Consider the following 54454-nt stretch of genomic DNA (forward strand, 5'->3'; position numbering starts at 1 on the left):
ACCTCCCCGAGCCGTTCGTCGTCGACCAGATCGACCTTGGTGATCGCGACGACGGTAGGCAGGTCTGTCGCGAGCAACACCCCGAGGTGTTCGCGGGTCGTCTTGGTGGGGCCGTCGTCGGCGGCCACCGTCAACAGCCCGTAGTCGAGTTTCTGACCGACGAGCCCGCGGATCGTGGTCCGGAGCCACGGCTCGTGGCCGACGGTGTCGACGAACGAGACCAGCCGGTCTGCCTCCCGGACGACCCCCGCCCGGTCGTCCTTGCGGTGGGGGTTGTCCATGCGGACGGGCTCATCGTCACGAAAGCCATAAACCGCATACGAGAGGTCAGCCGAGAGGCCGCGTTCGACCTCGTGGGGCTGGACGTCGAGAAAGCCCCGCGTCCCGCCCTCGCCGTCGTCGCGCTGGCCGGTGACCAGCGAGCCTACGAGCGTGCTCTTGCCGTGGTCAACGTGACCCGCGGTGCCGATCACGACGTGTTCGTCGTCGGTTTCGAGCATCGCGCCGTTCCGGAGGGTGGCGACCCCCACGAGGCCGTCCCGACCATCGGGGCCGTCGGCGCTCCAGGTTTGGACGTTGTGGATGTGGGCACTCGCTTCCTCGGCGAGCAAGGACAGAACGTCCATCGACTCGGAGAAGGCCTCGTGACTGATGCCGGCGATCCCGCCCGAATCGGTGACGCCGACGACGTAGGTCGCCTCGCCGTCGCCCGAGAGCACGCGGTGGCGCAACTGGGCGGCCAGACTCTCCATTCGCCCGCCCTCTAGGTGTTCCGTTCTGGTGAGCCGCTCCTTGAACTCGACACTGCCGCCCTCGTGCTCGCCGTGTTCGATCGCCTCGCGCAACACGGCCCGGTCGGCGCTCATACCCGAGGAGTAGCGGGACGCGAACAAAAACCACTCGTTTCGTGATACCATCTCTCACACTATCGCTCCACTGAGTACCGCACTCATTCGGTCAGCCGGTCGTAGGCGGTCGTGACCTCCTTGAAGGCTTCCTCGTCGCCACCCCGGTCGGGATGGGTGGTTTTGACCTTCTCGCGGTAGGCTCGTTTGATCTCCCCGATACCGGCCCCGGGGTCGAGGCCGAGTGTCCGGTAGGCCTCTCGCTGGGTCGGTCCCGAGGCGGGCCGGCGCGGCGGGGGCGTGTGACTCCGCCGTCGGGATCGGGTACCCGGCCGCGATCGGGCACGACCCGGTCGGCGGGCACGGTCCCGGATCCGGGTGGCGAGCCGGCCGGTCCCCTGATACCACAGCAGGTAGCCGGTGACGGCAAACGGGAGCGCGATCGCGAGGGGCACCGGGGTCCCGTAGACCGTCGCCGCCACGAGCATGGCGGCGCTGATCCCGGCGAACACCGACGCGAGCCCTATCAGCAGCCGAGATCCGGTCACGGCCGCCCTAGGGAGTCGGAGACCGTAAACGTCCCGCCGGGAGAGTAAAGCGGATCGCGCGAGAACGACAGCCATGAGCCGGTCCGGCCTCTGTCAGCACTGCGAGAGCGCACCCGCGAACCACACCTGCCCGAACTGCGGGAGTCTGGTCTGTGAGCGACACTTCGACCGCCAGCGAGGGGAGTGTGCGAGTTGCTCGGTCGGGATGGGGTAGCCCCCGCGAGCGGCCGGTCAGCTCCGGGCGATGATCCCGCGGACGTCGTCGAGAAGGAAGGCCAGTCCACCGCCCTCGATGGTCTCGTGGACCTGCGTGTAGACGAGCACGACCCCGACACAGGCGAGGATGCCGCCGAAGGCGAAGGGAATCGGATAGCCGTAGCGGATCAGGAACCCGGAGGCCAGCGGGCCGATCGCGGTTCCGAGCCCGAAGGCCATCGTCAGCACCGACAGTTGGGTCCCCGAGGAGCCCTCGCTGGTCAGATCGCCCGCCAGCGCCAGCGCGGGCGCGAAGACCATCGCCGCCGCCAGCCCCTGGAGGGCCCGTGCGGCGATCATCTGCCAAGGTGCGACGACCAGCCCCTCCGCGACGGTGACCGGCGCGAGGATCACGAGGCCGGCGAGGATGAACGGTCGGCGGCCGTAGCGGTCGCTGGCCCGGCCGATGGGCGTCTGGACGAGCACTTGGACGAGGACGAAGGCGGCGAACTCGATGCCAAAGAGGGTCGCGCCCTGTTCGAGCCGGGCGTTGACGCTCGGCTCGATCGCCGAGAGCAGCGCGATCCCGATCGCCATAAAGAGCGAGGCGACCCCGAGGGTGAAAACGGGGTCGAGCAGCCCCTCGGCGTCGTGGTCCAGGATCGCGATCGAGGTCCCCTCGGGGTCGTGAGTCCGCTCGACGTCGGGGTCGCGGACCAGCACCGTCACGAGCAGGAAACTGATCGCCGCCGAAACCGCCGCGATGTAGAAGGCGGCCTCGAACCCGCTCATCTGCACACCGAGAACCGTGTAGGGGCCGCCGTTAACCACGGTCCCGGCAGCGATCGGGCCGATCCCGAACCCGAGCAGCCGGAAGGTGTTGTACGTCCCCATGCTTCCCCCGCGGGTCGTGTCGGTCGAGAGTTCGTTGACCAGCGCGATCGAGGCCGTGATCGTGAATGCGACCCCGATCCCCTGGGCCGCGCGGATCGCCAGCAGCGCCCAGTAACTCGATCCCAGCGAGTACGCGAAGTTCGCGAGCGTGAGCACTCCGAGACCGAGCAGGACGAACGGCTTGCGGCGACCGACCGTGTCCGTGATCCGGCCCGCAAACGGCTGGAGCGCGCTGTTGAACAGGCCGAACGCAGAGAGGATCACTCCAGTGAGAAGCGCCTCGCCTAGTCCGAATGTCGTCCCCGAGACGACGCCGCTCGCGACGTACAGCGGCAGGACGACGATCAGAAACGAGTTGCCGACGGCGTCGGCCGCCCGCGCCATCGAGAGGGTCAACACCTGTCGATCGACCCCGAACACCATCGCGTCGCTCACGACGGTCTCGCCCTCCGACCTCGTCGGAACGTGGCCCGTCCGGCCCACGCCCGGTGCGTGCTTCGGGAAAACATCAGTCCTCGATAACTCCGCCGCTGGGCGTGATCAACGCTTCGAAGGGAGTAATCGACGGGGGGAATCGGGCGGCGCGAGCCGAGGGGACTATCGGCACCGACGCGTTGTCCCCCGTATGCGCGCGTTTCGCATCGCCTACGACGGAGCCCCCTATTACGGCTTTCAGCGCCAGCCGGACGTCGAAACCGTCGAGGGCGTCCTGTTCGATGCGCTCGATCGGTTGGTGACGTTCGAGGGCGAGAAACCCGCCGGCTACGCCGCGGCCGGCCGAACCGACAGGGGCGTCTCGGCGCTCGCACAGACTGTCGCTTTCGAGGCTCCCGAGTGGCTCACGCCCGCGGCGTTCAACAGCGAACTCCCCGGCACGGTTCGGGCGTGGGCGTCGGCGGACGCCCCCGATGACTTCCACGCCCGATACGACGCCCGATCCCGAACCTACGCCTACTACCTCCACGCCCCCGGGGCCGACGTCGAGGCGATCCGGGGCGTTCTCTCCCGTCTCTCGGGGACTCACGATTTCCACAATCTCACGCCCGAGGACGGCCCGACGACGCGGACGATCACCCGGGCGCGTGCAAATCGAGAGGGGCCGTTCGTCGTCCTCACGCTCCGGGCCGACGGCTTCCTCAAGCGCCTCGTCAGGCGGGTCGTGACGCTGGTCGTCGACGTCCTCCGCAGCGAGCGCGACCCGACGTACGTCGAGCGGGTCCTCTCGAAGGAGCGTCTCTCGGGTCCGGAAGGGATCGCTTCGGCGCCGTCCGAACCGCTCGTCCTCGTTCACACGGCCTACGACCTCGACTTCGAGATCGACGCCCGGGCCGCCGAAAGCGCCCGTGAGGTGTTCGAAGAAAAGCGCGTCGACCGCGAGACGGGCGCGCGGGTCGCCGGACGGATCGCGGGCGAGCTCGACGGGTAGCCACAAGGGCTATGCTGATTCTTCAGTAGCTTCGCATATGACTGACTCGAAAACAGACGCTGCCCTCTTACTGACGGTGGGGACCGTCCTCGGAATATCTGCATTGGTCCTCCTACGATTCGGTTCTTACTCGGCCTCGATTAACGTTGCTGTGATCGTGCTTGTCTGGCTTCCATCCCTTCTGTTGATCTTCGCTTGCTGGTGGTTCACGATTCGTGGTCTCGTCTTAGCCGTGAGGGTCGCAATTCGAGAATCCGATTACTCCCAGTGATCTGGCCAGACCTCCGCAGCGCGCATCCCGATCTCGGCGTCGCTTTCTCGTAACTGCTCGCGGAGTTCGCTCTCGTCGATCCGCGGTATCTCGCTTCGGGTGAGCTCGCGGACCAACAGCGCCGTGAGGATCGCGTGCTCGCGGAGATTGCGGGGATCGACCTTATCGCGGGTGTCGGCGTGGGTATGTCCCCAGCCCCGACCGCGCTCGGCCCCGCTCGGGGCCTGGCTGTGTAACTGAAGCGCCGGAACGCCCCGCTGGAGGAACGGCCAGTGGTCGCTGTAGGGGTGGGGATCGCGCGAGAACGAAACCGGCTGGCCCCATTCGCTGCAGGTCTCCCGAGTCAGCTCTTCGATTCGCTGCGAGCCGTGGGTGTACGCTTGCAGGTTTCGAAAGCGGCCCGCGCCGTCGACGTTGACGACCGCCCGAACCGAGTCGGGATTCAGTGAGTCGGCAAGCGCCGCCGCACCGATCAGCCCGACTTCCTCACAGCCCACGCCCGCGACCCGGACCCGACAGTCGAGCTCCATCTCCGAGAGGATTCGGGCCGCGCCCGCGACGACGGCGATCCCACAGCCGTTGTCGAGTGCGCCCTCCGCGATGTCGTGGGCGTCGTAGTGACCCAGCAGAACGATCTCCTCGCTCCCCTCGCCCAGCGTCCCGTGGACGTTCTGGCTCGTTCCTCGTTCGGTGCTCGCCTCGACCGAGAGCTTCGCCCGGGCGCCCTGGCTGGCGTAGTCGCTCAGCCATGCACCGGTCTCCTTCGAGACGCCGACACCGGGGGCAGCGGCCTCCGCGTCGAACCGGAGTGCCCCTGTGGGGGGAAGTTGACCGGGGACGTGGTTCGCGAAGACGAACGCCTCCGCGCCAGCGGCGATCGCGTGGCCGAACTTCTCCATCCGGTGGACGAACCGACCCTTCTCGGGGGGCGTGGTCGTGCTCGCGACGGCGATCTTGCCCGCGACGTCGCGTTCCTCGATCTCCTCGGGCGTCCCGTAGCCGACGTCGACGAGCTCGCCCGCGACCTCGCCGGCCGCGGAGTACGGCAGCGCGAGCGTCCCGAAGGAGCGCTCGACGGGGTCAGTGATCGCGAACTCCGCCCGGCCACGGTCCCAGCGGTTCATCTCGAACTCCTCGACCTCGATTCCCGAAACGCCCCCGTCCTCGAAGCTCTCCGCGACGAACCTGGCGGCGCGGCGCTCGCCGGGATGGCCGCCCATGCGCTCGTCGAGTTCGGTCAGGCGGGTCAGCAGTTCCCAGGCGTCGTCGTCGTGCCACGCGGACCCCACTACGGTGTCGATTTCAGTCATATCGGGGGCTCGCACGCCCGCTACATGGTCGTTGTGTTGCACCCGTTGGTGAACCGCTACTGTTTAGTCCGTACTGACACGTACCGTGTGTAATGAGTTCGATCCCCGAACGCGAGGAGATCGCCACGGAGTACACCTGGGACCTCGAGAGCATCTACGCGAGCGACGACGACTGGGAGGCCGCCTACGAGTCGCTCTCCGAGCGGATCCCGGAGCTCGAAGCCTACGAGGGACACACGACCGAGGGCGGCGAGACGCTGTACGAACTGCTCTCGCTCCGCGAAGACGTCATGCGCGACCTCTCGCAGGTCGCCGCTTACGCCCGGATGCGTCGCGACGAGGACACCCGCGATCAGGAGTACCAGGCGCTGACCGCCCGCGCCCAGTCGCTGGCCTCCGAAGCGTCGAGCGCGGTGAGCTTTCTGGAGCCCGAACTCCAGGACCTCTCGGAGGACGAGCTCGACGAGCTGATTGACGAGGAACCCGCACTCGCGGAGTACGACCACTACTTCGACGACGTGCTGCGGATGAAACCCCACACCCGCTCAGCGGAAGTCGAGGCGCTGCTCGCGGAACTGGGCGAGATCACCGGCGCCTCGGGCGAGATCTACACCATGCTCTCGAACGCGGACATGGAGTTTCCCACGGTCGAGGACCCGGACGGCGAGGCAGTCGAGATCACGCAGGCGAACTTCACGAAACTGCAGAAGAACCCGAACAGGACGTTCCGCCGCGAGGTCTACGAGGCGTTCTACGACACGTGGGAGGAGGTACGAAACGCAGTCGGAACCTCGTATAAGAACAGCGTCAAAGCGGACGTCAAACTCGCGCGGGCACGAAACTACGACACCGCCCGCGAGGCGGCACTGGACGGGCCGAACATCCCCGTCGAGGTTTACGACAACCTCGTCGACACGGTGCGGGAGAACCTCGACGCGCTCCATCGCCACAGCGACCTCAAACGGAAGGCGCTCGACGTCGACGAGCTGCGGATGTGGGACCTCTACATGCCGGTCGCCCAAAGCGAGAGCCCCGACATCGGGTACGACGAGGCCGCAGAACACGTCGTCGAGGCGGTCGCACCGCTCGGCGAGGACTACCAGTCCCGCGTCGCGGAGGGGCTCGACTCGCGGTGGGTCGACGTCTACGAGAACGCCGGCAAACAGGCGGGTGCGTACTCCGGGGGAACGTACGACACTCAGCCCTTTATCCTGATGAACTACCAGGACGACATCCCCTCGATGTACACGCTGGCCCACGAGTTCGGCCACTCCCTCCATTCACAGCTCACCAGCGAGCACCAGCCCTACACCTATTCGGGCTACGAGATCTTCGTCGCCGAGGTCGCCTCCACGGTCAACGAGGCGTTGCTGACCCATCACCTGCTCGAAACCGTCGAGGACGAACGGTTCCGCCTGCACGTACTCAACGAGTATCTCGAACGCTTTCGCTCGACGCTGTATCGCCAGACGATGTTCGCCGAGTTCGAACACCGCGCCCACGAGATCGACGAGGAGGGCGGCGCGCTCACGCCCGACGCGCTCGACGAACTCTACGGCGAGCTCAAAGCCGACTTCTACGACCCCGCGGTCGTCGACGACCGGATCGCCCGCGAGTGGATGCGCATCCCGCATTTCTACCGGGCGTACTACGTCTATCAGTACTCGACGGGAATCAGCGCGGCCGTCTCGCTCTCGAAGCGGATCCTCGAGGAGGGCGAGTCCGCCGCCGCGGACTACCGCGAGTTCCTCCGGTCGGGCTCGACGGAGTACCCACTCGAACTCCTCGATATCGCGGGCGTCGACATGCGTTCGCCCGAGCCCATCGAGGACGCGCTTGCCGTCTACGACGAGTACCTCGGGGAGATGGAATCGCTGTTGTAGGATCGGCCGCCACCCAAAGGCACTTTTGACGCGCTTTCCTAGGAGGAACATCAATGGCCCATAGCCCCTCTGTTCCCGACCGCCCGGATCTGGATCTCGACCCCGAGATGCCCGAAGGCGAGCAGCTCGACGCGCTTCGCGATCACTACGTCGATCTGGTCCGCATCAACGACCAGCTCGAAGCGCGCATCGACGAAGCACACGACCGTCGAGAGACGCTTCACGAGCGCGTCGATTCCCTCGAACGCGAAAACAGCGCGCTCAAGACCGCTTCGCTGTACGTCGCGACCGTCGAGGAGTTCACCGAGGACGGCGCGGTCGTCAAACAACACGGCACGAACCAGGAGGTCCTGACCGAGATCGAGCCCTCCCTCGCCGAGGACCTCGCCGCGGGCGACCGGGTCGCGGTCAACGACTCCTTTGGCGTCGAGACCGCCCTCGACGTCGAGACCGACGCGCGTGCCCAGGCCATGGCCGTCGAGGCGAGCCCCGACGTCTCCTATGCCGACATCGGCGGGATCGACGACCAGATCCGCGAGGTCCGCGAGGCCGTCGAGGACCCGCTGACGAACCCCGAGCAGTTCGAGAAGGTCGGTATCGAGCCGCCGGGCGGCGTATTGCTGCACGGGCCACCAGGGACGGGCAAGACGATGCTGGCGAAGGCGGTCGCGAACGAGACCGACGCCACGTTCATCAAGATGGCCGGTTCGGAGTTGGTCCAGAAGTTCATCGGCGAGGGCTCGCGGCTGGTTCGGGACCTCTTCGAACTCGCGCGGGAACACGAGCCGGCGATCGTCTTCATCGACGAGATCGACGCCATCGCGGCCACCCGCACCGAGTCCAAAACCTCGGGCGACGCGGAGGTCCAGCGTACGATGATGCAACTCCTCTCGGAGATGGACGGCTTCGACGAGCGCGGCGAGATCCGCATCATCGCTGCGACGAACCGCTTCGACATGCTCGATCGCGCCATCCTCCGGCCCGGCCGGTTCGACCGCCTCATCGAGGTGCCCGAGCCCGACATCGAGGGCAGAACGCGGATCCTCGAGATCCACACCGAGGAGATGAACGTCGCCGAGGACGTCGCCTTCGAGCAACTGGCCGAGGACACAGAAGGGTTCAGCGGTGCGGAACTCGCGAGCCTCTGTACGGAGGCGGGGATGTTCGCGGTCCGAGACGACCGTACCGAGGTCCGCACCGAGGACTTCAAGGAGGCCCTCGAAAAGGTCGCTACCGACGCCGAGAACGACACCCGCTACTACGTCTACTAGGATCGAACCCCCTTTGTCCGCGCCCGGTCGAGATCGGATATGGAGATCCGTATCGTTCGTGGAAGCGCGATCGCTCCCACGGAGATGGCCTCGTACGACGCCGCCCTCGCCGAGGCGAACGTTCACAACTACAACCTCACGCACGTCTCCTCGGTCATCCCCGCCGACGCCAGCGTCGAGTTCGTCGGGCGCGCACCCGATCTGGGCCCCGTCGGAGACGAACTGACGGTCGTCGAGGCCCGCGCGACGAGCGCCACCCGGCCGGTCAGCGCCGCCCTCGCGTGGACGAGAAGCGACGGGGGACCCGGTCTCTTTTATGAGGCCGCCGGCGAGGAGACCCCCGAGCGGGTACGCTCCCGGGTCAAGCGTGGCATCGCCGCGGGAATGGACCTCCGGGAGTGGTCCTTCGGCGACGTCGAGACCGCCGTTTCCTGTGCCGACCCCGACGACGGGTTCGCGACTGCGGTCGTCCTTGCGGTTTACGGGTCCGGACGGGCAATCAGATAGGTGCCGCATAACTATCAGTTGTATTTCCATTTGTACTGGTGTGAAACGCAGACAGGTCCTCGCAAGCGCGGCAGCCGCGGGTGCGCTGGCCGGCAGCGGATGTCTCGGGAGCGCACGCGAGGAGTACCCGTGGCCCGTCGTCGACGAGGAGGCCCTCTCGGGGTGGGAGCGATTGGACGAACTGACCGACGAGTACGCCGTCACCTACTGGGGAATCGAGGCACTCACGGTCCACGAGCGGACATACACCTACGACCACTCCGCGTTCCGTGACTCGCTTCGGAACCTCTCGGGGGACGAGGTCGACCGCAGCCTCGCGCGTTTCGTCGCTTCGCGGATGACCCTCGAAGGAATCGGTCGTCCCTTCGCCACACCCGAGCGACTGGTCGACGACGCCATGCGCGGAATCGAGGCGGGGTTCCGTGAAAGGGGGATGGAGGCCATCGAGCGCGTCGAGCCGAGCGCACCCCTTCCCGAGACAGACGGCGAACTCGTCGAGTACCGCGGGGCGATGCCCATTCCAGCGTTCACCCGGGAGGTCGAGGCTTACGGCGTGTCCACGACGGTCGAGTTCGAGGGCGACGACCTCGATATGGAGGGCGTGTTCGCGGTCTGGAAACCCGAGTCCGATACCACCTACGTCGCCGGCGGGGCGTTTCCCGCCGCGGACGCCCTCGGGACGCTCGTTCCCGAGGCCAGCGGGCTCGACGTTGCGACCCTCCTCGATCTGGAGTTCGACCCCGCACGGTTCCGCGAAACGATCGTCGCGCTGGTCGAGGCGACCGGATGAGGGGCCGACGGACTTTTGAGGGGGGGACTCTTATCGGGGGTCGTTCTTTCCTATGAACGGAAACACGCCGTACGCCGGGCTGCCGGGGACGACGAACGCCGGTCAGCGAATGCCCGATGAGATGCCCGAACTCACGGCGGATCAGCGCCGGACGCTCCGCGCCGATCTCTCGGCGATCACCCGCCGCGTCCGGGAGTACCTGCCCGACGAGTACGTCGTCGGCGCCGAGGTCAGTCAGGGCCAGAGCGGCCCCGAGGCGATGGTCGCCGTCCAGCCGCCCATCGGCCACCCGATCAGCGCCGGCTTCCAGCCCGACCTCGACAGCGAGGAGTACATCACCGAGGACGACCGCGAGGAAGTCGCCCGCGGACTGGCCGCAAGCGCCGCCCTCCAGGTCAAACACGCGATCAACGACGACGTCTCCCCGACCGCGCGCTAGACTCCGTTCGGTATCCAAGTCGGTGATCGGATCTTCTCGCCCATCGTACGGAACGTGGTCGCGGTCCGGTTCGAGCGACGGTTTACTTGCCCCAGAAGGGGTCCCGACGGCGCTGTTTGTCGAGATACATCTGGAGAACCTCGCGTTCGTCCGCGGGGATGTCCTCGGTGAGTTCCTGTTCGAGGATCTTCGCGTGTTTCTCGGGGATCTCGATCCAGAGTTCGTCACCCTCCTCGATCTGTCGGCCCACGGTGGGGCCGTCGATGGCGACGCTGACGCGCTTGCCGCGTCGGGCCTCCTCTACGTCCTCGCCCTGTTCTTGGATCCCCTTGACTCGGCCGACGCGTTTGGGTTCGTTACCCTCGAATTTCGCGACCTGGGCGTTGTTTCGTACGGTTCCCCCGAGCACCTCGACGCCGACGACGGCGGGGTCGTTCTGGCGGAACGTGTGGTCCATCAACAACTGGAACCGGCCCGGTCGGGTGATGTTCTCGAGGATGGTCTCCTGTTGGGCTTTGCGGGAATCCTCGACGAACTCGTCGTAACCCTCGACGAGTTGATAGATAACCTCGTTCCGGAAGATCCGCACCTCGTTCTCGTCGGCGTGGCGTTTCGCGTCGCCAAGTACCTCGACGTTGAACCCCAGAATGGTCCGGTGGATCGGGTCGTCGGCGGTGCTCGCGATCGAGACGTCCCGCGGGGCGATGTCGCCGACCTCCGCGCGCATGACCGGGATCTCGGCTTCGGCCAGTGCGTTGGCCATCGCCTCCAAGCTCCCGAGGGTGTCGGCCTTGACGACGACGCCCTCCTCTTCGGTGCTCACTTCGACCTCCGCGAGTTCGGCTTCGACCTCGCGGATCACGTCGTCGATCTCGCGGTCCCGAACCACGCGAACGGGCGCGCCGGCCATCGCCGCCTCGAGGTCGGGCGCGGCGATCTTCAGTCCCGCCGCCGCGCTCACCTCCTCGACCCGATCGAACCGGCTCTCGGCTCGGATCTCCGCGAGCGGGCGGGGCTGAAGGAGCGCGCGGACGTCAGTGACGATCGGCTCGTTGGTCCCGCCGACGACGATCGTCTCGTCCTCCCGGATGGTGCCGTCATACAACACCACGTCCACGGTCGCGCCAAAGCCCTTCTCGTCTTTGACCTCCAGGACCGTGCCCGCGCCCGGTCCCTCGACGTCAATAGCCATCGCCTCCTTCATGTAGCGCTGTGAGAGGCCCATGAGAACGGTCAGGAGGTCGGGGATTCCCTCGCCGGTCATCGCGCTGACGGGGACGACCCCGACGTTCTTCTGGAAGTCCTGAACCCGCCAGTAGAGATCGGCCGAGAAGCCGTGATCCGAGAGCTCGCCGATGAGCTCGTAGAGCCGTTCGTCGAGTCGCGAGCGCGCCCGATCGCTCTGGGCGTCGTAGGTCCCCTGAACGGGGCTGTCCTCGCGGGGGTTCCAGCCGGGAACGGTGTCGATCTTGTTCGCGGCGACGACAAAGGGCGTCGAGGAGTCCTGCAGGATCTTGATCGCTTCGATCGTCTGGGGCTGGAAGCCGTCGGTGACGTCGATGACGAGGACCGCGATGTCCGCGAGTGCGCCTCCCCGGGAGCGAAGCGTGGTAAAGGAGTGGTGGCCCGGCGTGTCGATGAACAGCAGGCCCGGCAGGTCGAAGTCGGTCGGATCGACGAGGCTGCCCGCCACCCGCGAGACGGTATCGAGGGGCACGGCCGTCGCCCCGATGTGTTGGGTGATCGCGCCGGCCTCGCCCTCGATCACCGCCGAGCCGCGGATCTTATCGAGCAAACTAGTCTTTCCGTGATCGACGTGTCCGAGAACGGCGACGATCGGCGTCCTGAGCCCCGATGAAGAGGCCTGTGTTGTATCTGTGTCCGACATCCTACCACCCGAGAAACTCTATCCTAGCCGAACGGGGCGCGGTAGTTAAGTCCATCGTAGCGCGCAAACCGGTGAAATCGGCCCCGTGGCGTTTATTAGCGTCCGCTCTCTTCTGTGGGGTATGTCGGAGATACTGGCGGAGAACCTCTCGGGGAAGGCGGTTATGGGCGCCGACGGCGCCGAACTCGGGATGCTGTACAACATCACGATGGACATCAAAACCGGCGAACTCCACGATCTGGTCGTCACGCCGAACGACGATATCACCGCGGCCGATTTCGGTCTCGAACTCGACGACGAGAACCGACTCCGGATGCCCGTCTCCCGGGTGCAGGCGGTCAAAGACTACATCGTCGTCCAGCGTTAAATGTACGTCCTCGACTCTTCTGCGTTCATCCACGAGTACCACACCACCGAACAGACCGCGAGCATCCCGCTCGTGCGCGAGGAACTCGAAGACGAGAGCGCCTACAGATACGACGCGATGGAGGGCTCGGGGATGCACATCCACATCCCCACTGACGAAACCATCGACACTGTCCGCCGGGCGGCCGCCGAACTCGGCGATCTGGAGGAACTCTCGGATACCGACATCCGGCTGGTCGCGACGACGTTCGAACTCGACGGCACCCTCGTGACCGACGACTACGCCATGCAGAACGTCGCCGAAAAGCTCAACGTCACCGTCGAGGTGATCGCTCGCGAGGGGATCACAGAACAGCGTCAGTGGTCGTTCCAGTGCCAGGGCTGTGGCCGGGAGTTCGACCGACAGCTCGATCGGTGTGAGGTCTGTGGGAGCCCGCTCGCGCGCAAGAACCCGACCTAGCGCGCAGCCGTCTCGCGACGTTCGAGCCCGAGCGCGACGAGTTGGTGGAGGACTTCCGTCTCCGTGAGACCGTACTCCGTGGCGATGGCGTCGACTTTTGCCGCGAGTTGGTCGTCACAGACGAGGCTGTACCGCTGAGTCATACTCCCTTTTACGATGTCGACCGATATAAAACTATGTCAGACTTCTATAATTTATCTGCGCGGATTACATATCGCCGTTCCGACCCGTCAGTCGATCAGCAGACGGGTCTTCTCCTCGACGGCGCGGGCCTCCTCGAACTCCCCGCCACCGAGCAGTCCGCGTGCGGCCCGCTTGCCCCACTCGACGGCCGGCTGTTCGAACGTGGGAATCGAGAACAGCTCGCCGGCGAGGATGCAGGCCGCCTCCATCCCGTAGAGCAGTTCCCCGAGTCCGTGGGCGTCGACGCGCTCCAGTTCGACCCGGATCGAAGGCCGACCCGCCGCGGCCAGACTCGCCTCCGTGGCCTCGAACTCCGCGTCCAGCAGCCCGCCGAGCGAGGCGCCCCCGAGATACGAGAGGCCCTCGAGGTCCGTCTCGGGGATCGGCAGATCCGGACGGTCCCGAGGTCGGACGAGCGTCACCATCGCGTTTCGCGGGCCGGCCCGGTAGAGCTGGAGCTGGGAGTGCTGGTCGGTCGCGCCGAGCGCGCGTGCCGGGAGCTGACCGACCCCCTCCTTGCCGAGGCTCTCGGCCCACAGCTGGGCGAACCACTCCGCGAAGGTCTCGAGCGATTCGGCGTAGGGCATCATCGCGTTGACCCGCCAGCCCCGCTGTGCGAGCGCGTAGCTCGTCGCCCCGTAGGCGTAGGCCGGAGTCTCGAAGAGCGAGCCCGAAAGCGATTCGGCCTCCGAGCGCGCGCCCGCGAGCAGCGCTTCCACGTCGCCCCCGCCAAGCGCCGCGGCCGGCAGCGCGACCGTCGAGAGCGCCGAGAACCGGCCCGGAACACCCGTCGGCACGTCGAGGGCGGGCAGGTCGTGGCGCTCGGCGAGGTTCCTGAGGTTGCCCGCCTGACCCGTCGTGACGAGGGTGCGCTCGGTCCAGTCGACTCCGGCAGCATCCATCGCCTCGCGGGCGACGAGGAAGTTCGCAAGTGTCTCGGCGGTCGTACCCGACCGCGAGACGACGTGTATCGCCGTCCGCGAGAGATCGAGCGAGTCGAGCAGTTCGCGGGTGTGAGCGGGGTCGACGTTGTCGAGGGTGTGGACCTCGATGTCCAGGTCGAGGGTATCGGCGACCGTCGCCGCGCCGAGTGCGCTGCCGCCGATCCCGACGACCAACAGGGTCTCACAGTCGATCGGATCGACCGCCGCCTGGATCGCGTCGGGGTCGGCGGTTTCAGGGAGCGCGAGCGCCGCGTAGCCGTGATCGCGTCCATCGAGTCCCGCCTCGATGCGCGCGTGGGCGTCGGCGACCCGCCCATCGAGTCGTTCCAGCGTCGCGCGCGAGACGCCGGGCGTGGCGACCGAGTCGAGCGCGTTGCCGATGTCGATTTCCATATCGGGTGCGCGCGGGCCCAGCGCAAAAGGGTTGTGACCGTTCCACGGTCGACCGGGGTGTTTATTCGATTCGCCTTCCAACCTCGGACGATGGGAGACGACCGGACGTACAAGGGCCTGCTCGGGAGCTTTCGGTACTCCTACGGCCAGAGCGACTCCCCGGTGTATCGGGGCTACGTCGCCCTCGCCGCCGTGCTCTCGGGGCTGGTCGCGTTGCTGTTCGCGCTCGCGCTGATCGTCGTCATCGCCACCACCCTTGGGGCCACCGAGTCGATCACGCTCGTACGCTCGTTTTTCGTCCTCGTGGCCCTGCTCGTGGTCGCGCCGATCCTCGCGCCGGTCCTGCTGGTCGCCCGACGCCACCGAAAGCGCCTCGGGTCGGGGAGCGCCTACGACACTGCCCTCGCGCTCGGGGGGTTCCTCTTCGTGGGCGCGCTCTATCTCGGGCTCGTGATCTCGGTTCCCCCGGGCCTCCAAGAATCGACGGGGAGTTTCGGAATCGTGATCGACCCGCTGTACGCGCTTCCCTCGCCGCTTGGGATCGTCCCGCCGCTTCTGGCGGCCGCCCTCATTGCCGCCCTCCACCGACGGCTCCGGTAGGCGAAATCGACAAAGGGATCGGTAGCCTCCCTCCGGTATGGACGAGACACACGGGACGTTCCTCGTGACCCACGCCGACGCCGACTCCGCGGTGTTGCGCGACGTCGAGACCGGACAGGTCCACACTCTCTCGGGGAACCCCGACCTCGCGGAGGGCGAAGCCATCGCGGGCGAGCTCGCGCCCGAACCCCCCGTCGAGGCGACGTGGGAACTCCGGGAAATCGACGAGCGCCGGTCGCTGTCGGTCGAGGAGAGCGAAGAGCCACCTACGAGCCAGGAACGGGAGATCGCCGCCGGACAGGGCGTCGGAGAGGTCACCCGGACCGAGCGGGCGGGGATCGGCGAGATTCACGTCCTGACGGTACCCCCCGAGCGGACCGAGGAGGCCGTCGCCGAGATCCGCGCCGACGAGGAAACGCTCGCACGAGCGGCGCGCTACGGGGTCGAGCGCGTGGAGATCCGCGCCGAGGCGGGGATCGTCAGCGTCCGGTATCTGCCGTAGGTCCGCCCGCGCTCTGGACCAGCCAGCCCCCCTCGATTTCGCAGGCCTCCCTGACCGTATACTCGATGTCGGTCTCGCGGGTGACTTCAGTGCCCCCCTCGACTGCTTCGATCCGCAGGGGGACGTCGAGCGAGTCCCCACAACAGCCCACGCCCACGAACTCCTCGCGGACCTCCCCCTCGCGGACCTGGCCGAGGGTCTTTCGCAGATACGCCCGGAAGGCGGGCTTTTCGACCTGAAAGCGCCCCCAGTCGCTCAGGTCTGCCGGATACGAGACGACGACCCGGGCCGCGTCGTTCGGTGCCATGAACGGGATAGATGCTCCGCGGACAAAAACGCCCCACCTGATCGGATAAGAAAGCTTATTTTTGGCCGTATCACATCGAAACTCATGCTCGATTCGACGGTACCGGTGATCGACTACACCCGGTACTCGAACCGCCAGCTGGCGGCGGCCCCTCTCGCTCTTCTCGTCCTCTCGCTGCTGATCATCGTGGGGATGTGGGCAGTCACCGGTACCCCGGTCGATCCCGGGATCGACTTCACCGGCGGGACCGAAGTCCAGCTCCAGACGGACGCCTCCCAGACGGAGATCGCGGCCGCCTTCGAGAGCGAACCCGCGTCGATCCAGTCGATCGCGACAGGCCAGGGCGAGTACATCGTCACCCTCCAGTCGACCGATACCGCCGCCATCGAACAGCAGGCCACCGACGCCGGCTTTACGGTCACCTCCATCTCCAGTACCTCGGCGGCCTTCGGTTCGGAAACCCAGACCCAGGCGCTCGTCGGCGTCGCGATCGCCTTCGTCGGGATGAGTGTGCTCGTCGCGTTGATGTTCCGGACGTTCGTCCCCTCGATTGCGGTCGTCCTCTCGGCCTTCTCGGACATCGCCATCCCGGTGGCGCTGATGAACCTCTTTGGCATCCAGCTCTCGCTGGGGACGGTCGCCGCGCTGTTGATGCTGATCGGCTACAGCGTCGATTCGGACCTGCTGTTGAACAACCACGTCCTCCGTCGGCGCGGGGACTTCTATCAAAGCACCCACCGGGCGATGCGGACCGGCGTGACGATGACGGTTACGTCGCTGGTCGCCATGGTCGTCATGACGACCGTCGCGACGCTGTTTGCGATCCCGCTGCTCCCGGAGATCGGTCTCGTTCTCGTCTTCGGACTGCTGGCCGATCTGATGAACACCTACCTGCTCAACGTGAGTCTGCTTCGCTGGTACAAGTACGAGGGGATCGCCCGATGAGCGGCCTTTCGACGCTCCGAAAACACTGGCGGATCGCCCTCCTGATCGTGCTCGTTGCGGTCAGCGCGGCGGTGCTGTTCGCCCCGCAGTTCGGGCCCGACGACGGCGGCGGACCGGTCGCGGACACCGGTCCGACGAACCTCCAGTTCGGCCTCGAACTCTCGGGTGGGACGCGGGTGCGCGCGCCGCTTGCGGGACTCACCGCCGAGGGCGTCGATGTCGATGCCGGCCAGGAAGCCCAAATCGAGTCCGAGGTCGCGACGGAACTGGGGATCAGCGGGCGAAACGTCAACGCCTACCCCGGCGAAACCGCCGAGGACGGCACCGTCGAGATCACCACCGACGCCGTAAGCGAGGAGGACTTCCTCGCGGCGCTTCGCGTGGTCGAGGTGAGCGGCGAGGACACGGAGATCCGGCAGGGCGTGACCGAGCGAACGGTCAACGAGGCCGTCGAGGTCCTCGACGAGAAGATCCGCGAGTCGCCGTTCGCGACGGGCGACGCGCGGAAATCGACCTCCTCGACCGGCGAGCAGTTCGTGGTGGTCGAGGTGCCCGGCGAGGACCGCGGGACGGTGATCGACCTGATCGAGGACCGCGGGTTCGTCGAAGTCTACGCCCACCACCCGACTGAGGAGGGCTACACTAACACTACCGCGATCCAGCCCGACGACATCAACTCGATCGGCTCGCCACAAGACGAGCCGCCCTACGGGCCCCACATCGGGATCACACTGACCGAGGAGGGCGCCGAAGACTTCTCAGGCGTGATGCAGGAGACCGGCTTCACCCAGGAGGGCGTCGAGGCCTGCCGGTGGGACCAGAACCGTGACGATCCGGGGTACTGTCTGCTGACGGTCGTCGATGGCGAGGTGGTCTACTCGGCAAGCCTCGGCGAGAGTCTCGCGGCGAGCATGGAATCGGGGACGTACGCCAACGACCCGAGTTTCGTCATGAGCGGCCGGTCGATCGAGGACGTCCGCGAACTCCGGGTCAACCTGCTTGCGGGCGCGACGCCGGCACCGCTCGACATCGAGTCTGGCACCCAGTACTACCTCGAACCCAGCCTCGCCGACGACTTCAAGCTCTACTCGCTGGTAACGGGACTGATCTCGGTCGTGGCGGTCTCGGGCGTGGTCGCGGCCCGCTACGGCCGTCCCCGGATCGCCGGGCCGATGATCCTGACCGCGGCCGCCGAGGTCTTCCTCCTGCTCGGCTTTGCCGCCGCCGTCGGCTACCCGCTGGATCTGGCGGCGATCGCGGGCTTCATCGCCGTCGTCGGCACCGGCGTCGACGACCTGATCATCATTGCCGATGAGATCCTTCAGGAAGGGGACGTCTCGACGAGCCGGGTCTTCGAGAGCCGCTTCCGGAAGGCCTTCTGGGTGATCGGGGCGGCGGCCGCGACCACCATCGTCGCCATGTCACCGCTCGCCTTCCTGAGCCTCGGCGATCTGACCGGGTTCGCGCTGTTTACCATCGTCGGCGTCCTGATCGGCGTCCTGGTGACGCGACCGGCCTACGGCGACGTCCTGCGGGTCCTGTTGCGCCTCGACCGCTGAGCCCGCGGGCGTCGCTCGCCACGCCCGGATCGCCTCGACCGGTCGCGTATCCGCCGTCGCGAGCGCGAGAATCACACCGAGGGACACCACCCCGCTCGGATCGAGGCCCGCGCCCGCCCGAACGGGGATGGCCACCGCGAGCACGGACCCCAGTAGGCAGTACCCGAACCGCCCGGCGCGCGCCCGCGGCGTGGCCGCAGAGAGGACCGGCAACGCGACGAGCGCCACGACGGTTCCGGCCCCCGCGACGAGGACGTTCGCGAGGGGGCTCCCACCGGCGGCCTGTGCTAGCACGCCACCGTACGTGACCGCGAGAAGCGTCGAGGAGAGGTACACAGAGCGGGTGAGAAACGCCCGCCAGCCGGTGGTTCCAAGGCGCCTGTTCGTGAGCACCGGCCACGGCCGGGCCGTCGGGAGGTGCCCGCCGCGAAACGCCGTGAGAAGCACCGACGTGACCAGCAGGGCACTCATCGCCGCCGTCGCGATCTCGACGGTAGAGGCGGGCGTCACGGCGCCGACCCACAACGCCGGCGCGGCGAGGAACGCGACCTGTGCGAGCCCGCCCTGAATGTAGTCCACGAGGACGTCGTAGGCCGACTCGTGGTCGGCCAGCGTCTCGCCGGTTCGCCGGTCGTCGCCCAGGTAGATCGGCTTTCGATCGTCGGTCATCGCTTTCCCGTAGCCGACCGTGTGTACGGTATCACGGACTCAGAACTCCGCGAGCGTTCCCTGCTCGACGGCCGCGAGCGCGTCAGCGCTCGTCTTCCACGACGCGCGCGCACACTCGGGAAGCTCGCCGTTCTCGGCGACGTACTCGGCGAGGAACTCCCGCGTGGTCGGATCGCTCGGGTAGCCGCTTCCCACCTCGCCGTACGCCGCCTCTAGGGCCGCGACCCGCCGGTCGCGCTCGACCTTCGCGACGACGCTTGCCGCGCCGACGATCGCGTGGTGTTCGTCGGCGCCGTGCTCGCCCGAAAGCGAGACGCCCTCTGGAAGGCGTTGACCCACCCGATGGACGAACCGTCCGGCGTCGACGTCGCCTGCATCGCAGATCCCCGTCATCCCGGGTTCAACGACCTCGCTTGCGGCCTCGGCGTGGGCTGCTACCGTGAGGGAGTTCATGTCCGTCTCCGGTGTGTCGATCCGGTCCGGAGAAACGGCGGCGATCCCGATCCCGATCGCCTCGTCTCCCAATAGCGCCTCCGAGAGGCGTCCGCGTTTCGCCGGCGTGAGGCGTTTCGAGTCGTCGATCCCCTCGGGGAGAACCGACTCGTCGGGGACGCACACGCAGGCGGCGATCATCGGGCCCAGTACGGGCCCCTTGCCGGCCTCGTCGATCCCGAAGCGACACATACCCGCCGCTCGCGCGCGCCGATCAAGTACCTGGCGGGTCCCAGTCGGGCGGTCAGTTCGTGTCTCTGAGGTACTCGGGGTCGTCGAACGCCCCGCTCTCGCCACGGACGTCGATCACGTCGAGCGCCGTCACGACGCCCTCAACACCGACCAGCCCCGCGAAACTCGGCTCCGTCCGGCCCTCGTCACCGCTGACGAGTTCCTTGACGTAGAGCCCGCCCGCACCGTGGACCGTCAGTTCGGCGTGTTCCGGATCGAGCAGTTCGCCCGAGATCTCGTAGACCTCCCGCACGCGCGTGAGATCCGCCCGGCGGTGCGCAACGCGCTGTGGGGTGTCCTGTTCGATGGTCGCGCCGTCGAGCGCGTCGAGCGCCCCCTCGAAGGCCTCGGGGTCGACCGGTCCGGCGAACTCGACGTCCATTCGATACGTTTTGCTCGCCTCCAAGCCCTTGACCCGCTCGACCATCTCGTGGGTCGCGAGGTCGAGTCCCTCGACCTCGACTGCCCCTTCGGCCGCCTCGTTGATCTCGCGTTCGAGGCTCGGGAGGTCCGGGGTTCGCTCTCGCGGGTGTTTGACCTCCAGGACGAACGGCCGGCCCGATTCGAGCATGCGCGCGTCGACGTCCTCACGACCCGCGCCGTGGAAAACGCCCTCCTCGCCGTCCATCGCCGCGACGACGGCCGGAGCGGTAAAGCCCTCGACGCTGTCGTCGTACAGGTAGCCCGACCCCCCGCAGTACTCACAGGGCTCTTCCCCACCATCGGGAGCCAGCTGTTTTCCCGACCCGCCACACTCCCGGCAGGGCCACTCGGTCTGAGGGATGTCGCGTTCGAGCTTCCGGTAGCGGCCGTAGACGAACGCGGGGTTGATCTGGAGGTCCACGGCGTGATCCGAGATCGAGTCGGGGTCCTCGCCCTCGACGGTACACAGCGCGAGTACGTCCGGGCGCTCGAAGTCGACCTCTGTGTCCGTCTCGCGGCCGACGCGCTTTCCGACCTCGCGATTGCACTCGGATCTGAACGTCTCGCCGGCGTCTTCGGGGAGTCCGGCGCTCTCCCTGAGGAGTCGTTCGTTCTCCTCGATCAGCGGCGCGACTCGGGTGCCGACCTGATAGGTCGAAAAGCCGACGCCGTCGAGTTTCTCGACGACGCGTTCGGCCAGCGCGTCGAACGCGCCGCTGTACCCCTCACAGACCCAACAGTCCGTGATCTCGGGTGCCTCGTAGGGCTCGTCGTCCGCCAGCGCGAGCGCCGTGCGCAACGCGGTGCCGCGCTCGTCGTTCGTCAGCCCGAAACTCCGGTCGGCGAACACCCGACCCACGCAAACGTTACAGACCGGGTCCTGTGCGATGACCTCCCTCGCGCGTTCGAGAGCGTTCATTCCGCGTCCCCCGCGACCGCCCGTTTCGCGACGCCGTTCGGGTGGAGGCGTCGCCGTCTCTCAACCGTGCACATACCGGATTTTCGAGGGGAGCGGCTAAGGGCTTGGCGTTTCCATCCGCGGATCCGGGAGTATATCCCCACCGGGCGGCGAGAGCGGGTATGCGTCAGTTCATCGTCTCGGGTCACGAGGTTCCGACCACTCCCGATTTCTCGCTTTCCGATCTCGCGGGCGGCGCGGGCCGGCTGGACGTGCTCTGTCGGTGCGTCTCCGCCGCCTTCTTCCTCTCGCACGCCATCCGCGAGGACGTTCGGACCTCTCTGGTGCTCGCCGACGAGTTCACGGTCCGGTTCGAGGGCAGCGAGCTCCGGCGGCTGAACCCCGACGAGCGCTCGACGGCGGCGTTGATCAGAAAGGCCCTCGACGAACGCGAGGAGGCTATCGGGCACATGGAAGTCGAGACCTCCCCCGGGGTGTATCTCTCCCGACGGGGGTTCGAGCCCGTACTGGCGGCCGCCGCCGAGGAGGGATCGGTGGTGCAACTGCACGAGGACGGCGACCCCGCCGTGGCGATCGAGCCGCCGGACGATCCGGTGTTCGTCCTCTCGGATCACCGGGATTTCGCCGCGCGTGAAGTCGATCTGCTCGACGAACGGGCCGCCGCTCGGGTGCGACTCGGCCCCGAGGCCATTCACGCGAACCACGCGATCACGGTGGCGCACAACTGGCTCGATACCGAGGGGTACACGGGGTACTGAGGAGCCGTTCCGGAACGCTTAACAACGCAACCGGCTTTTCTCGGAGTGCGGGCCGGTGGGGTAGCTTGGTATCCTTCGGCCTTCGGGTGGCCGTAACCTCAGTTCGAATCTGAGCCGGCCCACTATTCGTCCCGCATTCAACCGACGAGGAGCGCCAGCGACGAGTCGCGAATGCGGGCGAACCGTTACGTCGCGAAGATGCAAGCAGACGAGACGCAGCGCCGAACGGAGTGAGACGATCGTCTCGGCGAGTTCGAGTCTGCGCCGGCCTATTTCTGCCCGCGCGCACTTCGCGAACGAAGCGACGGCCGTCTTCGGGAGCTTTACAACCACCGCCCGTCTCGACCACACCGATGGCAGGACTCATCCAGCGCACGGCCGAGTCGATCGACGAGATGTCCCGATCAATCTGGGACGACTCTAGCCAGATCGAGAAGGCGGTGATCGTCGTGTTCCTTCTCGTGACCGGCTTGGCGATCCCCGTGGTCCCGATCGTCCTCCTGGCGCGGATCATCGCTTGAACGCGCTCGGAACGACGATATCGGACGATCGCGACTGAGAGCCGTCACGACGCCGACGGATTGATACGATCGCGCTCCGACGCCGAAACATGGTCAGTCGCGAGCGCGTGCGGGGTGTCGGGCTCGACGACGAGACGCGTTGTGCGCACTACGGCTCGTCGCGGGACGTAATCGCGATCCGGTTTCCCTGCTGTGGCGACTATTTCGCCTGCTACGAGTGTCACGCCGCCCGCACGAACCATGACGCCGAGCGCTGGTCCGAGGACGCCCGTGGGGAACGCGCGGTGTTGTGTGGACGCTGTGATACGGAACTCACGATCACCGAGTACCTCGCCTGTGAGGACGCCTGCCCTGACTGCGGGGCGACGTTCAACCCCGGCTGTGCGAATCACTATCACCTGTATTTCGCCGGCGTGTCGGAAGCTTCTGGAGCCGACCCGCCGTAGGCCCGCACATGACCGACCCGCTCGAATGGGAGACCATGGAAGAAGAAGTCGCCTACAGCTGTCCCGGTTTCGACGTGATCCACGAGGACGTTCGGCTGCCCGACGGCACCGAGACCGATTTCGACTACGCCAGTGAGCCGCCCGCGGCGGTGATCCTCCCGTTCACTTCCGAGGGCGAGGTCGTACTCATCGAGGAGTGGCGCCAGGCAGTAAAGCGGGTCAACCGCGGGCTTCCGGCGGGGAGCATGGAGTCCGGCGAGGACCGCGAGGCCGCGGCCCGGCGCGAACTCACGGAGGAAACGGGCTACGAGGCCGGCGAGATCGAGTTCCTCACTACCGTTGAGCCCGCAAACGGGCTGCTCGATGCGGTTCATCACTACTTCGTCGCCCACGATTGTGAGCCGACCGGCGAGCAGGAACTCGACTTCAACGAGTCCATCCGGGTGGAGACGACCGACTGGGAGGGGCTCAAGCGCGACGCCGAGAACGGCGAGATCAGCGACGGTCGGACCCTCACGGGCGTCCTCCGGTACGCGCTCACGCGATGACCGACGAGCGCACCCGCTGGAACGAGCGCTATCGCGAGCGCGACCCGCCCGATGACCCCTCCGACCTCCTCCGGGAGTGGGTCGACGACCTCCCAGAGGGCCGAGCGCTCGACGTCGCGACCGGCGGGGGGCGCAACGCGATCTGTCTGGCCGAGCACGGCTACGCGGTCGACGCGATCGACTGCTCCGAGGAGGGACTGGAGATCGCCCGCGATCGCGCGAGTGACCGCGGCGTTTCCGAGCGCATCGGGTTCGTTCGGGACGACGTCGAAACCTACGACTTCCCCGCCGGAACCTACGACGTGATCGTGGTGAGTCGCTACTACAGCCTGAACGTCCTGCCCGCCCTCAAAGAGGCGCTCGCGCCCGGGGGCGTCCTGCTGTACACCCATCGTCTCCACCCGCCCGGCGACCGTTCGAGCCGATTTCGCTTCCGGACGAACGAGCTCCTCAGGGCTTGTCTCGACCTGCGGATCGTCCGCTACGAGGAACCGACGGAGATCACCGACGAGCAGACGGATGTGCGCCTGATCGCCCGAAAGGAGTGACTCGCAACCCTTACCGCGCGCTCGCCCGAACCCCGACCAATGAGCGAGATCTTCGAGGCCCGCGACTGGGACGCCGCCGGGCGGATCGGCCGGCTCTCGGTCCCGCGTTCGGGCATCACCGTCGAGACGCCCACCATCATGCCCGTCGTCAACCCCCACATCCAGACGATCCCCCCACGGGAACTCGCCGAGCGCTTCGGCGCACAGATCCTCATCACGAATTCGTACATCCTTCACGGCAGCGACGACCTGCGCGAGGCGGCCCTCTCGCGGGGGCTCCACGACCTGCTCGATTTCCCCGGCGCGGTTATGACCGATTCGGGCTCCTTCCAACTCGCCGAATACGGCGAGATCGACGTTACGAGCGAGGAAATTCTCGCATTCCAACGGGAGATCGGCTCGGACATCGCGACCCCGGTCGACATCCCGACGGCACCCGATACCGAGCGCGAGGCCGCCGAGATCGAGCTCGGAACCACCCAAGAGCGCCTCGATGCGGCCGCCGAGTTCGATGCGGGGGAAATGCTCGTTTCGGCGCCTGTCCAGGGCTCGACCTACCCTGACCTCCGGGAGGCGGCGGGCGACCACGCCGCGGGGACGGGACTCGACGTCTTTCCGGTGGGGGCGGTCGTCCCGTTGATGAACGACTACCGGTACGGCGAGATGATCGACGCCGTCGTGGCCGCCAAACGCGGGCTGGGGCCGGCCGCCCCGGTCCACCTCTTCGGCGCGGGCCACCCCATGATGTTCGCGCTGGCGGTCGCGGCGGGCTGTGACCTGTTCGATTCGGCGGCCTACGCGATATACGCGCGCGACGGACGATACCTCACGGCTCGGGGAACGGAGCATCTGGAGGAGCTCGAGTACTTCCCGTGTTCGTGTCCCGTCTGCGCCGAGTACACCCCCGCGGAGGTCAGGGACGGGGACACTGAGCGCCTGCTTTCGGAGCACAACCTCCACGTCACCTTCGCGGAGATACGGCGGATCAAGCACGCGATCCGCGAGGGGAGTTTGCTCGAACTCGTCGAGACCCGCGCCCGCGGGCATCCGGCGATGCTCGACGGCTACCGGGCCCTGCTCGCCCATTCCGAACAGCTCGAACGCACCGACCCCGCCTCGAAGTCGACGTTCTTCTACCTCTCGGGCGAGAGCGCCTCCCGGCCCGAGGTACTGCGCCACCACCGCCGACTCGAACGACTCTCGGTTCCTGACTCGCTGTTGCTCGCCGACGGCTCCGTCGACGGGATCGAGGCCGATGAGGTCTGGGACGTTCGCCCACCCTTCGGTCCCGTCCCGCCGGAACTCTCGGAGACTTACCCCGTGAACGCCGAACTCCCCGACCGACTCGACGAGGAGGCCTACGCAGCGGCCGCACGGGGGATCGAGCGGCTGGCCGAGGCGAACCCCGACTGCGAGATCGCGCTGGCGACTGCGGGCTGGCCCGACGCAGCGCTCGCGGCCCTGCCCAAACATACCAAGTGCATATTAATCTCCTAGCAAGTTCACGACATGTAGGTCCCTGTTGGAGGGCTGTTTTAGAAACCATACAGATACGATTATTCCATTTCTACCAATGATGCCCACAAGATACATATATAAATCAAGGGAGTGTATGTTGTGAATGAAAAACAACAAAATCGGCGATCTGTATTAAAATCAGCTGCGATAGGAATTAGTGCTGCAGGAAGCCTCCCTATACTGGGCGTACAGAAAGGCAAAGCCTCTCCTCAAACAGACTCCGAACGATCGGGCAATGACTCAGAGATGAGTCACGAGGTCGTTGACGAAGGCGATGAGTACCACATCGTTGCGGTTACGAAAGACGACGAAACAGAATATTATCGAGTAGACAAAAACACGGGTGCTGTCAGAGCCGTCTCAAGTGGTGGCATAAGCACGATGGGACACAATGAGCTTATTTCCCGCTCCGATGTGCAGGTGAGACAATTTGGTTCCTGTGGCGGACACCTCTATCGAAATCACTACTACGTAGCTCTCTCGATCGAACTCGGCGAAACGTGGGACAGCATCACGGGAGGATCACTTGAGGCAGGAATTTGTGCGGTTCTTGGTGCCAAAGGCGGCATGGCTAGTGCTGCAGCTGGTGGCATCGGGTGCTTCGTAATCGGCCGCCTCTTTCTTGACCACATTAATCCGTCCGGTAGTACCGGAACATGGGGAGCGTGGGACTGTCACCGTGGCTATTTAAATTACGAAAACATCTGCCACGGAGTGACTAGCCAATACAGCGCAGGGCGATCGCAAGTCCCTTCATTGAAACTTGTTCCCGGCGTGCACTTCGAAGCGTTATAACCAATGAAACGGAGCGTAATCTTTCTCTGTACTATCGTTACCGTTTTGGCGGCCTACGGATGGCTTTCGACCGGGGCCAGCGTTCATGTCTTTCCGGCGATAGCCGGTATCGCTATGGCTCTCTCTGTCGCAGGTGTCGAATACACCTACCGGGGGATGCTTTCACAGAAGCTCACGGGAGCCGGGATCATCGTACTAATGCTGGTGCTTTTCACCGTATTCGATAACGGCGACAGTATCTTCTTCGCATTCGTCACCGCAGCAGTACTGTCGGTTTCTGTCTGCGTGCTATATCTTCTCGATTGACTCGGTTCGCTTGACTGGGGCCAAACTCCCTATCGATACTCTCTTTCGCGACACTCTCCGATGACCCGTATGACCGAATACTTCGAAGTTCACGGGCGCGACGGGGCCGCCCGGATCGGCGAACTACGCCTCGCCGACCCCCTCACGACGCCGGCGCTCGCGGACGATCACGTCGAGGACGCCGGGAGCCTCTGGGCCGCCGAGCGCGACCTGCCCGAGGGCCGCGACGACCGTGTGACGATCCTCCCCCATCGGGCGTTCCCGAGCGGCACCGCAGAAGAGGTCGAGGACGCCTTCACCGTCGAGCATCCCGACGTCGAGTACCCGAGCGGGGCGGTCGTCTCGCCCGACACCGCCGGCGATTTCGGCGCGGACGCCTACGTCCTCTCGACCGCACAGGGGAGCGTCGGCCACGCCAGCGCGCTCCGGGACGAGATCATCGAAACCAGACGGGCGATCCCCGCCGACACCGCACTCTATCTCTCCGGCGTCGCGACACCCCGAAACGCCGCGCTGCTGGCCTATCTCGGCATCGACCTCCTCGATTCGCACAAGGCGGTCGTGAAAGGCACGCAAGGGAAGTACCTCACGAGCGACGGCGAGCGGTTCCTCGAGGACCTCGAGGAGCTGCCGTGTGCCTGCTCGGCCTGTCAGCGCCCGATAGAGGCGTTCACCCGCGAGGACTGTGCCGAACACAACGAGAACGCCCTCCGTGCTGAGCTCGCGACCGTGCGCGAGCGGATCCGCGCGGGCCGGCTGCGCGATTACGTCGAGGGCCAGGCCCGCCACGCACCGTGGCTGACCTCCCTCTTTCGGGAATTCGACGACGAGTGGGGATATCTGGAGGAACGGACCCCGATCTACCGGACCAGCGAGATCAGCGCGACGACCGACGACACCCTCCGGCGGGTCGAGATCCAGCGCTTTGCCGACCGGGTCACATCGAGCTATCGGAACCGGTTTGACAACCCGCTCGTCCTCGTGCCCTGCTCGGCCACGAAACCCTACAGCGAGTCCCAGAGCCACGGCCAGTTCCACGACGCGATCCAGTATCGCGCCCATCTGGTCTCGATGACCTCGCCCATCGGGGTCGTCCCTCAGGAGCTCGAAACCACCTACCCGGCCCAGCACTACGACACCGCCGTCACCGGGCGCTGGACCGAAACCGAGATCGCCTTCGTCGCCCGGGTGCTCCGCCGGTATCTCGAACGCAACGAGTACCCGAGAGTCATCGCCCACCTTCCCGAGGACTACCGCGAGATCATCGAGCGCGTCGAGCCCCACATCGACGCTGAGATCGAGTACACCGTCGAGGATCACCCCACCACGACGGACTCGATCGCGAACCTCATGCGGACGCTCGACGGCGAGCTCAAGTACGGCAAGCGCGAGCGCCAGCATAACACCGTAAAGGCCATCGCGGACTACCAGTTCGGCGAGGGCGCGGGCGAGGAACTCTTCCCCGATCTCTCTATTCAGAGCCGGTACCCGAAGTTCCGCGCGCATACGAGCGACGGCGAGCAACTCGCGGCGATGGTCCCCCAGTACGGAACCCTCGCGCTGACGCTTGCGGGGGCGCGGCGGTGGCTCGACAGCGACGCCTCCACCAAACGCGTCGCAATCGACGGGTTCGTTCCCCACGGGAACGTCCTCGCGCCGGGCGTGCTGAACGCCGACCCGGAGATCCGGACCGGCGACGAGGTCGTCGTCGAGGGCCCGAAGGCGTTCGCCGTCGGACGCGCGGAGATGTTCGGCCGCGAGATGGCCGAAAGCACCCGCGGGGTTGCGGTCGACGTCCGCCACGTCGAGGAGCGGTAGCGGGCTTTTTATCGGCGGCGTCCCATGCGCTCCCATGGACGAGATCACGCTGGCGGTACCCCGCGAGCTCGGCGAGAGCCTGCCCGAGGACAGCGACGAGACGCTCGTAGCGATGCAACGCGAGATCGACCAGTACGAGGGCTACATCAACGGCGCGATCGGCGAGGGGGAAAGCGAGGCCGCGAGCGCCGCCGCGGACGTCATCGACCGCGTGGTCGAGCGCTGGGAGCAGTACGACGAGTACATCGTCGAGCTACGGGCATGGGGCCAGTCCTCGATCTACGCGGAGGTGTGGTGTGACTTCCAGTACGCGCTGATCCAGCAGCTCTACGACCACGAGGAACTGGCCGAGGCGCTCGATCAGGAGCGCCACGCCCGTCTCGTGGACGACGGGATCCGGTTGAGCGACGCGGTATGAGCGACGAGGACCCGGCGTACGCTCGAAAGCCCCGTTCGCGGAGCGGGGCCGATCGGGCGATAGACGGCGGGGCGGTCGCCGCGGGCCTCTGTTTCGGCGTGTTCGCCACCTTCGTCTCGATCGTCGGGCCCCTCTCAGGGGCGGCCCGCCTCTCGGTCACCGCGCTCTGTCTGGTCTGTGGCGGGCTCGCGGCGGGCTATCTGACCCGACCGACCGCAAGCGGCGCGCTTCAGGGGGCGCTAGTAGTGTGTTCGACCGCAGGGCTGATGGCCGCCGTTTCGATGTCGATGACCTACGGGCTCGGCTCGCCGCGACGGGTCCCGCTCGTTCTGGCCTACGAGACGCTCGCGCCACCGGCGTTCGCCGCGCTCGGCACGCTCGCGGTGTGTCTCGGGGCGCTCAGCGGCACACTCGGGGTCGGACTGCGGGGTTGACGTTCGATACGGCCCGCCGGGCGACTGTCAGTATTTATACCGCGTGCGTCCGTTCCACCGGTATGAACCTCGAGCTGCGCTCGTTTGCCACCTTCCGGGAGGCGATCGGTCAGAAGACGATCGAACGCGATTACGAGGAGGGCGCCACCGTGGGGGCGGTCCTCGCGGATCTCGAATCGGAGTTCGACGGGCTGGAGGGACGACTGCTCGACGAGGACGGGGCGATCCAGCCCCAGCTCTCGATCCTGAAGAACGGTCGGGACGTGACCCACGCACAGGGTCCCGAGACGCCGCTCGAAGCGGGCGATACGCTGAGTCTGTTCCCGCCGGTCGCCGGGGGGTCGGCGTGAGGACGGAACGCTCCTTTCGGGGGATCAGCCAGCGACTCGCCCGTCACTACCTCTCGAACCTCGGCGGGACAGTCGAGAGCGACGACCGGGTCGTCGGCGAGAGCTGGGAGGCGAGTCTCTCCTCGCAGAAGGTCTCGATCGGTCCGAGCCTCTCGCTGACGGAGGTGACGATCGTCTTCGAGGGCGAGGAAGAGACCCTCGAACCGCTGATCGAGGACTTCGCCCAGAAGGCGATGCGCGCGGGGGGATGAGCCACCCGATCGACGGACAAGTGGTGTTGCTCGCCGCCGCGAAAGCCAGCGTCGCCGGGAACCGCCTCCCGGGGCTCCTCGAGCGGGCGCAGTCGAAACTGGAGCCCGACCTCGGGACCTACCGGCGGCGCTACGAACTCGCCGTCGAGACCGACGACGCCTGCTGTTTTTTCGTCCCCGCCGATCACTGGGAGACGGTCGGGGCCGACCTCGGGCTGGAACGACGCGAGTACCGGGCGATCCAGCGGACCCACGAGGAACAACTGCTTCGCCTCGGCAAGCGCGAGGACCGCCGCGCGGAGTTCGAGACCGCCCTCGAGGTTCGCTCGGCCGCCGTGGTCGGGACGCGAAAGTGAAAGCCGTTTAGCTTCCGCTCTCCTACTGGCGGCCAGTGACCGACGACACGCTCGAGGACTTTTACGACGCGATCCAGGACCTGGGTCATCCGGTTCTCACCGCCGAGGAACTCGCCCGCGCCCTCGACTGTTCCCAGGAGGAGGCCGACCGTCGCCTCTCCGAGCTCGCGGGGGTCGGACTGGTGGGTCGGCGGGACGTCGAGCGCGATCCCGTCGTCTGGTACCCCAAAGAGTGGGACCAACAGGCGAGACGCGAGCGGGTCGTCACCTTCCCGAACCGTCGCGAGTTCGTCGTCTCGCATCCCGAGCAGTTCACCCGCGCCCGGCTCTCGACGTTCGCCCATCTGATCGACACGAACGGGTCGGGTGACGCGCTGTATCGGATCCGCGAGGAGGACGTCTGGGGGGCGCCCTACGACGATCTGGCCGACCTGCTTCTTGCGCTGCGGCGGGTGACGGGCGAGCGCCACGAGAGCCTCGAGGAGTGGATCACCCGCCAGTGGAAGCGCGCACGGCAGTTCGTCCTCAGAACTCACGAGGACGGATACACCGTCCTCGAGGCCGACAGCGAGAGCCTGATGGGCAACGTCGCCCGGCAGGTGCTCGGCGAGGACCAGCTCCACGCGCCGATTTCCGACACCGAAAGCTGGGTGCGCGAGGGGAGCGAGGGCGAGATCAAGCGCCTGCTGTACGACGAGGGCTACCCCGTCCGGGACGCCCGCGATCTGGACACGGGCGATCCCCTCGAAATCGAGCTTTCGCTCGAGCTACGTGAGTACCAACGGGAGTGGGTGGAGCGGTTCACAAAGCAAAAGGCCGGCGTGCTGGTCGGCCCGCCGGGAAGCGGCAAGACGGTCGCGGGGATGGGTGCGATGGCCGCGGTCGGCGGCGAGACCCTCGTTCTTGTTCCCTCCCGGGAACTCGCGGCCCAGTGGCGCGAGTCGCTGCTCGAATCGACATCCCTCTCGGCCGCGGAGATCGGCGAGTATCACGGCGGGAAAAAGGAGATCCGCCCGGTGACCATCGCGACCTACCAGACGGCGGGGATGGAACGGCACCGCCGGCTGTTCGACGAACGGCGGTGGGGGTTGATCATCTACGACGAGGCCCACCACATCCCCAGCCCCGTGTTCCGTCGGAGTGCGGACCTCCAGTCGAAACACCGACTGGGGCTGTCTGCGACCCCGGTCAGGGAGAGCGACGACGAGGTTGAGATCTTCACGCTGATCGGTCCGCCCATCGGCACTGACTGGTCGGCGCTGTTCGAGGCGGGCTACGTGATGGAGCCCGACGTCGAGATCCGCTACGTCCCCTGGAGAAACGAGGCCGCCGAATCCGAGTACGCGAGCGCCGTCGGCCACGAGCGCCGCCAGGTCGCCGCCTCGAACCCCGCGAAGCTCGACGAGATCCGTCGCTTGCTCGAGGCCCACGCCGGTGAGAAGACGCTGATCTTCGTCGATTGGATCGATCAGGGCGAGGCCTACGCCGAGGACCTCGAAATCCCGTTCTTGAGCGGACAGACCCGGTACGCGAAACGCGAACGCCTGCTCTCCGAATTTCGTCACGGCACCCGGGAGGTCCTGTTGGTCTCGCGGGTCGGCGACGAGGGGATCGACCTGCCGGCGGCGACCGTCGCCATCGTCGCCTCCGGGTTGGGCGGCTCCCGGCGCCAGGGCTCCCAGCGTGCGGGTCGGACGATGCGTCCCGTCGGTGGCGCGCAGGTCTACATGCTCGCGACCCGTGGCACCGAGGAGGAGGAGTTCGTCCGCGACCAGTTGCGCCACCTCCAACGTAAGGGCGTAAACGTCATCGAGGCGGACGCCGAGACCGCCTGAGGTGGATCACGAAGGTTTTACTCGCGTACCCAGTAGTTCCGGGCGATGTTCGAGAACGCGGCGGGCGTCGGACTCCTCCACGTCGGCGAACGCTCCCCCGAGCAGCGGGCGGCCCACGAGTGGTGTCGAGCCGCCGCGACGGCCGCCGATCCCGTCGACCCCACCGCCGAGTCGCTCGACCCGGCCCGCCACGACGTCCTGTGGTGGCACCGGTCCGAGCCGGTCGAGGCGCTCTCCGCGAACGCCCGCGAGTCGATCCGCTCGTACCTCAGCGACGGGGGCGGCCTGTTTTTGAGCCTGCAGGCCCTGACGGCCGTGCCCGCGCTCGGAATCGACCCCGTCGGTCCGGACGCAGTCGGGATCGAGGACCCCGACGAGCCGATCGGGTATCTCGCAAAGCGCCTTCACCGGGAGCACCCGATCTTCGAGGGCTTCGACGACCTCCGGATCCACACCGCCGCCCCCGGCGAACAGCCCTTCGCGCGCTACGTCGAGGTCCTCCCCGAGCGCGGCGAGGTGCTCTCGGCGCTGGTCCACGGGGCCGACGACGCCGTCCGCGACCTGCCGCTCGTCTCTTGGCGCGTGGGTGAGGGACGGGTGATCGGCGCCGGCAGCGCGCTTCGTTTCGGCGGTCACGCCGAGGGCGCCACGGCGACCGCCAGCTCGCGGCTGGTCGGCAACGTCCTCGGGACGCTCGCCGAGGGCGACGTGCCGGGGCGCCCTCACGATAGCGCCGCCCTCGCTCGGTTTCGCGAGGAGCTCTCCGAGGATCCAAACCGACCGCGTTATCACCTCACGCCGCCCGCGAACTGGCTCAACGATCCCAACGGGCTGATCCGGTGGAACGGCCGGTATCACGTCTTCTACCAGTACAACCCCGCCGGTCCCATGCACGGGACGATCCACTGGGGCCACGCCACGAGCGAGGATCTGGTCCGCTGGGAAGACGAGCCGGTCGCCTTATCACCCTCGCCCGAGGGCCCCGATCGGGACGGCTGCTGGTCGGGCTGTGCGGTCGACGACGACGGGACCGCGACGCTGTTTTACACCGGCGGCAGGGGAGCGATCCAGCTTCCCTGCCGGGCGAGTGCGACCGACCCCGATCTCAGGACGTGGGCGAAAGACCCCGACAACCCCGTGATCGAGCAGGTCCCCGAGAACGTCGTCGGCTCCGAACACTGGGAGGCGGAGTTTCGCGATCACTGCATCTGGTTCGAGGACGGGCTGTGGCACCACCTGATCGGCTCCGGGCTCGCGGACGCCGGCGGGGCGGTCTTTCGGTACACCTCGCCGGACCTGCGCGAGTGGGAGTACGCCGGCCCGATCCTGGTCGGTACCGGCGAGACCGGCGGGATGTGGGAGTGTCCAGAACTGTTGGATCTGGGCGAGCGCCGCCTGCTTCACGTCTCGAACTACGAGGAGGTTATCTCGTTTCTCGGTCAGTTCGAGGACGGCCAGTTCCACGTCGAGAGCGAGGAGCGTCTCGACCACGGCGACTTCTACGCCCCCCAGTCGCTCGTCGACGACGGGCGGGCGCTCACGTGGGGTTGGCTCCCCGAGGCGCGCGACGAGCGCGCCCAGTGGGACGCCGGCTGGTCCGGTGTGCTCTCGTTGCCCCGCGAACTCGCCTTCGAGGAGGGCCACCTGCGCCAGCGCCCGGCCCCCGAACTCGAAGCGCTCCGGACGACCCACACCTGCCGCGGGATCCACGTTTCCGATGGCGAGCGCTCGCTCGAACTCTCGGGACGCCATCTCGAACTCGACGCGACGATCCACGCCGAGGACGCGGACGAGGTCGAACTCGCGGTCCTTGAATCACCCGACGGCGTCGAGCGCACGCCGATCCGTCTGACCGACGAGGAGCTACGCCTCGAGCGCGCCCCATCGAGTCTCGACGACCGGGTGACGACGGAGGCCCAGCACATGCCGGTCGGGGATCTAGAGCGTCCGCTCTCGGTTCGCGCGTTCGTCGACGGCTCGGTCGTCGAACTGTTCGTCAACGAGCGCCGATGTCTGACGAGTCGTGTGTATCCGACCCGCGAGGACAGCGTCGGCGTCTCGCTGGCCGCTCACGGTGGCTCCGCGCGGGTCGAACTCGATGCCTGGACGCTCGGATCGGCGTGGAACGCGAACCGAGCGCGCTCGCCGACCCGGTAGATCAGTACCCCCGGCGAGTTTCCTCGCGGTGTGCCAGTCGCTCTTCGGGGAGGTCGGGCAGCTCCTCCGATTCGAGCGGGATCCGTCCGTGCGACAGCGTGCCCGTGATCCGGGTCCGATCGCCCGAAAGCGCGACTCGGACTGTCGGCGCGAGCGTCCCGCCGAACTTCGCGCGCTGCTCATCGGGCGAGAGGGTCGCCACGTCGTCGAGCGTGAGCCCGCCCAGATCGTAGTAGTTGAAAAAGCCGCTGACCAGCAGTTCCTCACGGTGTGAGAACGCGACCCACGAGTAGGCCTGATAGGGCGCGTTCGCGGGGTTCGTCAGTACCAGCCCCGAGCCGTTGAGCGGGCGATACTCTCCCCGTAGCGAGTCCGCGACGAACCCATAGAGACCGTCGGGCCCCTCCAGCCCGGGCGCGAAGGTGTGGTCGTGACTGGAGACGAAGAGGTAGTAGAAGCCGTTTCGCACCACGACGTGCGGCCGTTCGAGTTCCTGGTTCACACAGATACCTTCGAGAAGCGGGTCACAGAGCTCCCAGTCCGTCGGATCGCCCGTCGGCGAGTGTGCGATCCCGACGCTGCCGTTGAACTCCTCCCAGACGGGGTCCCCACAGGCGCCCGCGCCCTCCGGGATCGGCGTGTTGGCCTCGAACAGCAGGTAGGTTTTACCACTCCTTGGATCCTCGAAGAACCACGGGTCCCGAAAGGTGTAGATCATCCCCCTCGATTGTTCCTCTCGCTCGTAGCGCTCGCCGTCCGGTTCGAGCAGGACCCCGTGTGCGAAGGGGCCCTCGATACGAACCCCGTCGTCGTCGGCTACGACCGACCCCCCGGACCCGACCGCGAGGCGCTGCTCATAGGTGATCTCGGCCTCGCCGGCGCGACCGGAGGCGGTGTAGAAGACGTAGAGTCGCCCGTCGTCATCGAGCAGCGCCGAGCCGGCCCACTGCCGTGAGCCGCGAGTCCCGCCCTCGAAGACGGGTCCGCCGTCGAACCACGTCTCGCCGTCCCGCGAGTAGAAATAGCGGATCTCGGCGACGTCGTGGCGCTTTCCGGGCAGGAGGTCCGCGGGTGCGGTCAACGAGAAGATCACGCGCCAGCCCCCGACAGTGGCGATCGAACCGTCGCGCTCCCGCAGGAACCAGGTATCCCAGCCGTTGATCTCAGGGGCGGCGTCTTCGCGGGGCGGGTAGATGATCGGCACGACCGTCTCGTCGGTGCGCTCGATCTTCGAGGCGTGTTCGCGCGTCCAGCGTGGCGTTGCCCGCCCGCTGTGCTCGGGAGTCATACTCACAGTCGGCCTATCTCGGAAAAAACGGTTGTGTTATCCGTCGAGCGGGCTGCGAACCGCCTCCATGGGGGATGGGGCTCGCCGAACTCTGGAACGTGCTTGTGGTGGGTCTCGCGGTCGGCGTCGGCATCGTGCCGGTCGAGACGAACCTCGTCGCCACGATCTGTCTCCTCGTGTACGACTCGCTCGTCGCGCTGACGTCCGTTACGAACCGGTAGGAGGATCGCATCGAGGAGTACGCCGGCGCGCTCGTGGCAGTTCGGATCCTCCTACTGGCGATCGCGCTGGTCAGTCTCTCCGTCTGATCGGTCGAAAAAGTGGGGTCGAACCGCTCAGTCGTCGGCAGGTGCCGGCGAGTCGCCGGTCGAGACGCCCGTTCCGGGGCCCACGTCGATCCCCAGATCGTCGAGCTTCTCGTCAGGGACGATGCCGTCGACCCAGCCACGGTGCTCGTAGTACTCGGCTTTCATCTCCTCGAGCTCACAGTACTCGCCCTCGCTCGCGCCCTGTCCGGGGTTTCCGCCCTCCTCGAGGAACCGCTCCGGAAGGGAGTCGTCCGCGCCGTCGAACCCACAGAGGTTGTTGTAGTAGCGTTCGAGGTTGTAGACGCGCTCGCCGGCCTCCATGAGTTCGTCCTCGCTGACGTCGAGGCCGGTCATGCCGTTGTACTGGAGGACGTACTCCTCGATCCCTTCGGCGAAGGCGTTGAACTTGCAGATGTCGAAGCTGTCCGAGATGGCGTGGAGGTCCTGGAAGGTCGCGGTCAGCTCGCCCTTGCCCTCGTACTCGTAGGGGTCGACCTTCTCGGGAATCCCCAGGATTTCGGCCGCGGGGGTGTACCCACGCAGGTGACACGCGCCACGGTTCGAGGTGGCGTACCCGATGCCCATGCCCTTCATGCAGCGCGGGTCGTAGGCCGCGATCGACTGGTTCTTCACCGAGAGCTTGCTGTCGTGGCCGTCGGCCGCTTCTGCGAGGCCGTGCTGGCCTTCCGCGAGCAGGTCCGCGAGGTCGTCCTCGCGGTTGGCGATCCGGGTGATCATGTCGATCATCGTCTCGGAGTCGCCCCAGTCGATGCCGTCCTCGAGGTCGTCGAGCTTGCCTTGCTCGGTCAGCTCCATCGCCATCGCCATGATGTTGCCGACCTCGATGGTGTCGACGCCGACGTCGTTACACCGGTCGATCATCACGGCGATCTTATCGCGGTCGTCGTTCGCGGAGTTAGTACCCAAGGCCCACGCTGACTCGTACTCGAAGGACTCCATGCGAACGTTCATCTCCTCGCCCTTGTGCATCGTCTGGACCTCGACTTCCTTCTTACAGGCGACCGGACAGGAGTGACAGGTCGGTTCGTCGACGAGGATGTTCTCGCGGACGTTCTCGCCGCTGATCCGCTCGGCGTCGAGATCGTGCGGGCGGTTTTCCTCGTGTTCGTTGTACGAGACGCCCGAGGTGTACTTGCCGTTCTTCGTCGGGTGGCCGTCCATCTCCTCGGTGATGTTCATCAGGACGTTCGTCCCGTACATCGACAGGCCGCCCTCGTTGGGCGCGGTGACGTCGGACTCCTGGATGAGCTGCATCGCCTGCTGGTGGCCCTCCATGAACGTCTCCTGGTCGGCCGGCTTGGGCATTTTCGTCCCCGATTTGATGACGATCGCTTTCAGGTTCTTCGAGCCCATCACGCAGCCGGTGCCACCCCGGCCCGAGGCGCGGTCGTCCTCGTTCATGATGCAGGCGTACTTCACGCCGTTCTCCCCGCCCTGTCCGATGCCCATGAAGGACATGTTCTTCCCGTAGGCGCCCTCGTGGCGCTCCTCTAAGGTGTCGCGGGTCTCGTGGACGCCCTTGCCCCAGAGATCCGAGGCGTCGTGAAGTTCGATTTCGCCGTCCTCGACGACGGCGTATACGGGTTCGTCCGAGCTCCCCTCGAACACCAGTCCGTCGAAGCCCGACCACTTGAGGCGTGCACCCGACCAGCCGCCGTGGTGGCTGTCGGTAACGGTACCCGTCAGCGGGGATTTCGTACAGACGGCGATCCGACCGCTCATCACCGTTTGGGTGCCCGTCAGCGGACCGTTCATGAACGCGATGAGGTTCTCGTCGCTCATGGGGTCGACGTCGGGGCCGTTGTCGAAGACGTACTTGACGCCGAGCCCGCGCGCGCCGATGTACTTCTCCGCGTCCTCGTCGTCGATACTCTCGTAGTTCACGTCGCCCGAGCTGAGGTCGACCCGTGCCACGTGGTCTTGGAATCCGCCTAAATCTGTCATGGTAATCTACGAGTGTTACGTTGGGTCCGTATCGTGTTAGACTTTCCCACCAGAGAGTAATTGATATCGGTTACATCACCGATAACGGCGTCTTTCAGGCTCCTACGCCGCTATTTCTGCCGTCCTGATCCGGCTGAGCGGCAGATTTACCACGTGCGGATCCGTGGCCCATGATATATGTGGTGGCGTACCAAGCGGTGCCGGTCGGGCGAGGAGGTGGTGAGGGGACGATGGGTGTAACCGAAATCACTGCCGCCATCAGACGGCCGGAGTACACGGGTGAGAACCGCTGTCTCCCCTGTACCGCACTCAACGTCCTGCTGGCCGTAGCGGTGACGATCACCGTCGCGGTCGTCTCGCTTCCGGCGGGCGGTGTCGTCCTCCTCGGCGGTCTCCTCGCCATCTACTTCCGGGGGTATCTCGTCCCCGGCACGCCCGAACTCACGAAGCGGTACCTCCCGCCCGCGGTTCTCGGGCTGTTCGGCAAGGAACCGGCTCCGAGGACGCTCGGTACCTTCGAAGACGGTGAGTTGTGGGCGACCCTCGAACGTGCGGATATCCTCGTGGGCGAGGACGACCCGACGCTGGCGGAGGGCTTTCGCTCGCGCTGGCTCGCGGCGATCGACGAGACACGCGCCGACGAGCCCGGCGAACGGGCAGTCGAGCGAACTCTCGGCGTCGAAACGGCCGACAAACGGGGCGAGCGAGCCTTCTCGATCGGGGGGAACCGGCTCGTTCGCTGGGACTCCCGGGCCGCGCTTCTGGCGGACGTCGCCGCCGCGGCCGTCTTTCGGGACCGGTATGCCGACTGGTCGGCCCTCGATCCGGACGCGCGCCGTGACCTCCTCGACCGACTGCGACTCCTACTCGGGTCGTGTCCGGCGTGTGGCGGTGGCGTCGAGCGCGGCGTCGACCGCGTCGACCCGTGTTGCCAGCGGGCCCACACCGTCGTCTGGGCCGACTGCGTCGAGTGCGGGGCGCTTCTGGCCGAAATCGCCGTTCCCACGGCCGACGAGGCGGAAATCGCCCCTCTCCTCGACTCGGACGACGGGTCGGAGTAACCACGTACAGTGGTATCGTCCGACGGTCGTCTCTTGGTAGCTGCTGGCACTCCAATTAAGTAGGTGTATCACTATCGTCCGTGTATGTCAAGCAGCCTTCCGAACATCAAGGTCGGTCGCGACGCCGAAGCTGACATGGATCCCGAGGAACTCCCCGTCCACGAGATCGAGTACCTGAACTACGAGGCGATTCCCGAACACGGCTGGGACCTCGACGACGACGACCTCTTCGAGAAGGCGGCGGCGGCCGATCTGACCGAGAAGGACCACGGGACCTTCGAGATCCGTGGAACGCGGTACATCCTCGACGGTGCGGAAGACGAGGGGCAGAAGTGGCCCTTCGAGTGTCGGGCAGCCTCGTGTGCGTACTGTACGATGTTCCTCTACGAGGGGGACGTGAAGATGGATATGGACCTGATCCTGACCGACGAGGAGGTCGAGGAGCGAAACATCTACCTGAGCTGTCAGTCGATCCCGAAAAGCGAGGAGGTCAAAGTCGTCTACAACGCCATGCTGGCGGACTACCTTCAGGAAAACATCGTCGGCGTCCGCGAGGTCTGAAATCAGTCCGTCGAGTGTTTCTCCATGGCCTCGTGGAGGCGTTCCTCCGGGGAGGCGCTCATCACCAACTGTCCCTCCTGATGTTGTTCGACGTCCGAAACGTCGACCTCGATGTCCGCCGCCGCGAGCGCCTCCAGCATCTCCGCCAGGAGGAGGCGCTGGATCTCCAGTTGACTCTCGAGGGCGTTCGTCTTCGTGAACGTCCGGTCGGCGAAGTCCGTCAGCGACTCGGAGAACTCCGCGAGGTTGGCCTCCGTACCCTTGACCCGTCGTTCGCCGAGGCTGATTCGGGCGTAGTTGTCTACCTCCTCGAGGTCCGCTTGGAGGTCGTCGATCCGCTCTTCGATCTCCTCGGTTCGCCGGTCGATCAGTTCCTCGATCTGATAATCGACGGTCGATTCGACGCCCTCGGCGTCCTCGTCCGTCTCCATTGTCGCCCCGTCACTGGAAGCCATGTGTGCACAATCATCACGATTTACCATATAGCTTTGGCCCGACACTCCAAGGGTCAATCGTCGCCCGACGCGGCGTCCGGACGCTCGGTCGCTTGCAGGATGAACGTCCGCTCGGGCGGGGGCGCGATCTCGAGTTCGACCCGCCGGACGAGTCGGTAGTACTTGCGATTTCCGCGTCGGTAGTACTCGACGATTCCGCTGTCCTCGAGCGTCGAGAGGTGGTGGGCCGCCGTCTTCCCGTCCATCCCGACTGCCTCGGTGAGTTCGGAGACGTATCGCGGTCCGTGGGAGAGTTCGCGGATGATCTTCAGTCGCGGCGTACTCCCCAATACGTCGATGAGTGACACGGGCTGTCGTTTGTAACTCTCCACCATAGTCATTGCTACTCGGTTGACACGCCCACCCCGAGCGCCCGGAGTTAAGGGGGACCGCGTGATACAGATACCCATGGGACACGACGTCGAGTTTCCGGATCGAAGCGAGCACGGACGAAAGACGATCACCAGCGGCTTTTTCGAGCGCGAGATCCGTCTCTCGGGCGACGAGACCGCGACGTTCCTCCGAAACCTCGCCGACGCCGTCGAGAGCGGGACCTCGATTACGGTCTCGGGCAGCGACTGGGAGATCCCCTTCGAGTACCGCGAACCCATCGAAGTCGAGGTCGAGTTCTCGAAGAAACGCGAGGGCGAACTCGAAATCGAAGTGGAGTTCGCCGAAGCCCACGACACCGAGGGAAGCGGTCTCAGCGTCGAGTAGTGTACTACTTCGGGCTGTATCACTGGCGAAGCCGGCTCCGGAAGATCGCCCTCGGGTTCGTCGCGTTCCTCGGAGTCGGCGTGGTCCGGTGGAAAACGTCCTCGCGCTGGGTTCGCGCGCTCGCCGTCGCGTTGGCGTTGCCGGCGCTCATCAGCTCGGGTCGTGCGGGAACGAAGCTGCTGCGTCCGCCGCCGTGGGCGCTCGAACGCTACAAGTACGACGCGTTGGCGTCCGAACTCCCCCTTGGAGGGGCCAGCGCCGTCCTCGACGTCGGCTGTGGTACTGGCCGGTCGCTCGTCGGGCTCGCACCCTCCCTCTCGGAGGAGGCGTCGGTACTCGGCCTCGACGTCTTCGATAGTCGGGTGATCCTCGGCAACGCTCCCCTGCTGGCGCGGCGAAACGCCAGTGAGGCGGGGATCGACGTTACTCCCCTCAGGGGCGACGCCGCACGCCTGCCGCTGGCGACCGGCTCGCAGGACGTCGTCACCGCCTGCCGGGTGCTGCACGACCTGCCTGCCGAGGACCACGGGCGCGCGCTGCGGGAGTTCCGGCGGGTCTGTGCGCCCGACGGCACCTTAGGAGTCCTCGAACTGCCGATCACACCCGACGGGGTCGAGGACGACCCCGAAACGTACTGGCGCGATCAGGTCACGGAGGCGGGCTTTTCGGTGGAGACGGTGAAACGGGTCGAGCGAAAGCGTGGCGGCGAGCCGTACATCGTACTCGTCGTGACGCCGTCGGCGAGGTAGCGTCGCGTCCCGTTCAGCGATCCCCCCGCCCGCAGGATATCACTCCTCGTCGCCCACGGAGACGACCTCCGGCGCCCCGCACTCCGGACAGCGGCCGTCGTGGACGTCGAACCGCGCGTCACACTCCCGACATCGGTAGTCCGCGTTCTCCTTCGCCGTCTCCGTCGCGGTCCGTTTGAACTGTTCGACCTGGCGCCCGACCTTCCGAAATATCCCCATCCTCAGCACGAGGGAGCCGAGACCGATAAGCGTTCGCGGGACCCGGGCGCGATCGGGCGCCGAGATGCCGCCCGGCGCTGGTCCGTTCGCTGCTGGACGAAGACCCGTACTGCTGGACCAGCCGCAAAAAACCCGTTTCGTGAATCGCGCCTACTCCTCCATCGAGAAGACGAGCAGCCGGTCGTCGCGCTTGCCCCGTCGGAGCCAGCCGCTGCCGCCGACCTGGATCGCGAGGTACTGCTTTTCGGTGCCGGGGTCGTACCAGCTGATCGGGTCGCCCGAGATCGGCGCCTCGCCGGCGTCGTACTCCCAGAGGCGATCGCCGGTCTCGCCGTCGTAGCCGACCAGTTCGCCGTTCTGATTGCCCGCAAAGGCCAGTCCCGTCGCGGTCGACATCGAGCCACCCCAGAGGTAGACGTCGCTGTCGATCCAGTCCTGCCAGACGACCTCGCCGGTCAGGGGCTTGAACGCCGTGATCACGCCGATGTGGTCGTTGTAGCCCTCGGGGTGGGACTCGATCTCGTCCTCGAGGATGCCGCCCCAGTACTTCTTGCCGGCCTCGAACTCCTCAAAGCGCCACCACGCCTCCTGTGGCGAGTTGTGGAGCTTGTGATAGGAAATGCCCAGATCCGGGTTGTACGCGCCGGGCTGCCAGTCGTTGCCGCCCATGCCGCCGGGCATGAAGGGCATCCGGCGGCCCTCGTCGATGTGGGGGATCATCCGGAACATGTTGAGCTGCTGGCAGCCGGGCTCGCTGCGGACTAGCAGTTCACCGGTTTCGGCGTCCGTCGTATAGAGCCAGCCGGTCTTGCCCACCGAGACGGTGACGTCGCGTTCCTTCCCGCGGATCTCGACGTCGCGGATGAGGATGCGGGGCATCGCCGAGTCGTAGTCCCAGACGTCGTGGGCCGACTCCTGGTGGAACCACTCGTGTTCGCCCGTCTCCATGTCCAGACAGAGCGTCCCGATGCTGTTGCGGTTCGGCCCCGGTCGGACCGACCCGTCGAAGTCCGGCCCGGGGTTGCCCATCGGCAGGTAGAGTTTCCCGCGCTGTTCGTCGACGGTGGCGCCCATCCAGTTGGTCGTCCCCGACTGGTTGATGCTGTCGCCGACCCACTCGGTTTCCGGCGAGAGCAGCGTGCTCCAAGCCTCGTCGCCGCTCTCGACGTCGATGGCGGTGTGGAAGCCACGTACCCCGTACTCGCCGCCGGCGCTTCCCGTAAAGAGGGTGCCCTCGTAGACCTGCGGGGCCCACGTCGCGGAGTACCCGCGCTCGTGGTCGGCGGTGCTGTGATACCACTGCTCCTCGCCGGAGTAGCGATCCAGCGCGACGACGCCCGAGTCGAGGGTGGTCATGAAGACCTGGTCCTCGTAGACGGCCGGTCCGCGGTTGTTGTCGTCACAACACAGTACCACGTCGTTCGGCACCGCGTAGGTGTAACTCCAGAGGACCTCGCCCTCGCGTGGGTCGATGGCCTTGATGTGGTTCGGCCCGTTCGACTGGTACATGATCGGCGGGTCGCCCGGCACGATCAGGGGTGTCCCCTCCATGCTCGAACCCGACCCGACCGACATCTCGTATTCGAGTTCGAGTTCGCCGACGTTCTCGGGGGTGATGATCTCGCAGGTCGTGTGGCGGTGCTGTTCGTAGTTGCCGCCGTAGACCAACCACGCTTCGGGGTTGTCCCCGCTCCCGCTGAGCATCTCCTGCGTGACGTCCTTTTCGGGAATCCGATCGATGTCGTGTTGGTGTGTGACCGACTGCTCCGGTGCGCCGAGCACCCGATAGCCGTTGTCTGTCTCCCGTACAACCGTGTCTTGTGCGGCCTTGACGGCCCTGTCTCCTTCTATTGACATTGTTATCTCGTGTTATCGCAGCGTGCTTGGTTTCCGCATCTCCTCGGTGATCCAGAACATGTCCTTGACGATCTCCTCCTGGTTGGTGATCATGATCGCGGTGCTCGCCGAAAGCGCCGCGGCCAACTGCTCGTCGCTCAACGACCCGCCCTCGGCGATCTCGTGGGCGGCCGTCGCCATGACGTACAACCCACCGAGCATCGCCTTGACGTCCCAGTAGCCGTCGTCGAGGATCTCGTCGGTGATGAGGATCTTCTTCTGCCAGAGGTGGATATCGAGGTTCTTGACCCACAGCAACGATCCGCCCATGGCACGTTGCTGGAGCGGCGGAACGTCCTCGACGTTGAACTCCACCTCCTCGGGGATATCCTTCGTGGGCGTCCACCGCGCGAGGCGGTTGTTGTTGTTGACCACGTTCATCACCAGGACCGTCTGTTCGCGCTCGTCGAACCCACACTCCTCGAGAGCGGCCGAGAGGGGTTCGGCGCGGATCAACCCATTGGCGGTCCCTTCGATGTGCTCCGGCGTGAACCGCGGGAGGTGTGCCTCGACGCTGTCGAAGAAGCCGACGTCGACGAGGTGGTCGTAGATGCGCCACCCCGGTTCGACGAGTTCCCTGTACAGCACCTCCGGTTCGGAGTCGCCGCCGGGAATTCCCTCCTCGCGAACCGCCGGAAGTCGCCGGATCTGTGCGGCCAGCTCCGACAGCTCCCGTTCGAGGAGTTCCCCGTCGAGTTCGTCGGCGAGGTCGTCCCGGACGGCTTCGCCCATGGAGGCGAACTCCGGATCGGCACGCGCATCGATCGCCCCACGTAACTCCTCTATCGTCCACTCATCGCCCGTCGATCGCCCGAGACCGAGGTTTTCCGTCAGTCGAGCGTGCTCTTCAACCGATACTTGCGGCCTGTTTGCGTCTGCCATGGACAATCACCCAATTAGGAGGGGTCTGTCATAGTTCTTGGTGTACATTATCTATAGGAATAATTATTAAATGATTAGTATTTTCAGTTGTATCAAACACAAGGGTAGGGGAGAACGGTTACGTCTCGGGATCGGTTTCATCGACGGTGGGTCGCTTCGAAACCCGTGAGTTCATATGCATAACGGCAGTATCGTGGTGTGGACTCACATAACAACTCATGGACGAAACGACGCTGGTCGTCGGCCCGATGGAGAAGCGTGCGGTCGGCGAGCGTCTCGCGATGGCACACGACGAGACGATGGACCGGCTGGGACTCGAGCGGGGCGATTACGTCACCCTCGAGGGCGAGGCGGGGGCGAGCGTCGTCGTGAAGGTTCGGCCCAGCTTCAACGACACCCCCGAGGGGATGATCCGCCTCGACGAGGGGCTGCGACGGGCGGCAGAAGTCGCGGTCGACGACCGGATCGCCGTCGAGAAGGCGACGGTCCGGCCGGCCGACCGGGTGACCGTCGCGCTGCCCGAGGACCTCCCGCTCGAAGAACACCCGAACGTCAGGACCCGGCCGGCGCTCGTCGACCGCGTGCTCACGAGCGGACAGACCGTCGTCGCCGAACTCGCGGAGTCCTCGACGAGCGCGGACGAGGTGCCGGTGCGGGTCGTCTCGACCGACCCCGCGGGATCGGTCCTCGTCGAGGACTGGACACGGATCACAATCTCGGATACGCCGGCGAGCGACCTCTCGATGACCGGCGGGCGCGACCCGGACGCGATCGGCTACGACGACGTGGGCGGACTCGACAGTGAGGTGACCCAGATCCGCGAGATGACCGAACTCCCGCTCGAACACCCCGACCTGTTCGACGTCCTCGGGATCGACCCGCCCCGTGGCGTGTTGCTCTACGGTCCCTCGGGGACGGGAAAGACCCTGTTGGGTCGGGCGATCGCGGCCGAGACCGACGGCTACGTCCGAACGCTCTCGGCCTCGGAACTGCTCGCGAGCCCCGCGGGCGAGACAGAGGACCGCCTCCGGGAGGTCTTCGAGGAGGCCGCCGAGAACGCCCCCGCGATCGTCTTCATCGACGAACTCGACGCGATCGCCCCGAACCGCGAGCGCGCCGAGCCCGACCGCCGCGGGGCCACCCGACTGGTGTCGCTGCTCGACGGGCTGGCCGACGGCGAGCGCGTCGTCGTGATCGGGACCACGAATCGCCTCGCGGACGTCGACCCCGCCCTGCGGCGGCCGGGTCGGTTCGACCGCGAGATCGAGATCGGCGTCCCCGACCGGGCGGGCCGCGAGGAGGTCTTCGAGATCCATACGCGGGGCGTGGCGCTGGCCGAGGACGTCGACCTCGGGGCCTACGCCGAGAGCACCCACGGCTTCGTCGGCGGGGACATCGAAAACCTGATCCGCGAGAGTGCGATGGCCGCGTTACGGCGGCTCCGTCCCGATATCGACCTCGACTCGTCGGCGCTCGACCCCGCCGTGTTCGACTCGCTACGGATCACGGACGCCGACGTCCGGAGCGCGCTGCGCTCGGTCGAACCCTCGGCGCTGCGGGAGGTGTTCGTCGAACTGCCCGACGTGAGCTGGGACGACGTCGGCGGGCTCGAGGCGACGAAGGCCCGGCTGCGCGAGACCGTCCAGTGGCCGCTTGCCTACCCCGAGGCCTTCGAGCGCGTCCGGCTCTCGCCAGCGACGGGCGTCCTGCTCTACGGCCCGCCCGGAACGGGAAAGACCCTGCTCGCGAAAGCCGTCGCAAACGAGGCCGACTCGAACTTCATCTCGATCAAGGGTCCCGAACTGCTGGACAAGTACGTCGGCGAGAGCGAGCGCGGAGTCCGGGAGATCTTCGCGAAAGCACGGGAGAACGCCCCGACGGTGGTGTTTTTCGACGAGCTCGACGCGCTGGCCGCCGAGCGCGGCGACGGAACGGGCGGATCGAAGGCCGGCGAACGGGTAGTCTCCCAGCTGCTGACCGAACTCGACGGGCTCGAGGAACTGGAGGACGTCGTCGTGATCGCGACCACGAACCGCCCGGATCTGATCGACGATGCCCTGCTCCGGTCGGGCCGGCTCGACCGACACGTCCACGTCGACGCGCCAGACGAGCCCGCCCGCCGGGAGATCTTCGCGGTCCACACGCGCGGCAAGCCGCTCGCCGAGGACGTCGACCTCGACGAACTCGCCGCCCGGACCGAGGGCTACGTCGGCGCCGATATCGAGGCGGTCTGCCGGGAGGCCGCGACCGCCGCCGTCCGGGGGTACGTCACCGGGGGAGGCCCCGTCGAGGAAATCGTCCTGACCCGCGAGGACTTCGAGGACGCCCGCTCCGCGGTCGACCCGAGCGCACACGACGGTCCCGGCCGCTTCGGAGAGTACCTCGAGTGAGGACTATAACCCGATCCGCCGTGTAGACGAACCATGCAGATCGAGTGTCGGTTCTACGGTCCCTTCCGCGAGGCCGTCGGCGAGAAGCGGGTGGTCCACGAGACCGCCGCCCGAACCGTCGGGGAACTGCTTGAGGAGCTTTCGCGTGCGTACCCCGCGCTCGATGGGCGGCTCGTAGCGGACGGGATCGCCGGTTCGACGGTCGTTACGAAGGGGAACCGCGACGTCAGACACCTCGAAGGTACCGGGACCGAACTGGAGGGAGGCGACGTGATCCGGCTCACGCCGTCGGTCTACGGGGGGTAAAGAATCAGTCGCCGGCGACCCCCGCGCCGACCGCGCTCTCGGGGATCGAATCGAGCGCGCCGGAGGGCACCGTACCATCCGAATTCCAGCCGCGCGCGGCGTAGTATTCCTCGATAGCCGCCGCCAGATCGGGTACCTCATCGGCGTACGGCAGTCGGTCGTCCGTGGCGTCCTTCCCGCGCCGGTTGTTGAAGTGGCGCTCGCGGGCGACCGTGCGCGCCCCGATTTCGAGCAAGTGTTCGTAGTCGGTCTCCAAAAGGGTCGCGAGCCGGTCGTTCGTGACATAGTCGCTCCCGAACGCACAGACGATCGCCGAGTCCCGGATCACCCGTCTGTTCTCCTCGTGGACGAGGCGTTCTGCCTTCCCGAGCGCTCCTTGCGGGTCGAGGTCGCCGGCGTACTCGAGCGAGAGCATCCCGCCGTACATGTGATCGGCTCCGCGGTTCGCCACGGCATAGGAGAGTCCCTGCCCGTGGAGCACGCGCCCGTCGTGGGCCGCGAACTCCATGCCTTTGACCGTGTAGTTCTCGACGCCGAGTTGCCCGTGAGCGCGCTCGACTCCCTCCGCCAGCAGGTCGCCGATCCCCTCTCGTCGGGCGATCTTTTCTGTCACTTCGCGTGCAAGTTCGGCGTCGCCGAATGCGTCCTCGCTTTTGAGGTACGCGGCGACGGTTACGCCCGCCGAGATGGTGTCCATTCCGAACTCGTCGCACAGCTCGTTTGCCTTCATCACGTCGACGATATCGCCCACGCCCTGCGAGGAGCCAAACGAAAAGACCGTCTCGAACTCCGGGCCCTCGGTTTCGACTCCCGCCGATTCGTCGCGCGTCGGGAGCTTGCAGGCGTACGCACACTGTGAGCAGGCCCCTTTCTTGTACTTCTTTTCCTCGACGGCGTTCCCGCCGATTCCCTCGACACCCTCGAACTCGTACTCCTCGAAGTACCTCGTGGGAAGGGCGAAGTTGTCGTTGATGAACTCCGTACTTCCGGTGGTGCCCTGTCTGCGCATCAGGTCGTCGCTGGTCGCGGCCTCACGGTGAATCTCCTCTTGGACGTCCGCGATCTCGATCTCGGGGGCCGAATCGCCCGCAAAAGTGACGCATTTGATCCCCTTCGAACCCAGCACCGCCCCCAGTCCGCCCCGCCCGAACGCCCGCGAGTCGAAAGTCATCACGCTCGCAAAGCGCACGCGGTTCTCGCCCGCTGGCCCGATCGCGATGCAGTTCTCGGGACCGAGGTCGTGGCGCTCGCTCACGTACGCCGAGGTTTCGGGAACCGTCGCACCCGCCAGTTCCGGGACTTCCTCGAACTCGACGCCCGAATCCGTAACGTGGACCGCGAGCAGGTCCTCCGATCGGCCGACGAACTCCACGACCGAACAGCCGGTGGCGGCGAAGTTCCGCGAGAGGTAGCCCCCGGCGTTGGTCGAGATCAGCCCGTCTGTCAGCGGCGAGAGACCTGTCATGTTCATCCGTCCCGTAAAACTCGTCGTGCTCATCTGGAGCGGGCCGGTCGAGAGATACGCGCGGTTCCCGGGGCCGAAAGGATCGGCGTCGAACGGGATCCGTTCGTGGGCGAGCGCGGTCGCGACCGCCCGCCCGCCGAGGAACGCCGAGAGGACGCTCCCGATGTCGCTTTCGGTGGTACTGCGTTCGGAGACGTCGACGGTCAGCAGGGGACCGGTTGCGTGGAGCATGGGGCTACAATACCGAACGCGCTATCGTGGAGCGGTCGGCTCCTCGATTCCCGAGTCGCCCCACTCGGGCTCCCCTCGCGGCGGCGCGAGGATCCCGACGCCGACGGCAGGCTCCTTACCCCTGTTCTCGGCGCCGTGGTACTCGTTGCTCGCGAACCGATAGGAGTCGCCCGGCTCCAACAGCACCTCCTCGTCCTCGAGGACGGTCACGAGTTCGCCGCTGATCATGTAGCCGATCTGCTCGTGGTCGTGGCGGTGGGCCGGGAGGGTCGCACCGGGCTCGACCCGCCAGTACTTCATCCCTGCCCGTCTCCCCGCGGCCAGATCGCCGAGGAACACGCCGTCGGCGACCTCCTCGACGTTCGTCCCGCCCTTGTTGATCCGTTCCATGATATTCGTTCTCGTGATGTGTGGGCCGATTCGTTAATAAACATTCTGGAGGAATTTTTAAGTGGGTAACTCCCGATCCGTCTAGAGACATGGCAACTGATAGCAGAGTGGGGCTGTTCCACCTCCCCTTCTCGTTCATGCTCCCCCAGCGGGTAGCCCACGAGCGGGGGTACTTCGAGGAGGCGGGGCTGGCGGTGGATCTGATCGAGCGCGACCGGGAGTCAGTCGACGTGAAGTACATCCCGAGCGAGTCGAGCCTGACGGAGGCCCACGGCGTCGATCTCTACCCGATCTGCAAGTGGGAGTCGATCAAGCGCACTTGGGAGATGGACGACGGTCGGATCGTCGCGAAGGGCACCTTCGCGGACTTGCCCTATACGGTGTTCGTCCGATCCGATTCGAGCATCGAGAGACCCGAGGATCTGGCGGACGTTTCGGTCGCAGTCAACCGGCGAACCGGTCAGGAGTATACCGCGATGCGGGCCTTAGAGGTGCACATGAGTCCCGAAGACGTGACCCTACAGCATTTCGGGATGCCGACTGACCGCCTGCGCGCGCTCCGGGACGGCGAGGTCGCAGCCGCAATCTTGCTCGACCCCCAGAGCACGCTCGCCGAACACATGGGCTTTCGTGAGGTCCTCGAATTCGACAACCACATGGGAATCGTCGGGGGCGAGGACGTAGACGGGACGGTCCTCGACGCCTTCATGGCCGCCTACGACCGGGCGGCAATGGAGATCAACGCCAACCCGGAGGCCTACAGGGAGGAGTACCTCGACATGCTCGAGAAGGATTCGAGGGTGGCCCCCGACCTCTTCGAGGGCATCGACATGGATACGGTGCGCGCGGACCTCACGGTCCCCCGTTACGAGGTGCCCGAACGCGCCGACAGGGCCGAACTCGACGAGCAGTTGGACTGGATGAAAGAGCGGGGGCTGGTCGAGGAGGGTGCCGACATCGACCGGATCGTCGCCCACTGACATGGACGTCGAGACCCAACAGGACGCGCTCGACGCGCTCCACGACGATCCCGGCGACCTGCCCGTACTTCGGGCGCGCTTCGAGCACAACGGCAGCCCGCGGTACATGCTCTATACGATCAAGAAGTTCGGCTTCGACCACGACCACGGCTTTCACCTCGACGTTCAGCTGGTCTCCGACGAACTCGAAGGCGGTGTCGAGACCGTCGAGGCGAAACTCCAGGAGGGCGACGCCGACCTGATCGACATCGACTACATCTCGACCGCCCGCGAACGTGCGGAGGGTGCGCCCATCGTCGCCTTCCACCCTTACGGCCGGACGGTCGGCGGGCTCGCCGTGCCCGACGACAGCTCGATAGAGGGGCTGGCGGATCTGCGCGGGAAGCGCCTCGGCGTCGTTCGCCGGCTCGATAAGAACTGGATCCTCACGCGGGCGGCGTGTCGGGAGTTTCACGACTTCGATCCCGACGAGGAGGCAACCCCTGTCGAAGCGGGTTCGAAGGTCGGACTCACCGAGATGCTTCGTGACGGCGAGGTCGACGGAATCTTCCAGTTCTGGCCGATCGTTCCCGAGATCACCGAGACGGGGCCCTATCGGGAGGCGTTTCCCGTCTCCGATCTCGTCCAACGCCTCGCAGGGACCGAGGACAAGCTCCCCATCTCGACGTTTCTCACCAGTGAGGAGTATTTCGAGGCTAATCCCCAAGCGATCCGCGGGTTCAAGCGCGCCTACGGCGAGGCGGTCGACCAGCTGAGAAGCGACGACGAGATATGGGAAACCATTGGCGACGCACTCATGTACGAGAACGACCCCGAGGTGATCCGCGCGGTGCGGGACGGCTGGCGCGACATGGTCGTCTCCGACTGGGACGAGGAGACGATCGAGGGAATGGACCGGCTGTTCGACCATCTCTTAGAGGTGGCGGGCGAGGAGGCAATCGGTGTCGATCACCTTCCCGAAGGGCTGTTCCGCCTCGAGGTGCCCGAATGACCGTCACGTTCCAGCTCAACTGGGAACCAAACGGCTTTCAAGCGCCCTACTTCCTCGCCCGAGAGCGGGGGTTCTACGAGGAGGAGGGACTGGACGTGGCCTTCGTCGAGGGTCACGGCTCGCCCTTCGCAGCCGAGGAGGCCGCCCGCGGCCGGGCCGATTTCGCGCTCGCGGGCGCGAGCGCGGTCCTCTCGGTGGCGAGTCAGGGTCACGAGCCGCTGGCGGTCGCCGCCGTCACCCAGAAGACGCCCGCGGCGGTCTACACGCTCCGGGACGTCTTCGGCGAGCCACTGGAGGACCCGACACAGCTCGCGGGCCGGACCGTCGCGCCCTCGGCGACCAAGACGCGGATCCTCGCGGCCCAGTTACTGGAGGACGCCGGGATCAGGGACGAGATCGACCTGCTCGATGTGGATCCCCACACCCATCACCGCGTCGAACACCAGTTGCTCGACGGGAGCGTCGACGCCGCCGTCGGCGTGGTCACCAACGGTGTGGAACTCGAACGCGAGCACGACCGCAAAGCCGACGAGCTGCCCATCGGCGACTTCCTCGAAATTTACGGGATGACGCTCGTGACGAATCCTGACTTCGCCGCCGGGAATCCTGAAGTGGTCAGGGGTTTCCTCCGCGCGACCGCCCGCGGGTGGGCTGCGGCGACCGAGGACCCCGAGGCGGCGATCGACGCGCTGGTCGCGCGAAACGCCACCCTCGAACGCGATCGGGAGATCGAGCGGATCAAGTTCGAGACCGCCGCCGAGAAACTCCAGTTCACCGAGCACGTCCGGGGGGCGGGGTGGGGCAACCACGACACCGAGCGGTGGGAAACGCTCGAAGCGACGCTCGCCGAGACGGATCTGCTGGAGGGGGCGGTCGATTCTCGAACCGTTTGGACCAACGAGTACCTCGACAGCGAGGCCCCGGCGATCGCCGAGTACGCCGACCTGATCGGCCGATAACGGGTCGGAGAGTCACGTCGGTTGCCAGAGGACCCGCACTTATGACCCGTCGTCGCGTCGATGGCGACCATGCCGTTCGGTCTCCCGACGGAGGTGATCGCGCTCGTGCTCTTTCTCGCCGGCGTCGTGCTGGTGATCGTGAGCGTCGAGACGTTCATCGAGGCGGTCGCCGAGAGCGCCCTCTCGATCGGGCTCTCGGGCTTTTTCCTGACGGTCGTCCTCGCCGGAACCGACCTCGAGAACGCGATCCTCGGCCTCGCGGCCGTCGCCGACGGGCTCCCGGATCTCGCGCTCGGCACCGTCTTCGGGGAGGCGCTGTTCGTGCTTGGCGCGGCCGTCGGGCTTGCGGGTGTGCTCACTCCCTTCGAGACCTCGGTGCCGCGGTCGTACCTCCTGCTCGTTCTCCTCGCCCCGTCGCTCCTGTTCGCGCTCGCGCTTGACGGAACGCTCTCCCGAGTCGACGGCGTGCTCCTCACGGCGGCCTTTCTTCCGCTCTTGGGAGTCGTCTACGGCCTCGAGCGCAATCGGGGGACGCGATACCTCTCGGCCGAGGAGGTTGAAGAGGCGCTCGAAGAGGAATCCGAGGCGGACAACGACGAGTCCGCCCAGAACGACTCGTTTCGCGAGCGCTACGAGGGCTGGTATCAGTTGGGGGTCGCGCTCGTCGCCACCGTCGGGATGACCGTCGGCTCGGAGCTCGCGGTGACGGGTGCGCGCGACCTGCTGTCGGTGCTCGGGGTCACCGGGCTGGTCTTCGGCGCGACGGTCATGAGCTTCGTCGCCTCGCTGGAGGAGCTGTTTCTGACCGTCGAGCCCGCCCGACAGGGCCGTCCTCATCTGGGGGTCGGCAACGTCGTCGGGAGCGTCCTGTTTTTCGTGACAGCGAACGTCGGCGTCCTCGCCCTTTTCGGCCCGATCGACACGAGCGGGACCGTGATGACCGTCCACTGGCCCTTCTTTCTCGTTGCGCTGCTGGCGGTCGCGGCGGTCTTCGTCCGCGGGTGGGTCGGTCGCCCGGAGGGATTCGCCCTCCTTGGCTTGTACGCGGCCTACTGGGGTGTGAACTACCTGTTGTGAGTCACTCCCCGATGGGTACGCCGCCGAAGACGGTCAGTGCGATGACCCAGTAGGCGACGTACAGCCCGAGGAGCAACACCCCGTGCCAGCGCTTCACCTCGCCACGATACATGAAGTACGCCGACAGCGCGGTCACGACGATGATCGCCGGGAGGTGGAAGGTCAGGACCGACGGCGCGATGGTGACCGTGCTGACGAGCGTGAGCACGCCGATGTTGCCCGTCATCGAGAAGAGCACGCTCCCGATGACGTTACCGACGCCGATCTCCGGCAGGCCCCGGCGGACCGGCTCGATCGTCAGCATGATGTCCTCGAAGGTGAGGATCAGCGTCAGGAAGGTCGCCCCGAAGACGGTTTCCTCGATGCCGAACCCCTCGACGACGACCTCCGAGCCTCCCTCCAGCAGCATCGCCGCGAAGACGACCCCGGCCAGCGCGAGAACGGAAAAGCCGAGCCAGATCCAGCCGGATCGATCCCCGACGAGACGGTCCTCGGGGATCTCCGCGAGGGGTTCGGGGAACGCTGCACCCCCGTCGGGTCGGACCTCCGTGCCGCCGTCCGGTTCGATCGCCGCCCCGAGTTCGGTGCTCCGGAAGACCGGTACGTCGCGCCCGCGCTCCCGGACGATGAAGTAGGCGAAGCTCAGGACGAAAAATCCGAGCAACACGAGGCCGGGAACGAGCGTCAGCGTCCCCAGCATGACGAAGGGGATCAAAAGCACTGGCGCCAGCGCGAACAGGGCGATGTAGTCGGTGGGCAGGTCGACCGGAAACGGCCGGACGATCGCCGCGACCGCGAGCGTCACGCCGACGATCGCCAGCCCGGTACCGAGTGCGGTGCCGAGGGCGGCACCTTCGAGTCCGCCCGATGCGAGTACGAGCCCGAGGATCGTATCGTCGAACTCGAAGCCGGTAAAGACGATCGCGAGCGCGAACAGCGACATCTTCATCCCGATCGCCGCGCGGGCGAGATAGCTTATCAGCTTCTCGACACAGACCGTCAGGAGCACCATCCCCAAACCGAGAACGAGCACCGCACCGAACAGTCCCTGTCCCTCAATGAAACCCTCGATTGCACCCTCGATACCGCCTTCACCTTCCTCGCCCCCCTCGTCGCCCTCTTGGGCGACCGCGGGAACGGCGACCAGCGAGACGACGAGCAATACGACGAGTACCAGCGTCCCGAACCGTCGACGTGACATCTCCC

At 66.4% G+C, this 54454-nt stretch carries 61 protein-coding genes and 1 tRNA gene (1 of these 62 cut by a window edge); 42 read left to right on the forward strand and 20 right to left on the reverse strand.

Features of this window, described 5'->3' with window-relative positions; genetic code table 11:
- On the reverse strand, window positions 1–866 hold the 5' portion of the coding sequence (locus tag HACJB3_RS04355; protein ID WP_008414333.1) for a GTPBP1 family GTP-binding protein. It extends 757 nt beyond the left edge of the window; only the first 866 of its 1623 coding nucleotides appear in the window; it begins with the start codon at window positions 864–866; its stop codon lies beyond the left edge, outside the window.
- An 83-nt stretch (window positions 867–949) separates the two neighbouring features.
- Window positions 950–1393 (reverse strand): J domain-containing protein, encoded by a 444-nt coding sequence (locus HACJB3_RS04360; RefSeq protein WP_008414334.1) that lies wholly within the window; start codon window positions 1391–1393, stop codon window positions 950–952.
- Between the two features lie 73 nt (window positions 1394–1466).
- On the opposite strand from HACJB3_RS04360, the gene HACJB3_RS20120 reads away from it, so the two are divergent.
- Entirely contained in the window at window positions 1467–1607 is a 141-nt protein-coding gene (locus HACJB3_RS20120) for a hypothetical protein (protein ID WP_008414336.1), read from the forward strand.
- A gap of 17 nt (window positions 1608–1624) precedes the next feature.
- Here HACJB3_RS20120 and HACJB3_RS04365 read toward each other — a convergent pair whose 3' ends face one another.
- Window positions 1625–2905 (reverse strand): MFS transporter, encoded by a 1281-nt coding sequence (locus HACJB3_RS04365; RefSeq protein ID WP_049934527.1) that lies wholly within the window; start codon window positions 2903–2905, stop codon window positions 1625–1627.
- A gap of 202 nt (window positions 2906–3107) precedes the next feature.
- On the opposite strand from HACJB3_RS04365, the gene truA reads away from it, so the two are divergent.
- The gene (gene truA / locus HACJB3_RS04370; RefSeq protein WP_008414339.1) at window positions 3108–3908 is read left to right on the forward strand and encodes a tRNA pseudouridine(38-40) synthase TruA; all 801 of its coding nucleotides are present in this window, start codon (window positions 3108–3110) and stop codon (window positions 3906–3908) included.
- A 37-nt stretch (window positions 3909–3945) separates the two neighbouring features.
- Entirely contained in the window at window positions 3946–4179 is a 234-nt protein-coding gene (locus HACJB3_RS19575; RefSeq protein ID WP_049946383.1) for a hypothetical protein, read from the forward strand.
- On the opposite strand, the gene HACJB3_RS04375 is transcribed toward HACJB3_RS19575, so the two are convergent.
- Window positions 4167–5489 (reverse strand): M28 family peptidase, encoded by a 1323-nt coding sequence (locus tag HACJB3_RS04375; protein WP_008414341.1) that lies wholly within the window; start codon window positions 5487–5489, stop codon window positions 4167–4169. The two genes, HACJB3_RS19575 and HACJB3_RS04375, sit on opposite strands and share 13 nt — an antisense overlap.
- Before the next feature lie 92 nt (window positions 5490–5581).
- On the opposite strand from HACJB3_RS04375, the gene pepF reads away from it, so the two are divergent.
- Genes pepF through HACJB3_RS04400 form a run of 5 tightly spaced genes read left to right on the forward strand, consistent with a single transcriptional unit; the run spans window position 5582 to window position 10379 of the window.
- Window positions 5582–7372: an oligoendopeptidase F gene (gene pepF, locus HACJB3_RS04380; protein ID WP_008414343.1), complete on the forward strand. Its 1791-nt coding sequence runs from the start codon at window positions 5582–5584 to the stop codon at window positions 7370–7372.
- Between the two features lie 53 nt (window positions 7373–7425).
- Window positions 7426–8643 (forward strand): proteasome-activating nucleotidase Pan2, encoded by a 1218-nt coding sequence (gene pan2 / locus HACJB3_RS04385; RefSeq protein WP_049934289.1) that lies wholly within the window; start codon window positions 7426–7428, stop codon window positions 8641–8643.
- A gap of 39 nt (window positions 8644–8682) precedes the next feature.
- Entirely contained in the window at window positions 8683–9150 is a 468-nt protein-coding gene (locus tag HACJB3_RS04390) for a pyruvoyl-dependent arginine decarboxylase (RefSeq protein WP_008414346.1), read from the forward strand.
- 40 nt (window positions 9151–9190) lie between these two features.
- Window positions 9191–9940 carry a hypothetical protein gene (locus tag HACJB3_RS04395; protein WP_008414349.1) on the forward strand — a complete coding sequence of 250 codons (750 nt, stop codon included), beginning with the start codon at window positions 9191–9193 and terminating at the stop codon, window positions 9938–9940.
- Window positions 9941–9992: 52 nt separating this feature from the next.
- Window positions 9993–10379, forward strand: coding sequence for a DUF5811 family protein (locus HACJB3_RS04400; protein ID WP_008414350.1), 387 nt, complete (start codon window positions 9993–9995; stop codon window positions 10377–10379).
- A gap of 82 nt (window positions 10380–10461) precedes the next feature.
- On the opposite strand, the gene infB is transcribed toward HACJB3_RS04400, so the two are convergent.
- Window positions 10462–12267, reverse strand: a complete 1806-nt coding sequence (gene infB / locus HACJB3_RS04405; protein ID WP_008414352.1) for a translation initiation factor IF-2 — start codon at window positions 12265–12267, stop codon at window positions 10462–10464.
- Between the two features lie 121 nt (window positions 12268–12388).
- Here infB and HACJB3_RS04410 point away from each other — a divergent pair, with 121 nt between their 5' ends.
- Together HACJB3_RS04410 and HACJB3_RS04415 are read left to right on the forward strand one after the other, a co-directional pair.
- Complete coding sequence (locus HACJB3_RS04410) at window positions 12389–12634, forward strand: PRC-barrel domain-containing protein (RefSeq protein WP_008414355.1); 246 nt, start codon at window positions 12389–12391, stop codon at window positions 12632–12634.
- Complete coding sequence (locus HACJB3_RS04415) at window positions 12635–13093, forward strand: NOB1 family endonuclease (RefSeq protein WP_008414356.1); 459 nt, start codon at window positions 12635–12637, stop codon at window positions 13091–13093.
- Here HACJB3_RS04415 and HACJB3_RS04420 read toward each other — a convergent pair.
- Together HACJB3_RS04420 and HACJB3_RS04425 are read right to left on the reverse strand one after the other, a co-directional pair.
- Window positions 13090–13236 (reverse strand): CopG family transcriptional regulator, encoded by a 147-nt coding sequence (locus HACJB3_RS04420; protein WP_008414358.1) that lies wholly within the window; start codon window positions 13234–13236, stop codon window positions 13090–13092. The genes HACJB3_RS04415 and HACJB3_RS04420 overlap by 4 nt on opposite strands.
- Window positions 13237–13323: 87 nt before the next feature.
- The gene (locus tag HACJB3_RS04425) at window positions 13324–14613 is read right to left on the reverse strand and encodes a hypothetical protein (RefSeq protein ID WP_008414360.1); all 1290 of its coding nucleotides are present in this window, start codon (window positions 14611–14613) and stop codon (window positions 13324–13326) included.
- A 90-nt stretch (window positions 14614–14703) separates the two neighbouring features.
- On the opposite strand from HACJB3_RS04425, the gene HACJB3_RS04430 reads away from it, so the two are divergent.
- Window positions 14704–15213, forward strand: a complete 510-nt coding sequence (locus HACJB3_RS04430) for a hypothetical protein (protein WP_008414362.1) — start codon at window positions 14704–14706, stop codon at window positions 15211–15213.
- 37 nt (window positions 15214–15250) lie between these two features.
- Window positions 15251–15715: a DUF5812 family protein gene (locus tag HACJB3_RS04435; RefSeq protein ID WP_008414363.1), complete on the forward strand. Its 465-nt coding sequence runs from the start codon at window positions 15251–15253 to the stop codon at window positions 15713–15715.
- On the opposite strand, the gene HACJB3_RS04440 is transcribed toward HACJB3_RS04435, so the two are convergent.
- On the reverse strand, window positions 15693–16022 hold the full coding sequence (locus tag HACJB3_RS04440; RefSeq protein ID WP_008414365.1) for a hypothetical protein: 330 nt from the start codon (window positions 16020–16022) through the stop codon (window positions 15693–15695). The genes HACJB3_RS04435 and HACJB3_RS04440 overlap by 23 nt on opposite strands.
- A gap of 84 nt (window positions 16023–16106) precedes the next feature.
- Here HACJB3_RS04440 and secF point away from each other — a divergent pair, with 84 nt between their 5' ends.
- Both secF and HACJB3_RS04450 read left to right on the forward strand, forming a co-directional pair.
- Complete coding sequence (secF, locus tag HACJB3_RS04445) at window positions 16107–16967, forward strand: protein translocase subunit SecF (RefSeq protein ID WP_008414367.1); 861 nt, start codon at window positions 16107–16109, stop codon at window positions 16965–16967.
- Window positions 16964–18526, forward strand: coding sequence for a preprotein translocase subunit SecD (locus HACJB3_RS04450; protein WP_008414368.1), 1563 nt, complete (start codon window positions 16964–16966; stop codon window positions 18524–18526). Before secF ends, HACJB3_RS04450 begins: the two co-directional genes overlap by 4 nt.
- A 708-nt stretch (window positions 18527–19234) precedes the next feature.
- On the opposite strand, the gene rnhB is transcribed toward HACJB3_RS04450, so the two are convergent.
- The gene (gene rnhB, locus HACJB3_RS04455) at window positions 19235–19879 is read right to left on the reverse strand and encodes a ribonuclease HII (RefSeq protein ID WP_008414371.1); all 645 of its coding nucleotides are present in this window, start codon (window positions 19877–19879) and stop codon (window positions 19235–19237) included.
- 52 nt (window positions 19880–19931) lie between these two features.
- A complete protein-coding gene (locus HACJB3_RS04460; protein WP_008414373.1) occupies window positions 19932–21260 on the reverse strand; it encodes a tRNA pseudouridine(54/55) synthase Pus10 in 1329 nt (442 codons plus the stop codon).
- A gap of 161 nt (window positions 21261–21421) precedes the next feature.
- Between HACJB3_RS04460 and trmY the strand changes: the two genes are divergently transcribed.
- From trmY to HACJB3_RS04535, 17 genes are all read left to right on the forward strand, one after another.
- Complete coding sequence (gene trmY / locus HACJB3_RS04465) at window positions 21422–22018, forward strand: tRNA (pseudouridine(54)-N(1))-methyltransferase TrmY (protein ID WP_008414375.1); 597 nt, start codon at window positions 21422–21424, stop codon at window positions 22016–22018.
- Between the two features lie 49 nt (window positions 22019–22067).
- Window positions 22068–22140 (forward strand) — tRNA-Pro (locus HACJB3_RS04470).
- A 231-nt stretch (window positions 22141–22371) separates the two neighbouring features.
- Window positions 22372–22539: a hypothetical protein gene (locus HACJB3_RS20125; RefSeq protein WP_008414377.1), complete on the forward strand. Its 168-nt coding sequence runs from the start codon at window positions 22372–22374 to the stop codon at window positions 22537–22539.
- A gap of 89 nt (window positions 22540–22628) precedes the next feature.
- Window positions 22629–22985, forward strand: coding sequence for a CHY zinc finger protein (locus tag HACJB3_RS04475; protein ID WP_008414379.1), 357 nt, complete (start codon window positions 22629–22631; stop codon window positions 22983–22985).
- An 8-nt stretch (window positions 22986–22993) separates the two neighbouring features.
- Window positions 22994–23533, forward strand: a complete 540-nt coding sequence (locus HACJB3_RS04480) for an NUDIX hydrolase (protein ID WP_008414382.1) — start codon at window positions 22994–22996, stop codon at window positions 23531–23533.
- Window positions 23530–24081 (forward strand): class I SAM-dependent methyltransferase, encoded by a 552-nt coding sequence (locus HACJB3_RS04485; protein ID WP_008414384.1) that lies wholly within the window; start codon window positions 23530–23532, stop codon window positions 24079–24081. Before HACJB3_RS04480 ends, HACJB3_RS04485 begins: the two co-directional genes overlap by 4 nt.
- A 39-nt stretch (window positions 24082–24120) precedes the next feature.
- Window positions 24121–25578: a tRNA guanosine(15) transglycosylase TgtA gene (tgtA, locus tag HACJB3_RS04490; protein ID WP_013199393.1), complete on the forward strand. Its 1458-nt coding sequence runs from the start codon at window positions 24121–24123 to the stop codon at window positions 25576–25578.
- Between the two features lie 120 nt (window positions 25579–25698).
- On the forward strand, window positions 25699–26394 hold the full coding sequence (locus tag HACJB3_RS19580; RefSeq protein WP_148258232.1) for a hypothetical protein: 696 nt from the start codon (window positions 25699–25701) through the stop codon (window positions 26392–26394).
- A gap of 3 nt (window positions 26395–26397) precedes the next feature.
- Entirely contained in the window at window positions 26398–26700 is a 303-nt protein-coding gene (locus HACJB3_RS04495) for a hypothetical protein (RefSeq protein ID WP_008414387.1), read from the forward strand.
- A gap of 69 nt (window positions 26701–26769) precedes the next feature.
- A complete protein-coding gene (gene arcS, locus HACJB3_RS04500) occupies window positions 26770–28518 on the forward strand; it encodes an archaeosine synthase subunit alpha (RefSeq protein WP_008414389.1) in 1749 nt (582 codons plus the stop codon).
- A gap of 34 nt (window positions 28519–28552) precedes the next feature.
- A complete protein-coding gene (locus HACJB3_RS04505) occupies window positions 28553–28936 on the forward strand; it encodes a hypothetical protein (protein WP_008414391.1) in 384 nt (127 codons plus the stop codon).
- Window positions 28933–29370, forward strand: coding sequence for a hypothetical protein (locus tag HACJB3_RS04510; protein WP_008414392.1), 438 nt, complete (start codon window positions 28933–28935; stop codon window positions 29368–29370). The genes HACJB3_RS04505 and HACJB3_RS04510 overlap by 4 nt, the downstream gene beginning before the upstream one ends.
- Window positions 29371–29432: 62 nt before the next feature.
- Window positions 29433–29720 (forward strand): ubiquitin-like small modifier protein 1, encoded by a 288-nt coding sequence (locus HACJB3_RS04515; RefSeq protein WP_008414395.1) that lies wholly within the window; start codon window positions 29433–29435, stop codon window positions 29718–29720.
- Window positions 29717–29971, forward strand: a complete 255-nt coding sequence (locus tag HACJB3_RS04520; RefSeq protein ID WP_008414397.1) for a hypothetical protein — start codon at window positions 29717–29719, stop codon at window positions 29969–29971. The genes HACJB3_RS04515 and HACJB3_RS04520 overlap by 4 nt, the downstream gene beginning before the upstream one ends.
- Window positions 29968–30327, forward strand: a complete 360-nt coding sequence (locus HACJB3_RS04525) for a hypothetical protein (protein ID WP_008414399.1) — start codon at window positions 29968–29970, stop codon at window positions 30325–30327. Before HACJB3_RS04520 ends, HACJB3_RS04525 begins: the two co-directional genes overlap by 4 nt.
- A 35-nt stretch (window positions 30328–30362) precedes the next feature.
- A complete protein-coding gene (locus HACJB3_RS04530) occupies window positions 30363–32162 on the forward strand; it encodes a DEAD/DEAH box helicase (RefSeq protein WP_008414400.1) in 1800 nt (599 codons plus the stop codon).
- A gap of 45 nt (window positions 32163–32207) precedes the next feature.
- A complete protein-coding gene (locus HACJB3_RS04535) occupies window positions 32208–34319 on the forward strand; it encodes a GH32 C-terminal domain-containing protein (RefSeq protein ID WP_008414402.1) in 2112 nt (703 codons plus the stop codon).
- Window position 34320: 1 nt separating this feature from the next.
- Here HACJB3_RS04535 and HACJB3_RS04540 read toward each other — a convergent pair whose 3' ends face one another.
- A complete protein-coding gene (locus HACJB3_RS04540) occupies window positions 34321–35607 on the reverse strand; it encodes a glycoside hydrolase family 68 protein (protein ID WP_008414405.1) in 1287 nt (428 codons plus the stop codon).
- A 74-nt stretch (window positions 35608–35681) separates the two neighbouring features.
- Here HACJB3_RS04540 and HACJB3_RS20130 point away from each other — a divergent pair, with 74 nt between their 5' ends.
- Window positions 35682–35828 (forward strand): hypothetical protein, encoded by a 147-nt coding sequence (locus HACJB3_RS20130; protein ID WP_008414407.1) that lies wholly within the window; start codon window positions 35682–35684, stop codon window positions 35826–35828.
- 114 nt (window positions 35829–35942) lie between these two features.
- Here HACJB3_RS20130 and HACJB3_RS04545 read toward each other — a convergent pair whose 3' ends face one another.
- On the reverse strand, window positions 35943–37880 hold the full coding sequence (locus HACJB3_RS04545; RefSeq protein WP_008414408.1) for an aldehyde ferredoxin oxidoreductase family protein: 1938 nt from the start codon (window positions 37878–37880) through the stop codon (window positions 35943–35945).
- Window positions 37881–38110: 230 nt separating this feature from the next.
- On the opposite strand from HACJB3_RS04545, the gene HACJB3_RS04550 reads away from it, so the two are divergent.
- Both HACJB3_RS04550 and fer read left to right on the forward strand, forming a co-directional pair.
- A complete protein-coding gene (locus HACJB3_RS04550) occupies window positions 38111–38941 on the forward strand; it encodes a hypothetical protein (RefSeq protein ID WP_008414411.1) in 831 nt (276 codons plus the stop codon).
- Between the two features lie 135 nt (window positions 38942–39076).
- Window positions 39077–39502: a ferredoxin Fer gene (gene fer, locus HACJB3_RS04555; RefSeq protein WP_049934529.1), complete on the forward strand. Its 426-nt coding sequence runs from the start codon at window positions 39077–39079 to the stop codon at window positions 39500–39502.
- Between the two features lie 2 nt (window positions 39503–39504).
- Here fer and HACJB3_RS04560 read toward each other — a convergent pair whose 3' ends face one another.
- A complete protein-coding gene (locus HACJB3_RS04560) occupies window positions 39505–39957 on the reverse strand; it encodes a hypothetical protein (RefSeq protein WP_238532826.1) in 453 nt (150 codons plus the stop codon).
- 53 nt (window positions 39958–40010) lie between these two features.
- The gene (locus HACJB3_RS04565) at window positions 40011–40304 is read right to left on the reverse strand and encodes an ArsR/SmtB family transcription factor (RefSeq protein WP_049934530.1); all 294 of its coding nucleotides are present in this window, start codon (window positions 40302–40304) and stop codon (window positions 40011–40013) included.
- 100 nt (window positions 40305–40404) lie between these two features.
- On the opposite strand from HACJB3_RS04565, the gene HACJB3_RS04570 reads away from it, so the two are divergent.
- The gene (locus tag HACJB3_RS04570; RefSeq protein ID WP_008414418.1) at window positions 40405–40713 is read left to right on the forward strand and encodes an amphi-Trp domain-containing protein; all 309 of its coding nucleotides are present in this window, start codon (window positions 40405–40407) and stop codon (window positions 40711–40713) included.
- A complete protein-coding gene (locus HACJB3_RS04575; protein ID WP_008414420.1) occupies window positions 40713–41462 on the forward strand; it encodes a class I SAM-dependent methyltransferase in 750 nt (249 codons plus the stop codon). Before HACJB3_RS04570 ends, HACJB3_RS04575 begins: the two co-directional genes overlap by 1 nt.
- A gap of 39 nt (window positions 41463–41501) precedes the next feature.
- On the opposite strand, the gene HACJB3_RS04580 is transcribed toward HACJB3_RS04575, so the two are convergent.
- The 3 genes from HACJB3_RS04580 to HACJB3_RS04590 form a co-directional block, all read right to left on the reverse strand.
- Window positions 41502–41681 carry a hypothetical protein gene (locus tag HACJB3_RS04580; RefSeq protein ID WP_008414421.1) on the reverse strand — a complete coding sequence of 60 codons (180 nt, stop codon included), beginning with the start codon at window positions 41679–41681 and terminating at the stop codon, window positions 41502–41504.
- 150 nt (window positions 41682–41831) lie between these two features.
- A complete protein-coding gene (locus HACJB3_RS04585; RefSeq protein ID WP_049934293.1) occupies window positions 41832–43538 on the reverse strand; it encodes a pyrroloquinoline quinone-dependent dehydrogenase in 1707 nt (568 codons plus the stop codon).
- A gap of 12 nt (window positions 43539–43550) precedes the next feature.
- The gene (locus HACJB3_RS04590) at window positions 43551–44459 is read right to left on the reverse strand and encodes a hypothetical protein (protein WP_008414423.1); all 909 of its coding nucleotides are present in this window, start codon (window positions 44457–44459) and stop codon (window positions 43551–43553) included.
- Between the two features lie 218 nt (window positions 44460–44677).
- On the opposite strand from HACJB3_RS04590, the gene HACJB3_RS04595 reads away from it, so the two are divergent.
- Together HACJB3_RS04595 and HACJB3_RS04600 are read left to right on the forward strand one after the other, a co-directional pair.
- Window positions 44678–46849, forward strand: a complete 2172-nt coding sequence (locus tag HACJB3_RS04595) for a CDC48 family AAA ATPase (protein WP_008414424.1) — start codon at window positions 44678–44680, stop codon at window positions 46847–46849.
- Window positions 46850–46882: 33 nt separating this feature from the next.
- Window positions 46883–47155: a MoaD/ThiS family protein gene (locus HACJB3_RS04600; RefSeq protein WP_008414425.1), complete on the forward strand. Its 273-nt coding sequence runs from the start codon at window positions 46883–46885 to the stop codon at window positions 47153–47155.
- 4 nt (window positions 47156–47159) lie between these two features.
- Here the strand turns inward: HACJB3_RS04600 and HACJB3_RS04605 are convergent, their stop codons facing one another.
- Both HACJB3_RS04605 and HACJB3_RS04610 read right to left on the reverse strand, forming a co-directional pair.
- On the reverse strand, window positions 47160–48851 hold the full coding sequence (locus HACJB3_RS04605; protein WP_008414426.1) for an aldehyde ferredoxin oxidoreductase C-terminal domain-containing protein: 1692 nt from the start codon (window positions 48849–48851) through the stop codon (window positions 47160–47162).
- 21 nt (window positions 48852–48872) lie between these two features.
- Window positions 48873–49241, reverse strand: a complete 369-nt coding sequence (locus HACJB3_RS04610; RefSeq protein WP_008414427.1) for a cupin domain-containing protein — start codon at window positions 49239–49241, stop codon at window positions 48873–48875.
- A gap of 89 nt (window positions 49242–49330) precedes the next feature.
- Here HACJB3_RS04610 and HACJB3_RS04615 point away from each other — a divergent pair, with 89 nt between their 5' ends.
- The 4 genes from HACJB3_RS04615 (at window position 49331) to HACJB3_RS04630 (ending at window position 53248) form a co-directional block, all read left to right on the forward strand.
- Entirely contained in the window at window positions 49331–50221 is an 891-nt protein-coding gene (locus HACJB3_RS04615) for an ABC transporter substrate-binding protein (RefSeq protein WP_049934297.1), read from the forward strand.
- 1 nt (window position 50222) lies between these two features.
- Window positions 50223–51212 (forward strand): ABC transporter substrate-binding protein, encoded by a 990-nt coding sequence (locus HACJB3_RS04620; RefSeq protein WP_013199394.1) that lies wholly within the window; start codon window positions 50223–50225, stop codon window positions 51210–51212.
- The gene (locus tag HACJB3_RS04625) at window positions 51209–52171 is read left to right on the forward strand and encodes an ABC transporter substrate-binding protein (RefSeq protein ID WP_008414431.1); all 963 of its coding nucleotides are present in this window, start codon (window positions 51209–51211) and stop codon (window positions 52169–52171) included. The genes HACJB3_RS04620 and HACJB3_RS04625 overlap by 4 nt, the downstream gene beginning before the upstream one ends.
- Before the next feature lie 69 nt (window positions 52172–52240).
- On the forward strand, window positions 52241–53248 hold the full coding sequence (locus tag HACJB3_RS04630) for a sodium:calcium antiporter (RefSeq protein ID WP_008414434.1): 1008 nt from the start codon (window positions 52241–52243) through the stop codon (window positions 53246–53248).
- 1 nt (window position 53249) lies between these two features.
- Here the strand turns inward: HACJB3_RS04630 and HACJB3_RS04635 are convergent, their stop codons facing one another.
- Window positions 53250–54449 carry a sodium:calcium antiporter gene (locus tag HACJB3_RS04635; RefSeq protein WP_013199395.1) on the reverse strand — a complete coding sequence of 400 codons (1200 nt, stop codon included), beginning with the start codon at window positions 54447–54449 and terminating at the stop codon, window positions 53250–53252.
- Window positions 54450–54454: the final 5 nt, after the last annotated feature.

This window comes from Halalkalicoccus jeotgali B3, from assembly GCF_000196895.1.
Lineage (GTDB): Archaea > Halobacteriota > Halobacteria > Halobacteriales > Halalkalicoccaceae > Halalkalicoccus > Halalkalicoccus jeotgali.

Coding starts and splice junctions, on each gene's coding strand:
- HACJB3_RS04605 (WP_008414426.1), bottom strand. CDS start 48,851: ATGCTCCACGCAACCGGTCCCCTGCTGACCGTCGACGTCTCCGAACGC.
- HACJB3_RS04600 (WP_008414425.1), top strand. CDS start 46,883: ATGCAGATCGAGTGTCGGTTCTACGGTCCCTTCCGCGAGGCCGTCGGC.
- HACJB3_RS04515 (WP_008414395.1), top strand. CDS start 29,433: ATGAACCTCGAGCTGCGCTCGTTTGCCACCTTCCGGGAGGCGATCGGT.
- HACJB3_RS04590 (WP_008414423.1), bottom strand. CDS start 44,459: ATGGCAGACGCAAACAGGCCGCAAGTATCGGTTGAAGAGCACGCTCGA.
- HACJB3_RS04485 (WP_008414384.1), top strand. CDS start 23,530: ATGACCGACGAGCGCACCCGCTGGAACGAGCGCTATCGCGAGCGCGAC.
- HACJB3_RS04560 (WP_238532826.1), bottom strand. CDS start 39,957: ATGGCTTCCAGTGACGGGGCGACAATGGAGACGGACGAGGACGCCGAG.
- tgtA (WP_013199393.1), top strand. CDS start 24,121: ATGAGCGAGATCTTCGAGGCCCGCGACTGGGACGCCGCCGGGCGGATC.
- HACJB3_RS04630 (WP_008414434.1), top strand. CDS start 52,241: ATGCCGTTCGGTCTCCCGACGGAGGTGATCGCGCTCGTGCTCTTTCTC.
- rnhB (WP_008414371.1), bottom strand. CDS start 19,879: ATGTGTCGCTTCGGGATCGACGAGGCCGGCAAGGGGCCCGTACTGGGC.
- arcS (WP_008414389.1), top strand. CDS start 26,770: ATGACCGAATACTTCGAAGTTCACGGGCGCGACGGGGCCGCCCGGATC.
- HACJB3_RS04635 (WP_013199395.1), bottom strand. CDS start 54,449: ATGTCACGTCGACGGTTCGGGACGCTGGTACTCGTCGTATTGCTCGTC.
- HACJB3_RS04570 (WP_008414418.1), top strand. CDS start 40,405: ATGGGACACGACGTCGAGTTTCCGGATCGAAGCGAGCACGGACGAAAG.
- HACJB3_RS19575 (WP_049946383.1), top strand. CDS start 3,946: ATGACTGACTCGAAAACAGACGCTGCCCTCTTACTGACGGTGGGGACC.
- HACJB3_RS04410 (WP_008414355.1), top strand. CDS start 12,389: ATGTCGGAGATACTGGCGGAGAACCTCTCGGGGAAGGCGGTTATGGGC.
- HACJB3_RS04450 (WP_008414368.1), top strand. CDS start 16,964: ATGAGCGGCCTTTCGACGCTCCGAAAACACTGGCGGATCGCCCTCCTG.
- HACJB3_RS04610 (WP_008414427.1), bottom strand. CDS start 49,241: ATGGAACGGATCAACAAGGGCGGGACGAACGTCGAGGAGGTCGCCGAC.
- HACJB3_RS20125 (WP_008414377.1), top strand. CDS start 22,372: ATGGCAGGACTCATCCAGCGCACGGCCGAGTCGATCGACGAGATGTCC.
- HACJB3_RS04475 (WP_008414379.1), top strand. CDS start 22,629: ATGGTCAGTCGCGAGCGCGTGCGGGGTGTCGGGCTCGACGACGAGACG.
- HACJB3_RS04535 (WP_008414402.1), top strand. CDS start 32,208: ATGTTCGAGAACGCGGCGGGCGTCGGACTCCTCCACGTCGGCGAACGC.
- HACJB3_RS04495 (WP_008414387.1), top strand. CDS start 26,398: ATGAAACGGAGCGTAATCTTTCTCTGTACTATCGTTACCGTTTTGGCG.
- infB (WP_008414352.1), bottom strand. CDS start 12,267: ATGTCGGACACAGATACAACACAGGCCTCTTCATCGGGGCTCAGGACG.
- HACJB3_RS04435 (WP_008414363.1), top strand. CDS start 15,251: ATGGACGAGACACACGGGACGTTCCTCGTGACCCACGCCGACGCCGAC.
- HACJB3_RS04505 (WP_008414391.1), top strand. CDS start 28,553: ATGGACGAGATCACGCTGGCGGTACCCCGCGAGCTCGGCGAGAGCCTG.
- HACJB3_RS04525 (WP_008414399.1), top strand. CDS start 29,968: ATGAGCCACCCGATCGACGGACAAGTGGTGTTGCTCGCCGCCGCGAAA.
- HACJB3_RS04415 (WP_008414356.1), top strand. CDS start 12,635: ATGTACGTCCTCGACTCTTCTGCGTTCATCCACGAGTACCACACCACC.
- fer (WP_049934529.1), top strand. CDS start 39,077: ATGGATCCCGAGGAACTCCCCGTCCACGAGATCGAGTACCTGAACTAC.
- HACJB3_RS04580 (WP_008414421.1), bottom strand. CDS start 41,681: ATGGGGATATTTCGGAAGGTCGGGCGCCAGGTCGAACAGTTCAAACGG.
- trmY (WP_008414375.1), top strand. CDS start 21,422: ATGCGTCAGTTCATCGTCTCGGGTCACGAGGTTCCGACCACTCCCGAT.
- HACJB3_RS04550 (WP_008414411.1), top strand. CDS start 38,111: ATGGGTGTAACCGAAATCACTGCCGCCATCAGACGGCCGGAGTACACG.
- HACJB3_RS04585 (WP_049934293.1), bottom strand. CDS start 43,538: ATGTCAATAGAAGGAGACAGGGCCGTCAAGGCCGCACAAGACACGGTT.
- HACJB3_RS04460 (WP_008414373.1), bottom strand. CDS start 21,260: ATGAACGCTCTCGAACGCGCGAGGGAGGTCATCGCACAGGACCCGGTC.
- HACJB3_RS20130 (WP_008414407.1), top strand. CDS start 35,682: ATGGGGCTCGCCGAACTCTGGAACGTGCTTGTGGTGGGTCTCGCGGTC.
- HACJB3_RS04390 (WP_008414346.1), top strand. CDS start 8,683: ATGGAGATCCGTATCGTTCGTGGAAGCGCGATCGCTCCCACGGAGATG.
- HACJB3_RS04545 (WP_008414408.1), bottom strand. CDS start 37,880: ATGACAGATTTAGGCGGATTCCAAGACCACGTGGCACGGGTCGACCTC.
- pan2 (WP_049934289.1), top strand. CDS start 7,426: ATGGCCCATAGCCCCTCTGTTCCCGACCGCCCGGATCTGGATCTCGAC.
- HACJB3_RS04480 (WP_008414382.1), top strand. CDS start 22,994: ATGACCGACCCGCTCGAATGGGAGACCATGGAAGAAGAAGTCGCCTAC.
- HACJB3_RS04440 (WP_008414365.1), bottom strand. CDS start 16,022: ATGGCACCGAACGACGCGGCCCGGGTCGTCGTCTCGTATCCGGCAGAC.
- HACJB3_RS04425 (WP_008414360.1), bottom strand. CDS start 14,613: ATGGAAATCGACATCGGCAACGCGCTCGACTCGGTCGCCACGCCCGGC.
- HACJB3_RS04625 (WP_008414431.1), top strand. CDS start 51,209: ATGACCGTCACGTTCCAGCTCAACTGGGAACCAAACGGCTTTCAAGCG.
- HACJB3_RS04620 (WP_013199394.1), top strand. CDS start 50,223: ATGGACGTCGAGACCCAACAGGACGCGCTCGACGCGCTCCACGACGAT.
- pepF (WP_008414343.1), top strand. CDS start 5,582: ATGAGTTCGATCCCCGAACGCGAGGAGATCGCCACGGAGTACACCTGG.
- HACJB3_RS04615 (WP_049934297.1), top strand. CDS start 49,331: ATGGCAACTGATAGCAGAGTGGGGCTGTTCCACCTCCCCTTCTCGTTC.
- HACJB3_RS04365 (WP_049934527.1), bottom strand. CDS start 2,905: ATGGTGTTCGGGGTCGATCGACAGGTGTTGACCCTCTCGATGGCGCGG.
- HACJB3_RS04420 (WP_008414358.1), bottom strand. CDS start 13,236: ATGACTCAGCGGTACAGCCTCGTCTGTGACGACCAACTCGCGGCAAAA.
- HACJB3_RS04430 (WP_008414362.1), top strand. CDS start 14,704: ATGGGAGACGACCGGACGTACAAGGGCCTGCTCGGGAGCTTTCGGTAC.
- HACJB3_RS04510 (WP_008414392.1), top strand. CDS start 28,933: ATGAGCGACGAGGACCCGGCGTACGCTCGAAAGCCCCGTTCGCGGAGC.
- HACJB3_RS04375 (WP_008414341.1), bottom strand. CDS start 5,489: ATGACTGAAATCGACACCGTAGTGGGGTCCGCGTGGCACGACGACGAC.
- truA (WP_008414339.1), top strand. CDS start 3,108: ATGCGCGCGTTTCGCATCGCCTACGACGGAGCCCCCTATTACGGCTTT.
- secF (WP_008414367.1), top strand. CDS start 16,107: ATGCTCGATTCGACGGTACCGGTGATCGACTACACCCGGTACTCGAAC.
- HACJB3_RS04595 (WP_008414424.1), top strand. CDS start 44,678: ATGGACGAAACGACGCTGGTCGTCGGCCCGATGGAGAAGCGTGCGGTC.
- HACJB3_RS20120 (WP_008414336.1), top strand. CDS start 1,467: ATGAGCCGGTCCGGCCTCTGTCAGCACTGCGAGAGCGCACCCGCGAAC.
- HACJB3_RS04400 (WP_008414350.1), top strand. CDS start 9,993: ATGAACGGAAACACGCCGTACGCCGGGCTGCCGGGGACGACGAACGCC.
- HACJB3_RS04540 (WP_008414405.1), bottom strand. CDS start 35,607: ATGACTCCCGAGCACAGCGGGCGGGCAACGCCACGCTGGACGCGCGAA.